This is a genomic window from Flavobacterium commune, from assembly GCF_001857965.1.
In the GTDB taxonomy this organism is placed as follows: Bacteria; Bacteroidota; Bacteroidia; order Flavobacteriales; family Flavobacteriaceae; genus Flavobacterium; species Flavobacterium commune.
In genome coordinates this window covers 3,171,932-3,229,602 of the sequence record NZ_CP017774.1, presented here as the reverse complement: position 1 = coordinate 3,229,602, position 57,671 = coordinate 3,171,932, and the positions used below count along the sequence as shown (strand labels likewise).

Below are 57,671 nucleotides of genomic sequence, written 5' to 3'. Positions count from 1 at the left end.
TTAGATACCTCACGAAAAGAGGATTATAAAAAGACTCTTAAAAAACTTATCGAAGAAGATGTTTTTGAGGAAGATAACGACCCATATAATGGAAGTTCAATTGCCTTCATTTTAACTAAAGATCGTACTAACTATTTATTTTTAGGAGATTCGCATCCCAGTGAAATAATTACGGAACTGAATAAATTGGAATACAATCATGATGATAATAAACTTGTTGTAGAATTATTTAAAGTATCCCACCATGGGAGTCAGAAAAACACCTCTACTGAATTGTTGAATTTGATAGATACGAGTAAGTATATCATTAGCACTAATGGTGATTTGCATTATCATCCAGATAAATCTACTATTGGAAGGATAGTTGCTGCTAATCCTAAGGCAAAAATATATTTTAATTATCCCAATTTGATTTCTAAATTGATTTTAGAAGAAGACAGAACAGAATTTCCAGATGTTGAGTTTTTGGAGACTGAATCATTATAAATATTTTATGAGAGACGAATTACAATTTTTTACTGTAAAAGTAGCTAACGGAAGTGGTTGTTTGTTTCAACCGCTAAATAGTGAATACAGTTATATTTTGACAGCCAAACACGTAATTGAAGGTGTTGAGAGTATCGAAATAATTAGACAATGGATTCAAGAAGATGGAACGAAAGTAGAGAATCAGCTTGAAATACTAGATACTCCATATATACATTCTAGTCCGGACAAAGACGCTGCAATAATTAAAGTAAATAAAATAGATGGTATAGAATCTTTATTAAGATCTGACTTAAATTCTGTAGAAAAAGAAAACTGGTATTTGTGTGGTCATCCCGATTCAAGGGAAAACAATGGTTTTTCATATAGAAAGAATAAGCTCAAAATAGAAAATCCTGTAGAGCTTTATATCGAAGGAGAAATCGAAAGAAATGTAAATCATTCCGAGGTAGTTGGACAATCAGGAGGTGGAATAATCAAACCTGAAGGTTCTTGTTTTCTTTTAGCAGGTATTCAGAAAAAAATGGCTGTTGAAGATGAAGAGGAAACGCTTTCAAGAATTCATTTTGCTCCGTTGTCTTTTTTTGATGAGATAATTGAGGAAAATAAAGAGAATTTATCACCTCTATTTCCTCCCTACATTGGTACTTTTAGCGTTTTACTACAAGAGATTTTTCCATTTCCTAATCTAATCATTAAACAAGAACTGATTAGAAATACTCTATTAGCTATTTCACAAAAAATTTGTGATGGTGCTGATATGGATAAAATTTTCAAGGAAAATGGTCTACAATTTTTAGTAGATGGAACTCCAAGTCATATAAGATATCATAAATCTTTATGGAAATCTTTACTTGAATTTTTTACCATAATAAAACTTTATGAAGAAACAGTTGATGTCAATGATTTAGCTAGTATTAACAAGAAAAGAAAAATATTAATAGTTGATACAGATATGTGGACCAAAAAACTAGAAGATATTTATAAGTCGGATTTATCTCAAATAGAAAAAGGAGGAACCATAGTTATCTGTGCAACAAATGAATCAGAAACTAATAAAACTGAAATTTCATCAGAAGAACTTGTTATCCTTGACATTTCTACTCCTATAGATAAAATGAACATTAGCAACACTGTTGAAGATCCTTTTAATGACTTGAGACTGGTCAATATTTTTAAGTTTCAACACCATATCATAAATAGTACTCTTCAGTTAGCAAACATAAATGGAACAAATTCAAAAACTAAAATCAAAGAATTAACAGATGGAATTATTTAAAGGAATAGACAGTAAAGAGGAAATTTATAATCAAATTAGAAAGTACTTTGATATTCAAAATATTATTATTGGGAATTTAATTTTTGGGGACAATATTCCTGTCTTTTTTATCCAATTTAAGAATTTAAATGATTTGGAAAAATTCTGGAGAGAATTCAACAGCTTTATAACTGCTGAATATCTGATAAAGCTAAAGAATGATTTTTCTAAATGGAATTCATATATTTTTTATATCACTGATAGTTCCGTGCAAAGACCTTTAAAATATGAAATAGAAAATAATAAATTCAGTACAAGAAAAATTGTAATAGAATCAATAAGTCAGGATATTGATGAAATTTTATTAAAGAGTATATTGTCTGAACATATAATCAATGACAACATAGATTTTAATGTCAAAAATCAAGATATTGAATCATTCACTAAGAATGTAATTATCAACGAAGCTTTAAGGGCAACTTCCTTTAATAAATCAAATGCAGATAAGGAAGAAAATTTATTAAAAGTATTGAATCACCTTGAAAAAACACTAAACGATGAAAATTAAGAAAGTAGAAATTCAGGCTTTTAGAGCATACGATAAAGTTGAAAATGGAACATTTGACTTCGAGCTTAATGAAAAAGAATATGCAGATTTTGTCTCTCTATATGCTCCTAATGGATTTGGTAAAACTTCTTTTTACGATGCTATCGAGTATGGGTATACAAACAATATTGATAGACTTTTAAAAAATAAAAATAACAAGGATATCGCAAAGTCGGAAAAGAATATTAGTAATAATGAAAAACAGTATATTTTAAGAAATAGGTATTCTAATTCAGATTTGGATAGTTTTGTAAAATTGCTTACTAACAAGGCAGAGATAACAAGAAGTATTACTATTCCCAGAAGAGGAGCTTCCGATTTTAAATTTGATGAAAAAGAAACTGAGAACAAATATTTCAGAGAAGTTATTTTATCTCAAGATTGGATAAGTGGATTTCTTAAAGAGGATAAACCAGAAGATCGATATAAAACATTTATTGAGTATTTCGGCGACAAGGAGCTTGATAAATATTATAATACACTTATATCTCTTATATCTCAAAATGATAAAGAGATAAAAAAGTTAAATGATCAACTTAAAGGGATTCAATTGGAACTCAAATTTGACGGAGATAAAGATATTCTTTCTAAAGTCAACGAAAAGATAGAGCTTCTAAATGAAAAAATAAAATTATTTAATAGGATAGATTCTCAGACATCGGAAACCGCAATACTTGACCTTACTAATTCTATAACCGAACGTTTAAATGAGATTGAGTTTGAAGTTACTAAACATCAGAATCTTATTTCAGATTTGGATACGTTAATTGTTGGAGATGAAACATTAGTTAGTTTTAAAAAATTTAAAGATAACTCTGATGAACTGAAGAAGTTAATAGATAAACAAAAAGAGTTAGCTTTAATCTTGACTAGATTTGAAAGTTTAAAAAAAGAAAAAGCCGAGTTAGCCTCAATTCAAGATCATAATGCAAAGTTGACAAATGAGAAAGAACAAAAGGAAAAGATATTAGGACTGTTTGGTAAATATAAAGAGACTATTAAACTTACAACAGATAAAGATGAAGAAATTAAGAATTTGCAATCATCACAAGACACATTAGATAAAGAAATATCAAATCAAAAAGTACAACTATCAAAAGTAGAAGTTCAGATTTCAACGACACAAAATGAGATTAATAATATTAATCTAACTATTGGCGAATTGCCTGAAATAGAAAAAAACATACTGAATTCAGGAGATAAAATAAAACAATTAAACAAAGACGTAGAACTAAAGAAAGAGGAATTAAAGAAGAACTCTAAAAACATAGTTTCTCTTGAGTTATTTGTTAATGAGCTAAATAGTGCTTTACTAAATATTGAAAATAAAATCTTCCCTTCAGAGTTCGACAATAACTTTGTTAAGTATTCTATACAATTACGAAAACACGATGATTTAAAGAAAAAAATTGAAGATGAAAACAAAAAACTAAATTCCCTTCAGAAAGAAATTATTGAAAATGATATTTTCCAAGCTGAATTAGATAGTTTTATTTCAAAGGGTCTATCTATCATTAATGATAAAAAAACAGATACCTGTCCTCTATGTACCCAAGAATATAATTCTTATACTGATTTAGCTGATAAAGTAGCAAATAATAAATTGCTATCTAAAACATCGAATGCATTATTGAATAGAAAAAATGAGATAGAAAAAATTATTAGTGGTATTTCAGAAGATATAAATGAAACGATTATACAACTGACAGGACTTATTAAAAAGGATATCTCTGAAAGTGAGTTAAAAATCCAGGAATTAAATACCCAAGTTCTCAATATTAAACAGGCAATAATCGATTCTGAAACTAAAATAGATAATGAATCAAAGAGATTATCAAACCTAAGGAGTTCAATTTCAAATAAACCAATTGAAGAATATAGTAAATGGGCTAAAGAGGAATTAGACAAATTGAGCAAAGAAATACAAAAGCATCAATTGGATTTAGCTTCACTAAAAGATAAAATAAAAAATAACGAGGAACAATCTCAAATTACAATCAAAAAGATAGATTTATTTAAAGAAGATCGAGAGTCTCTTGTTAATGATAACATTGTTAATGAGATAAAAAAATTCTTTTTGGAGAATTACCCCAATGATGCTATTGAATCAGAGCGTATTAACAAAGACTTGGTAAACCTTAGTAATATTCAGAAAGGATATTTGACCAAGATTGAGAAGTTAAAGATAGAGATTGAAGCTAAGGAAAATGATTTAGCCAGTACCAATGAAGATGCTGTGAAAAAAGAATTAGAAGAACTAAATGATAAAATAGACAGATTAGCACGTGAAGTTGAAATATATAAAACAAATTCAAAAAAATACATTGATTTAGATATCTCCACAGTTGAACAAGAAGCCTTTAATACAGCCATTAACAATATAAAAAAATCTAATAACATTAAGATTTCAGAGTATCAAAATGAAGTAAAAGAATTAAGTTTATTATCCCAACTAAAAGAAAATGTATTACCCTTTCTGAAATTTGAAGAAAAAAGGAAAAAACAAAGTGATTTAAAAACTAGCAAATCATTAAAGGATAAGATCAATAAAAAGTTAAAAGAAGAAATAGGAAAAGTATCGTTACTTATAGAAAAGCAAATAAAATCCTTTTTTTACGAAGATTTAATTAATGATTTATATAAACGAATTGATCCTCACCCTGACTATAAGAAAGTGAAATTTATTCCTGACTTTAAGGACAACAAACCTAAACTAAATGTTTGCGTATATAAAGAGGTTGGGGATAAAAACTTTATTATACCTAATCTATACTTCAGTCAAGCTCAATTAAATATTTTAAGTTTATGTATTTTTTTAGCGAAAGCTCTAAATGCTAAAGACGATAAAGGGAATTCTATTGATTGTATTTTCGTCGATGATCCTATTCAGTCAATGGATAGTATAAACATTTTATCGACTATAGATTTATTAAGAAGTATTGTGGTGAATCAGCAAAAGCAAATAATTTTATCAACACACGATGAAAATTTCCATAATCTTTTAAAGAAAAAAATTCCTTCAAATTTATTCAAATCCAAGTTTATGGAGCTGGAAACTTTTGGAAAGGTGAAAGCGAATATTTAAATACTAACCAGATGGAAACCTTTAATCTATATAGAGAAGCAAAAGATCAATATGAGAAATTAATCCCTGAAAAAAATGATGGATTAGTTCTCATATCCCTTTATGCTAAGTATAAAGATAAAGAGTTCACAGAAGAAAATATTGTAGCTATCATTAATAAAGTTTTCAAAGACCAAGGCAATGAAAGTTCAAGAACAGAATACAACAGAAATAATAACATAATTTTAAGGCTACAAGAATCGTTTCTTTGGCGTAATGAAACTAAAAGAACCTACCAATTCAAAAAATACGGATTAGAGCTTTGCCAAAATATAGAGAAACGATTAATCGAAAAATATAACCCTGCTAAGATAAAACGCTTTTTTGATGAGTTATTTCACAGTCTGACAAAAAATATTGAAGAAAACAATGATTTCAATCTATGGATTGAAGACCATTTCGATATCAGAATGCCAGAACTAATTTCACAAATTGAAATATTAGACCAACAAGTAAATGAATCAGTTAGTGAATTTAAAACCAATATAAAATCGGAAGACGATAACATAATTAATCTTTTAAATGAAATTCAAATTCGTTTGGAAATAATTAAAGAACAAGCATTCGAACTCAAGAATGCTTTTCAAATATCATACGATATTGATGAACTGCTTACAAGCATTTTGGAAAGAAATGAAGGATATAATTTTATTAAAAACATCCAGAAAGTTCAAAATTTTCATGACAGTTCAAGAAATCAATTAGAACAGGTTAGTAAACGAATTGAAAAAATAAAACCAAGAATTCGAGAGTTTATTTATGATTTTAACAAAAAGGATTTCGATAGAAAAACTAACAAATTCATAAATCATTTGCTTGATAAATCCTTTATTAAAAGAGAAGGAAATAGTAAAAGAATTCAGTTGCCCAACAATCTTTCAGAATTTAAAATAAAATCTGTCGAAATCCTTCCTAAATTCAATGTTTTAACAATTCGTGAAATAAGCCCAAAACTTGCAATTGATGTGGTTAAAAGACAAATTGATGTTGTTAAGCGAAAAGAGTTAGTCGAAAAAACACTGAAATGGAAGCACGATAAAGAAAGAATAATGACCTGGACCGATATTGCATTTCAAGAATTAGAAGAAAGCGGGTCTTTAGATTTCGCTCCATTATTTTTCAGGATAATTGATAAAGATACTATCATCATAGCCGTTAAAACTGCCCATAATATTTTACGAAAATGTACAAGAAACAAACAAAAATATAAGATTGAAATTAAACCAAATTTAGTTAATCATTCGGAAAAAAAAGGAATAGCGTTATGGCAGATGAAAATTCAGAAAAAATAGAAAAGTACAGTTTTCTCTATGAAAAGAAAAGTCTGGCTGTTTTTGCAAAACTTGATTATATGCTAAGAAGTGGCACACATATTCAAAGAGAATATCCTAACGATGCAAATATTTTTCGTTTTCTAAATGAGAATGAAAATTTTGAGTCATTAAAAAATTACTATAAAGATTTTTTCAATTTAATCTTAGTAAAAGAAGGAAGTGAATTTAATCAATACTACTATTTAAACGTTAATGAGGACAGCAAAAGCAAAGTTTCCTCAGATTTTAAAGATTATTTAAAAAGTGAATATATTATAATTGGAATGCTTTTCATAAAAATGTACAAACTTGACGGTAATATTGAATTAGATAGTGTTTCTGAGTTTATTAATCTTCTGTTCGAGGAATACGAAGAAGAAAAAAAAGCACTTAGAAAGTTAATTAATGATAACTCTTCGGATAAGGGGTCAGATTTTAATGATATAAAATTTGAAGATGTGATAAAAAAATCATTTTCGAAATTCGGTGAGTTGGGTTGGCTAAAATGGGAAGATGAAAATGAAAAGAACAAATTCAAGATGATGCCTTCTTTTGAGAGACTTAGAGAGACTTATCAACCACAAATTGACACAATAGATGATTTGATTAAAGAAATGAAAGATGCAGAATAATTTTCCACGAATTTTTAGTTTATCCACTATTGGCATTAAACAACATTTTAATGCAGATTATTTATTTCATCCATATAGAACCGATTTTAGTGGTGAAAGTGGAAGCGGAAAGAGCATGATAGCAGATATGATTCAATTAATTTTGGTTGGTTCAAGTGAATTTAAGTCTGCAACTGATGGAAATAAAGATAGAGATGTAAAAGGCATGCTATTGACTTCCAAAGGTAAATCATCTTCTAGAGGTTATATTTTCTTAAATGTTGAAGTGAATCCAAAATTATATATAGTAATCGGAGTTTACATTGAAAGTACTAGTAATGTTGCCGAAATGTTTATTATTCAAAATGGTTACGATTGGGATACAATTATACCTTTGAGCAGACCTATATTTCACAAAGATTTATTAATAAATAATAAAGTGGAAACGCTCAACAACCTTATTAATAAAGTTGAATTAGCACAAATAAAATCTTTTAAAAGAAGAACTTATCACCAAATCCTATACAATAATGATATATTGTCTCTAGATTTAACAAACGATGAAACATTAAAAACGTATGCAGGTATATTAAGATCATTCTCCAGAGGAAAGGGCTTTAAAACAGAATCCGAAAATCTTAAAAAATTCCTTTTTGGTGATGATGATCAAAATGTCATTATGAGAAAATATAATGAAGAAGTGAGTAACATCAATAATGATTTTCACGAGCATAAAAGATATTTGGAAGAAATTGAATTAATTAATAACAAACAAAATTCATTAAAAAGTATATTGGATAAGAATAAGACTTTCAAATCTATTTATACAGACTATTTAATTCAACGCTATAATTTCTGGAATACTTCAAAGAAAAAAGTAATTGAAAAACAACAGAAAATCACTGAAGAATTGAGCAATAAAGAAAATGAGATTCAGTGTGTTGAAATTCAATCAATACTATTAAAAACAAAAGACCTCAAAGAACTACTTGATAATAAGAAAAAAATTAATAGCCTAAATCAAGAGAATAAAGCTAAGGAAGATTTAGAACAAAACTTTTTAAATATAAAGCAATCTAAAGCTAGTATTGAAGTTGTCGAAAAATGGTTATTTGCAAACGAAAATCAAATAGAAAAAGTAAAAGAATGGTATTATTTCCAAAAGACAGAAGAAAAGTCAAAGTCAGAACTTGAATTATTTACAAATTATTTAGTAAAAAATAATATTGTCCAGAAATTTGAGGCTTCAAATTGGTTAGTTGATTTTGATAAAGAAAGTATTCAATTCGATGGTGACATTAAAAAACTAGAAAAAGAAATAACAGAACTAGACTCCTTATCAAAATTTTCAGATGTTAGTAATCCAGAATCTCTTTTAAGATGGACAACAGAAAATTTAAACTTTCCAGTATCACATACTACAGAGAGTATCTTGGTATATTTTCAAAAATATGGTAAAGTAAAACCTTCTGAAAAAAATAGTAATAGATATGTCCCTAATCCCGAAGAATTATTTGATAATATCGATGCCAAAATAAAAGATAAAACTGACAATGGGTTTTGGCTAAATCTTGATGGTGTTCATGAATTTATAGAGTATTCACCTAATCCGGTTCTAAATGTTAGCGACCCTAACTCAATAACAAAACCACTGTCAGCGTTAAAAGAAAATCTCAAAACACAATTAGCAAAACTTATTTCAGAAAAGCAAAACAAAGAAAGCCTTAAAAACAGCTTATTTGAATTTGGTAGCCTTAAATTACATATCGAGTTATATAAAAGACGAACCGAACTTGCTGAATTCAATATTGACGAAAGCATTAAAGTACTTAACCAAGAATACTTCGAAAAACACATTCAATTATATGAAGACAAAGAAAATGTCCTAAAACAGCATGATTTAATTCAAAAAGAATATTATGATTCCTTAAATCAAAAAGCAATTATTGAGGTATACAATAATAAAATTAAAGAACTAGAAAGTAATCATTTTGAAAACAATATAATAATTGATATTGAATTTATTGAAAAGGAAATCATAGAGGCTAACAAACAATCATCAGAACTAGTAGATAATTTAAAACAAAAGAATTTTGATATAAAATTATTTCTTGAAAAACATCCAAATATAATTGACAGTCAAATTGCTATTTTAAACTTAAAACATACACTTCAAAACTCCTATAAAAATCTTGAAAAAAATAAGGACCAAAATGAAACTGTGCTTAGTTTCGCAAATCAAGAACTTAATGAAGTTGTTTTATTAAATGAGATAATATTTAATCCAAAAATCGAGTTTGATGAGAATTATGAGGAGTTTAGTAATCCAAATGATGGTGGAAAAAATTCTTTGGTTTATAAAGCCGAACAAGCAAAAATTGCTTACGAGGAAAACTTAAAAATATTAATTAAAGACTTACCTTATGATGAGTCAGTTACTATCGGACAACTAGCAAATCATTTCCTCCCAACAGTTTTTCCAACATCTAAAATTGATGAAGACTTAATTTCTTTTAATATTACAGAGAGACTAAATAAACTAACACATGACATTCAGGAAATTGGTTCTAGAAAAGTCGAAATTTTAGGCAGCATATTTAATGAAGTTTTTAAAGTATATTCAGGTTATTTAACAAAAATTAATGAAATCGATGGGTATCTGAAAAAGAAGAACAAGATTATCACAGGAGGAAACAGAGCGTCTTTAACCTCTAAAAAATCACTCTACTACCCAGAAAGTTGGTTATCTTCTTTTAGAAAACAGTTAAATACTCAAATGTCATTTACAGGATTATTCAGTGAACTTAAAGAAGAAATTGATATAAATGAAATGATGATTAAAGCATTTCGTCAACTTGGAGGTAGTGTCAAAGTTGAACCTCAAGACTTAATGAATCCAAAATCATATTTTGATTTGGAATTTGATTTAAAACTAGAGAATGATGAGGTTAATTCTGGAAGTAATGGTCAAACCTATGCAGCAAATGCCTTATTATGCTTAGCAAGATTATCATTAATTGAAGAGAAAAATAAAAAAGGTTTAAAAATAATGCCTATTGATGAAGCAGAAGGATTGGGTAGTAATTATGATATGTTACATGAACTAGCAAAAAAAGAAAGATATCAAATTCTGACTATGGCAATAGAAACGGCAGGAAAAATTACAGATGATGGGCAATATATTTATATTATGCAGGAAAATAATCTGGCTGATATGGATTCTTATGTTCCTCCATTTGGCATCTTTGCAAATGAAGTTTTTCAGGATATTGATGAATACATAAATTCGGACTCTGGAGATGAATAAAAATGTAACTTGGAAAGAATTAAAGGCACTTGATGATTTGTACCGTTTTAAAAAGACTAAAGCAAATATTCAGGAACACCCATATATAAAATATCTATTGGAAGACAAGTGTATTCTTGACAGAAAATCAGATAATATAAAAATTATAATAGCTACAGATGATTTTGAAAAATTCTATGAAGAGACTTTTAAAATACAATATGAAGAAGCTAAAAGTTTTCTTTTAGAAAATGGAATTGAAACTAATGCAAAAAAGAGTTATACCCTAGAAGATGTAAAAACATTAATGCTAATTGCAGAAAATAAAATAGAATTAAAGAGTAACCCAACTAACATAGAAGATTTCTCAAATGAATTTTTTGATACATCAAAATACTTAAAAAATAAAACAAGTATTAGGAATGCTGTTTTTAAAATTCTAGATATAACAGAGTTTCCTTTAGACCAAAAAGAGAATCAATGGAGATTAGTTGTCGATATTCCTAATCCTAAAGCTATTGTTTTGTGTGAAAACAAATCATTTATGAAACAACCTTGGATTGCTAAAAACACCCAAATTAAAATGTGGTATGTGGGAGGAAATAATTTAAAAATAATTGATGATATTGATGAAATAGAGCTTTCTAAGCCAATTTATTACTCTTGCGATTGGGATTTAGCAGGAATGCAAATTTATTCAAGAATCAAAGTAAAACTTAGGGGGAGAAATACAGACATTACTCTTTTGTATCCCAATGAACCTCATAAAAAAATAAGCACATATATAGATTATCATTACAGTCATTGGGATTTGTCAAAAAAATTATCTGGATTATCAATAGATATATTTTCAAAAAAAGAATTAATTCTAATAAATGAATTAATACAAAATCAAATGTGGATTGAAGAAGAATCATTCAACTTAGAAAAAATGATTCAACAATTAAAGATTTAGTTTCCAATTGCCACTCCTTTGCCAACGCTCTAAAAAAAATTACTGTCATGGTTATTGATGCAATAACACTTACGCTCCGCGAATCATGCCAGTAATTTTTTTCCGGTAGTGTCTCACTAACTGTGTAAGTTGAAAAGTTATTCTGAAAAATATTTGAGCTCCTTTAAAAAGCTCAAAAATATTTTTCGGAAATAACTTTTTGTTATTTTTAACCTTACATAATTATGATTGACAAAGACGACTTATTAAACAACAAGGATTTCTATAAATCCTTCAAGAATGCAGAAGATTTAACCTCATTCTTTCAAACGATGCACAAACGAGCTGTTGAACATATGCTCGAAGCCGAACTTGATGCTCATTTAGACAATGAAAAACACGATAAAACCACTAAGGGTAATTATCGCAACGGACACGGAACTAAAAAAATAAAGACCTCTTTTGGTCAACAAGAAATCAAAGTTCCTCGTGACAGAGATTCTTCCTTTAATCCCCTGCTTGTTCCTAAAAGAGAAAATATAGCCCAAGGTATTGAAAATGTCATCATCTCACTTTATGCTAAAGGCATGAGTGTTAGTGATATTGAAGAACAGATCAAGGAGGTATATGATTTTGAAGTGTCTTCTTCGACTATATCACGTATTACCAACACAATTACAAATGAAGTAGTTACTTGGCAAAACAGGCCACTAGAAGAGCTTTATTTAATTGTTTGGATGGATGGTATTGTTTTTAAGGTTAGAGAAGGTTCGAAAGTTATCAATAAAACTATTTATTTAGCTGTAGGGCTTAACAGAGATGGTAAAAAAGATGTTTTAGGAATGTGGCTTGGTAAGAATGAAAGCAGTAGCTTTTGGATGAGTGTTTTGACTGATTTAAAAGCCCGTGGCGTTGAAGATATACTTATTACAGCTACCGATAATTTAAATGGATTTACTCAAACAATCCGAAGTGTTTTCCCTGAATCTCAAACACAAATCTGCGTGGTTCATCAAATTAGAAATGCTTGTAAATATGTCGTTTGGAAGGATCGAAAACAATTTACTGCCGATATGAAACATATTTATAACGCTCCAACAAAACAAGCAGCAGAGTTGGCTTTAAACGATTTTGCAGACAAATGGGAATCCAAATATTCTTATGCAATTAAATCCTGGCGAGATAACTGGGATGAATTGACCGTATTTTTTGATTTTCCAATTGAAATTAGAAAAATCATTTATACAACAAATTTAATCGAGAACTTAAACGGAAAAATTAGAAAATACACTAAAAATAAAATGTCGTTCCCAACAGATGATGCTGTATTAAAATCGGTATTTTTGGCTTTAAGAGAAGCGACCAAAAAATGGTCAATGCCTATTCAAAATTGGGGAATTGTTTTAAACCAATTTACCCTTATATTTGAAAAAAGGCTCCGATTATAAAAACGAAGCCTTAACTTTTCAACTTACACACTTTTTGGGATAGTGTCTTATTTCCCAAAGCTTCTTTACATAATGTGGCATTATAGTGCATGAAGAACTACCCTGCTCTCAATGAAATTAAAGGATGCACTATAATAACATTATGTAAAAAAGCCGCTACACCCAACGCGCTTGCCAGTGGCTCTAGGATAACTTTTTTCTATGCTTCCTCACACCAGCCTGCATAGAAAAAAAACCGTCCTTCGCCACTGGCTTAAACAATATTCTGTATTCCATCTGAAACTTGACGTTTATCACTGCTTTTATGAACGTTTGCGTTAACTGTCTTTATCAGCTTTGCAGTTAAATAGGAAGTAATTGCATTGCTTTTGTAAGTGCTTTATTAATTCCATAAAAACATTTCGTCTGAATACTACAAACTGAATACTGAACACTACTTAAGCACCCACAAAACCAAAATCCCATCAAGAGTATTATTTTTTATTTGCCAGAACATCAAAATACATTGTTACCGCAATAGCTGATGCCTTTCATCACTAAACCAAATAATTCTGAATACTAATCCCGATAACTATTGGGACTGAACACTAATTCCGGCACCAGCTATCACAAAAACAATCAGAACATCCAGATAAACAAATAAAAAATAATACCCTTGCCTGCGCTGCTGCCCCATCGCACTAGGTAAGTATTTGCATTGTTTTTTGAAGATGCTTCCTTTTCATAAGACAATATACTGCTAACTGAAAACTGCCACTGCCGACTAACTAAAAAGCATCCTCAAAAATCAAATCAAAGAAAGAGTATCAAATTCTTTGGCTTGATGAATAGCTTTTTATTTTTGATTTGGTTCATTCATCCATCCAAAGAATTTTATACCCTTTCCAAGACGACCATTTTCCAAATCAACACCCAATACTTCAGATTAAATCCGATTAAACAAGAACATTTGAATTAGATATTCAAAATAAAAAATAAAAAAAAGAGAGCAAAACTAAGTTCCAGGTATTCAAAAAAGCAAGTTCAAGCCCTCCGGGTTTCATAAAAAATCTCCACCCTTATTTTTCCAATTGACTATTTTGCTGAACACTAAAAACTGCCTGCTGAACACTTCTACTTAGGGTAGTATTTTTTCTGAAAAACCTGCTTTTTTGAAACCTTCCACTTGAAGAACAGCTTTCTTTTTTTCCTTTTTCTTTTGAAAAATTTTATAGGTCGAGCGTAGCGAGGCACTATGGTATATATCAGAAGCAACAAGGAAATTAGAAGAAAAGCTAATCTTTAAATCCGAAGCCATGATGATTTTTATCGCAAAAACCCACAAGAAAGGCATTGTTTACAGCAAACCACACTTTTTCATTCTAAACAAAGGAATAAACAGCGGAAAGCCCCAAAAAGAACCATTTACAAACAGTTTTGTTGTCATTTTTCAAAATGAGGAAGATTGTGAGAATATCTACTTTATTGCTTATAGCTTATGGAAAACCAAGTTTTGGCATCCCTTTTTAGTAGGTTCGGTTATTCCCTTTTTACGCCTTCAAAATTTTTCAGAAGAATTCAATCTAAAAGCCAGTTTGATGATGCAGGAACACGAAGAACATCTAAAACAAGTGGCAGCCTTAAAACTTCTGGAACAAAAAGAAAAGCAATTTCACGAGAATATCAATCTTATTAACGATATGCGTAGGGTTATTTTATACGGCTATTGCAAGAAAAACTGATTAATTAACTTTTAAAATTACTCCTATGAGCATTTTTTTATTATTCCAAACAGATAATTGGAAATCAAGAGCATCAAGAGTTTTTTTTGGTGCTTTTGACAGCAGAAACAAAGCAATTGACTTTGCAAAATACAACGATTTATACTGCCACAATTCAGAAGTAGTGGTGGTTGAGGTGGTACTCAATCAATTTGGTGAAATCTAAAAACAAAAAAAGCCTGATCTCAACGACCAGGCTTTCACTTTGTTTAACCCAAAGGTCACCACAACTAGGGCTAAACTTATTTTTTGTGCTTCTTATTTAGGCTTTTAAGTAGTAACGAAATCATAAAACTGACAACTGCTCCAACAGTAGCTAAGACAGCCGTTTTTACAATATCTTCAGATTGAATATTAGGTACTATACTTAAAAATGTGCCTCCGGCAGTTCCCATCAAAGTATGGTTATTGGCTGTCATCAGTAGTACTAAGCTGACTTGCAGCGGACAAGACACCTCCGGCAACAGCAACATAACCTCCAATAGTAGTTACTATTACAGGTAGTGTAATCGGAGCCGCTAAAATTGTTCCGCCTATGGCAGCTAATGCCAAACCAACATTTCGAAGCACTTTAAAAAATTTTGGTGTGGGAGCTGATGCTCTTTTTATAATTTTTTTCATAAATCTATTATTAAGATTGAATCAATATTTCAACACTTTCTTTATTATCCAAAGCTTTATAAACAATGTCTTTTAAATTTGTAAAAGCTTTTCGGGACATCAAACCAAGTCCTGGACCAGAAAGTTTAGTTACCGGAGCAATACAGCCTTGCAATTCCTTTTGAGCATTATTAGCAGGATGAAAAAGGATATACTTTCTATTGGGTACATCCACCAATTCCAAATGCCATTTATACTTTGCACTGTATCGCTTTCTAATAAAATATTTCCCTTCCGGAACACAGGAAACCTTCGTTTCGTTTCTCTTCCACGGCAATTCAATGGTATTACAAATCAATTTACCTTCGCATTCGAGTTTAACATTGGTTCCTTCAGGGAAATAAGTTCTAGTTAAAAACAAGACCATAACTCTGATTACACGCCACCATTAACTACGATAAGAGCTAAAGGGTTGTAAGCACCGTTTTTCAAGGAATACATACTTCCGTTAACCTCTTGGTAGAACTCCAAACCTAAAGCCAAAAACAAAGGTTTAGTGCTGTTTGGCGTAACCATATTTACTTGGTTGATTACTGCTGTAGGAGTAGCATCCCAAGCTAAAATAGCAGTTTCTGCATGTTGCTCTACAAAAGTTTCATTTTCAAAATCAATTTCAACACCCGCAGAAATAATTTTGAAATGAGTAGTTCCCCCTGGAGCAGCAATCATATTCAACGGAATAAACGATGGAATATCTACCGAGATTTCACCGCTAACTCTGTTGATGCCTCCGGTATATGGAGCAAACAAACTGGTTCCCAGTTTTCCACGAATATTAAATTCGAATCCGGTTAGTAATTCGGCTTCACCGTCAATAACATTACGCAATCCACGATCATTAGTAGTATCGGCCTGAATCACCTTAACCATAGATTGAGTCAAACGACTCACCATACGACTATCCGACGAATTCAACAACAATACACGTAAAGCTGTTCTCAACAACTTACCTCCTTTCCCAGCTCTACCAAATTCAGAACCGTTCTCACGAGTTCTTTGAAACGCAGGATCATTTGCGATTCTATTAGCGTCAATTCCGCCTTTTTCTCTCGCCAAATGCCCATCCTGCGTTTTATAAAAAGTAATATCCCCGATAGTACCCTTTAATTTAATTATGCCTTTTTGCCTTGCCATAATTCTTGAAATTTAATTCAACATTCATTAAAAACCTCCTTCATTCTACTAATTAGTTGCAACCTTATTTTGAATGATTTAGGCAAAGTTTACAAAGCATTTTTCAAAAGAAAAAACCGCAAGTGTACCGTATGTCCAAAAATGACACATCTGTCCAGAATGAACTTAAAAACACGATAAATAATTATGAAGAATTATAACTAAATTGCAAAAAGAATTTCTGCACGTCAGAAGTATAGCATCGCTATATCAAAGCTAAGTATAAAGTATGAAAACAAATACCCAGAGGGTGTGCATCTATCCAAAGGACATACAACGTATAACAGGCAAGAGTTATCGTCAAAGTACCAGATTGATGCAAAAAATAAAAAAAGACCTCAATAAGCTAGAAAATGAGTTCCTAACAATTGATGAGTTCTGTACATATTCAGGTATAAAATATGAACAAGTAACTCACTTGATTTTTGGTTAAAATTGAAAATTACCTAAGACAATTTTTAATCAAGACACACATAACTAAACACTTAAACTACTAGTTCATTTTTTAGCAATGTTATTATTTTTCTGTTCGATATCTCATTGAAAATTAGTATATTTACAACTCACAAATGAAATGAATTATTTACGATTAAAAAGGGGGTAAAATCGGTTACCCAAATAAAAATTCAATTATAATTAGCTGGTATATAACACGTTGAAATGGGTAGTCAAATCCCTCTTTCTCCGCTGGAAAAATCCTAAACGGTAGCAAAACCCACTAAATTCAACAATTTAGTGGGTTTTTTCTTTTACAGACATTTCAAATTATTCATTCAATCTTATTTAAATCGAGATAAAATCGAGACCCTATAAAAATCAAAAATTAGGGTCTCGCTAAATCACCTCAACACCTACAAACATTAGGTTCAACGACTCATTCAATAACGTGTTCAGTCAGTAAACATCTTGTTTCTCCGCCAGTAGAACTTTCAAAAGAAACTTTAAAAGTCAAAAAGCCATTAAATACTAGTGTTTAAAGGCTTTTTGTTTTTTTATACTGTGTCAAAAAACACATACATTATCATTGTAGCGAAGACGGGAGTTGAACCCGTGACCTCAGGGTCATGAATCCTACGCTCTTTAAAGATGATAAATTGTGACCATGGAGGGATTTGAACCTACAGAGCTTTGTCACAATGAAAAATTAAAAATACAAAAATACACTGCTTGCTTAGAAAGTAAGTGCACTAAATACTATAATATAAAGTGATACCTTAACTAGATTCAACCTTGTAAACTTCAAAAAAAATTGCGGAAAGATTTAAACCTTCAACTACTTGCTTAAAAGATGGTCTCCTAAATCTAGTAACTTTTTTTGTTTTTAATTGTGAAATCACCCCTCTTTATGTGTAAAACACCACCGTACACATTGGCACTCGGCTATTACTTTTGTTAATTATTAGGGCTTTCAGGCTCCTGGATATAATATCAAAATCAATAATTAATTCCCCTATACCAGTATGAAACCACTTGAGAAAAACTTTTTCCTAATCTTATTACTTCTTTCACTAAATCTGACATCGCTTTACGCCTCTACACCAAAAGAAAACACAATAGTAGTTGCACTTGACGGAACAGGTAATTTTAAAAGCATTCAGGAAGCGATTAACTCCGTAACTCCCAATAAAGAAGAACGAACAATCATATATATCAAAAACGGATTGTATCAAACCGAAAAGATTATAATAGCTGAGGATAAAAAAAATATCAGCTTTAAAGGAGAAAGCCGTGAAAAGACAATAATAAGCTACCATATTTACGATTGTAAAGGAGGATTAAATAACAAATGTCCTGCAGAGGATGCAGCAAAATGGATCGGGCAAGCGATTCGTACTTCGGCTACAATTACCGTTCAGGGTAATGGTTTTCGAGCTGAAAATATTACTTTTCAAAACACCGCAGGACCAGTTGGTCAGGCACTAGCTATTACTATTCATTCTGATAAAAATATCTTTTTAAACTGTTCTTTTTTAGGTTATCAGGACACTATTTTACTGGGAAAAGACGGTACAAGAACTTATTTCAAAAATTGCTTGGTATTAGGACGAACAGATTACATTTTTGGAGGCGGAATTGGCTATTTCGACTCTTGTGAAATAAGAAGTTATGGCGGTGGCTGGATCACAGCTCCCAGCACTCCTAAAACGCAGGATTACGGATATATTTTTTATAAATGCAAACTTACTTATGCTCCAAATAGTCCCCAAAAAAAAGACGACAATCAACTAATAAGTCTGGGACGTCCCTGGCATAATTATCCAAAAGTTGCCTGGATAAAATGTGACATGAGCGATAAAATAGATCCTAAAGGCTGGCCTACAACATGGAACATGGATTATGCCTCTACCAGTAAAGATTTGCATTTGTACGAATACAAAAACACAGGCAAAGGAGCCAATATGACCAATCGTGCAAAATGGGTTGGAATACGTGAACTTACCAATCAGGAATCGGGACTCTATTCAGTAGAAAATGTTTTAAAAGGAAATGATAATTGGAATCCAAAAAATAGAAAAATATGAGAAAAATTATTTTCAGCTTATTGTGTGTTCTTACACATCATCTTTCGTTTGCTCAACAAGATTTGACTTTATGGTACAGTAGTCCTTCAAAAGCCTGGACTGATGCCTTACCGTTAGGAAACGGACGATTAGGAGCTATGGTTTACGGTATTCCGCAGCGGGATACTATTCAAATTAACGAAGATACCTTTTGGTCAGGAAGTCCATACCAAAACAACAATCCAAATACGTCAAAAAATCTCAAAAAAATACAGCAATATTTGCAGGACGAAAACTATATTGATGCCCAAAAACTGGCATTAACCAATATCATAGCTGACCGAAACAATACCTCACATGGGCAAGTTTATCAATCTATAGGCAATCTGATATTGGATTTTCCCGGACATGAAAATTTCACCAATTTTAATAGAAAATTAGACTTAAACACAGCCGTTGCTACTACTAATTATAAAATTGGAAACATTGAATATCAAAGAGAAATATTCACTTCTTTCCCTGACCAGCTAATCATTATTCATCTAACATCCAGTAAAAAAGGAACTATCAGTTTTAACACCTCTTTTGTAGGCCCGTTAAAAAAGAATATGGTAACCGTAGCTACAATTGTTCCCTCAGGACAAAATGAACTTCTTGTCGCTACAGGAAAATGTACCCAAGAAAAAGAAGAGAACATTTTAAATTTACTGCATTTCAACAACCAAATTAAAGTCAACTCCAAAGGCGGTGTACAAAAGGCCAATGTTAATAGTATTAATGTATCCAATGCTGACGAAGTGACAATTTATATTTCGGTAGCGACTAATTTTAAAAACTATAAAGATATTTCCGAAGATGCCGAAAAGAAAGCAAGTGAATATTTGACTAATTTTTCAAAAGACTACGAAACTGCCAAAAAAGACCATATAATCGCATACCAAAAACAATTTAAAAGAGTTAAACTAAACCTTGGACAATCTTCTCAGTCAAAAAAACCTACTGATCAAAGAATTTCGGAATTTGCCAATAATGATGATCCTGAATTAGTTTCTACTTATTTTCAATTTGGTCGTTATTTATTAATTAGCTCTTCGCAAAAAGAAACACAACCAGCCAATTTACAGGGAATTTGGAATCCAAATTCAGGTCAATACCCTGCATGGGACAGTAAATATACTACAAATATCAATGTAGAAATGAATTATTGGCCGGCAGAAGTTACCAATCTAACAGAATGTCACGATCCTTTTATTCAACTAGTAAAAGATGTGAGCATTACTGGGAAACAAACTGCTGCTGAAATGTACAACAGCCGTGGCTGGACCTTGCATCACAATACTGATTTGTGGAGGATGACAGGTGCTGTTGACAAAACAGCCGGAATATGGCCAACTTGTAATGCCTGGTTCAGTTCGCATTTATGGGAAAAATATCTTTTTTCAGGAGATAACAACTACCTGAAAGAAATCTATCCTATTCTGAAAAGTGCTTCTGAATTTTATCAGGACTTTTTAATTAAAGACAAAAAAACAGGTTATTTAGTAGTTTCACCATCCATTTCGCCAGAGCACACACCTGGACTACATAACTACGAAGAAACAAAACCCGATGGCAGCATAGTTAAAGAAAGGTGCAATGTGTATGCAGGAGTAACTATGGACAACCAAATGGTATTTGATTTATTGTCTAATACTATCGACGCAGCCAAGATTTTAGGAATTGACAAAGATTTCTCAAAACAACTTGAAAATCTTCGTTCCCAATTACCTCCTATGCAAATTGGTAAATACAGTCAGTTACAAGAATGGCTGGAAGACTGGGATAAAAAAAATGATGCTCATCGCCATCTTTCACATTTATGGGGGATGTTTCCCGGAAGACAAATATCAGCTTTTCAAACACCTGAACTTTTTGAAGCCTCAAGAAACTCTTTAATTGGACGAGGTGATGCCAGCAGAGGATGGTCTATGGGATGGAAAGTGTGTCTTTGGGCTCGCTATTTAGATGGAAATCATGCCTACAAGTTAATTCAAAACCAACTGAATTTAAAGCCTGCAAATGCTACTATCAAAGATCCCGACGGAGGAACTTACAGCAATATGTTTGATGCGCACCCTCCATTTCAAATTGATGGAAACTTTGGTTGTACTGCGGGAATTGCCGAAATGCTTATCCAAAGTCACGATGGTGCTTTAAGCCTCCTCCCTGCCCTTCCGGATGCGTGGAAAGAGGGTTCGGTTTCAGGACTAAGAGCCAGAGGTGGTTTTGAAATTGAAAAAATGATTTGGAAAAACAACAAATTAGCAAGTATCATCATTAAGTCCAACTTAGGTGGAAATCTTAGGTTAAGAAGTTATCACCAATTAGCCGGAAATAATATTACTAAAGCTAAAGAAGAAAACCCAAATTATTTTTATCAATTCCAGCCTATTGAAAAAGCTAAGATTTCCCCACAAGCCAAACTGGAAGGAACAAACATAAAAACCGTTTATGAATATGATATTGATACTAAAAAAGGGCTCTCGTATCAATTTGAAATAGCGCAATAAAAAATTATTTTTTTATGCTATAAAAGGAAGAAGTTAGGTTTACAACCTCACTCCTTCCTTTTTGAATTACTGATTATCATAAAAAATAGTAATCTAAAAACATTTATATTATGTTATTTTTGTTTAACCCAACAAGTAGAAATCCAAAATGAAAATCCATACAAAAATTTATAGCATACTATTTTTTCTGTTATCGCTAATGCAATACTGCTTTGGTCAAGAAAATTTTTCATTTAAAAATTTCTTAGTCGAAGATGGGCTTCCGCATAATATTGTTAATCACATCATACAAGATAAAAAAGGTTTTATCTGGCTAGCTACTACAAATGGCTTGAGTAAATACAACGGCTATCGCTTTCAAAACTACAAAACAGAACCTAAAGATCAGGTTGTAATGAAAAACAACCGAATTAACTGGATTGCTGAAGACTATTATGGTCGAATTTGGATGAAAGCTTATGCAAATGAGATGAAAGCCTATTGTTTTGATCCAAAAACAGAGGCTTTTTGGGGTACAGAACTTCTAAAAAACCTTCCAAACAACAACTTTGAAATAAGTCAAATTAAAATCCATAAATCAGGATTGGTTTGGTTACTTTCTAAAAAAAATGGAAGTATCGCCATTACTAACAAAAGCTATTCTTATAAAATATACCACATACAAAAACATACATTAAATACCAATACTGTAAATGATGTTTTTGAAGACAGTCAAAAAAATTCTTGGTTGTTAACCGATAAAGGAATCGCCTGTGTTCCATTTGGTAAAATAAACCAAGCTCCTTTCTATCTCATTCCTAAAAATAATAGTTCTAATGCTTTTAATACAGCGGTTGAATTAGATGATGAAATATGGTTTGGAGGCACAAATGGAATGATTATAAAATATGCCAAGGGAACCAAAACTTATAGAACTCTAAAACTAGCACTGGAGGCAAACATTATCAAGATTGAAAAACTGGACAAACAAAGAATCTTAGCAATAACTGACCAAAAAGGATTTTGTACAATCAATATTTATACCGGACAAATTGTCAATTACAATTCAAACAATCTTCCTAATTTAAAAGTAAAAAATCTCAGTCCTGTTTGTCTTACTAAAGGGCAGTTGTTATGGCTGACAAACAATGACAATTTGGGTATTTATTTGTTTAATTTTAAAAACCAGAAACTAACTTATTTCCCTGCCAAAACCGACATATATTCCACATCATTTAGCCCAACAGCAGCATTAGTTTTAACCGATTCTAAAGGCGATGTTTGGGTACAACCCCGCGGAGGTAATTTCTCTAAATACGATCCGTCCAACAATAAATTAATTTCTTTTACCTCTTCTTCCTCCTATTTTCCAAATAGTAATTTCAGTAATAGTTTACATACTGCTTTTTTTGACAAACAAGGAAACTTATGGTACAATTCGCAAACAACCGGAATTGTAAAAGTAGTTTTTAGCCAAACTAATTTCAAATCATTACATACCCACAATCAGGCTATCCCAACCTCCCGAAATGATGTCAGAGCACTATTTCAAGATAATCAGAAAAATATTTGGGTAGCTACTAAACAAAATCAAATCACTATTTATGACAAAAAGTTCAAAAAAATAGGTCATTTATCGCCCAATGGTCAATTACAAACCAACGCTATATGGGAAAAACCTGTTTATAGTATTATTCAGGATGCTCAATCCAATATATGGATTGGAACAAGAGGAAATGGAATTTACAAATTCTCTCCTTCTAATGGGGCTTATTCTTTTGCCGTTACCCATTACAAGAATGACAGCTCTAATCCCTATAGTTTGATTGATGATAATGTTTATTCCATATTTAAAGATAAAACAGGAAATCTTTGGGTAGGAACCTTAAAAGGACTCAACCGTATTGTCACTCAAAATCAAACTGTGCAATTTATCAATACTAATAATAAATGGAAATCAAATTTGATAAAAAAACACAGTAGTATCCGTTGTATTACACAAGACTCAAAAGGTTTTCTGTACATTGGAACTACCACAGGATTACTGGTTTTAGATCCTAAAAAAGACCTTAATTTACCTCAAAATGTAAAGGTTTATGAGATTACAAAAAATGAAAACCCTTCTTTAAACAGTAATGATATCATTGATTTTTCTATCTCAAAAAAAGGAAAAATCTACATTGCCACTGCCGATGGAGGTATTAGCAAAGTGGTTTCAAAAAATCAGGCTGGCTTTCCTTTGCAATTTAAAAACTACACCTTAAAAGAAGGATTACCCTCAAACAATATTCTTTCGATAGTTGAAGACAACGACGAAAACATTTGGATTACTACCGACTATCTTTTAGTTCGCTTTAATCCAATTGACGAACGCTTTGAAATTTTTTCGGATGTAAAGCCCGTAATGTCTTATCGAAATTTTACTGAAGCTACTAAAATTAAATTGGATACAGGAGAATTATTATTTGGATACTCCGAAGGATTGTTGCACTTTTTTCCTGACCAAATAAAGCCGAATAATTTCAAACCCTATTTAGCTTTGACAAATTTTCAATTATTCAACGAAGAAGTTCGTATCAACCAATCCTCTCCGTTATTGACTTCGATAGATAACAATAATAAAATAGAGTTAAAACACAATCAAAACTTCTTTAATATCGAGTTTGCCGCATTGGATTATATCAATCCTGAAAATATTAAATATGCCTATAAACTGGAGGGGTTTGATGAAAATTGGAACTATGTAAACAATCAAAGAACCGCTTTTTATACCAATGTACCTAAAGGAAGTTACACCTTCAAAGTTAAATCGACTAACAGCCAAGGTTATTGGGTAAACAACGAAAGAAGTATTACTATTAATGTTAAAGCTGCTTTCTGGAACACCACTATTGCCTATATCGTTTACGCCTTACTGATTATTGGATGTATCATGCTTATTAATCGTACTGTTATTACCATTTATAGATTAAAAACGAATGCAAAAATTGAAAAAGATATGTTTGATATGAAACAAAAGTTTTTCATAGACATTTCGCATGAATTACGTACTCCTTTGACCTTAATTGCCGGACCAATTGAATATTTAATGAACGATACCCGAACACCCGAAATTATAAAAAAACAACTTTTATACGTATCCCAAAGTACCACGAGATTACAGCGTCTTGTGAATCAGATTTTGGATTTTAGAAAAATTCAGGATCAGAAATTAAAAATTTCAGAGATCAATCTAACGGAATTTACCAGTGACATTTTTAATAATTTTATCGAAATTGCCCAGGAAAAAAAGATCAATTATAATTTAGAAATTAAAGCTGAGGACATCAAAGTATGGGCAGACAGAAATGCCCTGGAAAAAATTATTATGAATCTTTTATCCAATGCTTTTAAATATACTCCTGATGAAAAAGCAATTACCGTAGGTATTAATAAAAACGACAAGCAAATAATACTCACCGTAATCGATGAAGGTATTGGAATCTCTGAAGAACATCAAAACAGTATTTTTAATCGTTTTGCTTCATTTAATAAGAGTAGTAACCCAAGTACCGGTATTGGGTTATCTATGGTAAAAGAACTGGTTGAAAGACATCATGGAGAAGTTAATTTTGAAAGTAAAACGAATATTGGAAGTGCTTTTTCCATTTATTTCAAAACCGGAAACAGCCATTTTACTGATGAAGTAGAAATTATAAGCGAAGAAGAAAACAAAGAATCGGATGAACAAAAATTAATCAAAACCCAACCAATTGCACTTTATAAAAATCAGGAGAACAGCTCCGAAAAAATAAAAGTCCTAATTGTTGAAGATGATATAAAACTGCGCACTTTCCTTAAAAATATTCTGGAAGATGATTATGAAATTCTGGAAGCCGAAGATGGTGAAACAGGATATGAAAAAACACTGAACAGCTCTCCCGATTTTATAATTAGTGATATCATGATGCCAAAAATGAATGGTGTTGATTTATTGAAAAAAATCAGAACTAATATAGAAACCAGTCATGTTCCTGTTATTCTTTTAACAGCCAAAACTACTATAGAAAGTCAACTGGAAGGGCTTTCCTATGGCGCTGACGATTATATTACTAAACCTTTTAGTGTTTCCTACTTAAAAGCCCGAATTATCAATTTACTCGAACAACGTAAAAGATTGCAAAGCATTTTTGAATCTTATGATAAACCAAATGCTAAAGAATACAATCCCAAGCCTTATTTGATAACGAATCAAGATGAACAAATAATGCAAAAAGTAATGATGGTTATCGAAGAAAACATTGACAACAATGATTTTTCTGTTGAAGATTTAGGAACGATTATTGGGCTTAATCGTACCTCTTTTAATAACAAAATAAAAAGTCTCACTGGTTTTACTCCTGTAGAATTCATAAGAGACATTCGTATTAAAAGAGCCGCACAATTACTCATTAACAGTCAGTTACTCATTAAAGAAATTGCATATATGACCGGATTTTCGGATATAAAATATTTTAGTAAGTCCTTTAAAAATAAATACGGTTTGACTCCAAGTGAATACCGTAACGGAAATAAATAGATCTTAATATTCACCACCGCATTCTATGAAAAAAGCAATTTTGATTTTAGCAATTATTCTGTCATCCTGTACAGAACAAAATCCATTTGAAAAATATCTTATTAATAAAGATGATACCTTTTGGGTAGAAAAGATGATGGATTCTACAGCTAATTACAAATATTATAATAGACAATCTGTCTTTCTTTCGGATTATACTATAGAAAGTTTATCATCAGTAGATGAGAATAAAAAAGGTTTTAGGCAGGTTACACCTATTGAAGGTGGAGTTAAACAAAAATGGAATTTTAATAAAAACGACAGCACCTTAACTACCTCATATAGAACTATATTTAAAATTAAAAAATATTCAAACGATACAATTTACATGAAAATGACAACAGGTAAAAATGAGGATTTTATTCTTATTAAGCACATTCAGCAGTAAGTTAAACTGTTTATCAAATATAAAAAAATAGCGCAAAGTAAGACACCTTGCGCAGCTGGAGAATATATTTTTAAGTCTATTCACTTTGCTCTATTTTCTTAATTTTTTCAAAAAAGAAAAGATAGTTTTTTTATTTATAAATTTTGAAATGAGATTACTGGATAGCCAATAATAAAGTATATTTGTAGGTATATAAGCACTTATTTAAAATAAAAAATACATGATAAACTTAACAAAGATTAATCTAAAAAAAGGTATTATTTGCCTGATATTGTTAGCTATAAATAATTATTCTTTTTCTCAAAATCAAAATATTACGATAAATAGAACCCTAAATAAAGATAAAAGCGTTAATTTGAATTATGAGAAAAAAATACCTGGAAGTTATTATCTTTTTTTAGAATTATCAGATGTAAAAAACTGTTATACTGAAGTATATAGAGGAGTAATTACAGGGCGTTCTGGAAAATTATTAAATATCAAACCAATTGATGTCATGCAACCAATAGGTTATTCATACAAATTCAATACTATCATGGGAGTACCAGATCCAAAAGTAGATAGTTTGTTTCAATACGTTCTTCCCTTTAAAACAGGGAAAAAAGTAAAAATTTATGAAGCTGGTAATATCGGTGAAAAATATTTTGGCGCAGAAAAACCACAAAATTGGAAATCTTATGTAATTAATTTTGAAAGTGCAGATACCATTTTTAGTATGCGAAAAGGAATTGTCGTTAAAATAATTAACGAATATAATGATGATCCTTCTATCAAAAAAAATTATACAAATAAAAGAAACTATATAATAATTGAACATGAAGATGGAACATTTGCAGCATACAAAGGTTTTCAAATAAACACTATTAAAGTAAAATTGGGACAAACTGTTTATCCTCAAACACAATTAGGTCTAGTTCACTTATTTGACAAGACAGCAAATAATTATAGATTTGATTTCAGTATTTATTATTTGTCTAATTATGAAAACATTGGTAATAGTGGAAAACGAACGTTTAAAGATTACACGAGTTACTATAAATACCTAACTCCCAGATTCCTAACAACAAATGGACTAACAACTGTTGAATCTAAAAAAGAATACATGGCATCTTTTGATGAATCAATTTTACTTCAAGAAATGACACGTTCTGAAAAGAAAAAATACGCCAAAGATCCTAACCAATTCAGATAAAAATAAGAATATCTTGCTCGTCCTTTTTAGATTACCTGATTCTCAAATTAACAGTGGGGAGCTTCTTTAAAACAATTGCGCAAAGTGAGAACACTTTGCGCAACTGGAATCCTCAAAGATTATAATTAATTCTTAGTCACTCTAAACCAATCCACATTTATATAACCGGCATTGTTAATTTTGCCTTCTCTTAAAGCCACAAATCCCATTTTTGCTCCAATCCAGGTTCCTTCCGAGGCTTCAAATTTAGCACCTGCTTTGATGAATTTTTTATTATCGTAGCTGTAATAAAACTGGCATCTGGCTCCATTCTCAACTTTTACCCTAAAGTACAGTGAACTGCTATTTAAATCGGCTATTTCAGTAATGGTTTCTGCTTTTCCTTTATCGGATTTATCACCTATTGCCTGTATTAATTTCAGTTTTCCTTTAATTAGTTTTACTGCCAGATAACTATAACTTCTGCCCATGATTAAGAAACCAAATTCTTCATTATCAAAATTAGGTTTGAAATCAAATTTGGTAGTAGCTACAAATTCATTTGCCGGAAACTTTTGCGCCAAAATATTCGGTACCTGCCATAAACTCACATAATTATCCGGTTTAGGAATACAATTCAGTCTGTAATATCCCATTCCGGCTGATGGATATCCCCAAACTAATTGTTTGTTGGCATGCCACTGCCACTGCAATCCCTGAACAGCTCCACTAAATTCGTCTGATTCCGGAGGAGTTGCAATTGGATATTTCGCCTCAACATTTGGTTTTTTATAAGTAGCAACAGGTTCGCCAATTCCATTATGGTCATTATCTACGCCCATAACCGGCCAGTTGTCTTTCCAGTTCATAGGATTTAGATGAACCACACGCCCATAAGCTCCCTGATCCTGAAAATGAAGAAACCAATCTTCACCAGTTACCGTATCTACCCAGGCTCCCTGATGTGGTCCATTAATTTTTGTTTTACCTTGTTCTAAAACTACCTTTTCCTCATAAGGTCCAAATATATTTTTGGAACGTAAAATTAACTGCCAACCAGTAGCCACACCACCAGCAGGTGCAAACACATAATAATATCCATTTCTTTTATAAAATTTAGGACCTTCAACCGTTTGATGTTTTTCATGACCATCAAACAGTATAATATCGTCATCATTAGCTTGCGTACCCTCTTCATTCATAGAACACAACATCAATACACTTTTTGTTCCTGCGCGACTTCCTGCAAGTGCATAACCTAAATAAGCTTTGCCATCTTCATCCCAAAACGGTGCTGGATCTATTACCCCTTTGACTGCTTTCATTAAAACAGGCTCACTCCATTTTCCACGAGGGTCTTTGGTTTTAATCATATAAATTCCAAAATCGGGATCCGGATAAAAAATATAGAATTCTCCTTTATGATAACGTATGCAAGGTGCCCAAACTCCATTTCCATGTTGAATTTTATCATATACCTCAAAAGGAGGCTGCTTAGGTAAAGCATAATTGACCAATGACCAATTGACCAAATCATTGGAATGTAAAATTGGCAAGCCGGGGATACAATTAAAAGACGAAGCTGTCATATAATAATCCTTACCTACTCTGCAAACATCAGGATCTGAATAATCCGCATAAAGAACCGGATTTTTATAACTGCCATTCCCTAAATCGGAAACCCAAACCTCTGAAACATTTTTTTTGTCATTTTGTGCATTGGAAATACCAATAATAGCGACCATTAATGACAATGTAATTTTTATTTTTTTCACTTTTATATAATTAATTTATTCATTTCTAATAACTAAATAAACTGCGGGACTACTTTAACAAATTCAATAAAAGTTGTTGCCCTACAATGTTGGCTTTATTCTTAGCCGAAACATTAAACGTTTTCATAGAAGCATTTTCACCATCGCCTTCAGCTTTTTTAAGCACTTCATTTTCTTTTATACAACTAAAGATATCTAATGCACAAAGAATTATTTTCCCTCTTCCGTGCGGGATTACACTTAAGGCAGAATAAACCTCTTGTTTATGATCAGAAACACATCCTACAATCGTTTCTCCGTTAAACATTCGAAGTCCTAATCGGTTTTTGTTGTAAGTTGCAAAACATTGGTATTCCCAATTGAACACACAAGATTGTGGCAAACCTTCAAACCATTTGCTGTCTTTCACAAAATAATTTCCTCCATACCAGGAAGTTCCTAATACTTTAAAACCTCTATAATCGGCAGCTTCTTTTTTAGCGAAATAAGTTGCCCAGGTATCTGTATCATTAACAACTACAATTGTATTTCCGTTATTAACCCATTCTAAAAGGTCTGTAACCAAAGGATTTCCTGTTTGCTGCGGTTTAAAACTACCAATAACCAGACAATTTCCTGAAGGAGTTCCGCTTTTATAATTTTTGAAACTAATCTTTTCGTAATCAAAATATTTACCAATAACTCCAGTCGTATCGGCAACCATAATAGCAGAAGCCATTTTTTCTTTATTCAGCTTTACAGCAAATAATTCGTCGCTTCCTGTTGCAATAACAGTATTGTCTTTCGAAACTAATTCGGCATAAATCCTTGTATAACCTTCTGTTTGGGGAACAAAAAAGTTTTTAGCAGACAGCAATTCTCCATACACAATTCCGCCAGTTACCGTAACAGGAATTGTTTTTGTCCAGACCGTTTCTTTATTATTTGTTGCTTTAACCCTTAAATCAAAATTTCCTTTTATATCCTTTTCGTTCACAATGAAAAAATCAACAATTGTGGTATCTTTTACTGACAACACTTTATGATTCAACTTTACGGCCACATACAAAGGCTTATTGTAACGGGCAATTAAATCGGCATCACCTTTCAGATTTCGGTAGTTATCCACTACACCAGAATGATTTTCCAATTTCATACTTTCCCAACCATTCACGGCGTAACCGTCAATGATATTGTTGATACGCACATTTTCAATCGTTCTTCCCTGATAATAAAAAGACACATTCCCCATTTTTCTGGTCAAACTATCTACGTTAGGAAACGACTTCTGGAAATCATTCTTCCTCAGGAAATTATCGTAAGCATCATACCATTTTAAATAATCATCACTTTCCCAACCAATGTCTTTTCCTCTTTTTAGAATTTCATCTCTAATCAACTGTAATCTTGGCGGTGTACCAATAGCTCCTTCTTCTCCATAATAAATAATTTCATCTTTATGATCCGGAAAAATCTTGGCATAACTTTTAGGATTATTGTATAAATTGTCGTGATACACACCGGGCCCTCCTGCATGATGCTGATCAAACCAACCGTAATTATAAAATTGATTGTTATAAGGTAAAAGATGTAATTTAAAACGGGGATCCGGTCCCATTTTTATTGCACCATTACTCGAATTGTAAGTCATAATTCTTGTTGGATCGTGCTTGTGACCGGCTAACATTTGCAAACTGTCTTTTTTCTGAGGCTCTGCTCCTCTTTCATTGTGCATATTGTAAATAACCAATGAAGGATGGCTTCGATCCCGTTTTATCATTCTAAAAAACTTTTCATCGCGAGCAGCAAAATAAAAATCGGCTTGTTTCTTTTCCAAATCGTTTTTAGGATTGAATTGATTCGCCGGAAATTGATTGCCTCCCGGTTCCTGATAATACAATAAACCCAATTCATCGGCATAATCTAAAACATTAGTTTGTCCAATTGTACGATGAAAATTCAGCATGTTCAGACCAATAGCTTTGGCATCAGCGATTTGTTTTTTGGCCAGTTCATCACTTGGAGCAATTCCGTTTACCGGCCAAAATCCCCATGATATCGCTGTTCTTAATACAATTCGTTTGTTGTTGAGATAAAACTGTTTGTCTCCATCAATGTCTTTAACTTCAAACCAACGGAAACCAAACTTTTTCTCCACCACATCTTTTATTTCGTTGTCTTTTTTAAGCGAAGCTTTCAGCAAATATAAATTAGGGTTGTCAACATCCCAAAGTTTTACGTTATCCACTTTTATAGAAAAAGATTGAGAAACATTTTTATCCCGAACGGCTTCAATTGGATAGCTTTTTGACCAAACGGATGCACCCGTTTTTCTTTCGCTTACTTCCAATAAAACATTGCCTTTAAAAATTGTAGCTGTAATATTAGTCAACGAAATCTCGGCATCAACTTCATTTAAAGTTGGCTTGTTTTTGATAAAAATATCATTTACAAAAACATTATCCGTTGCCACAAGACTCACTTTTCCGGTAATACCACCAAAACCGTGAGTTGGGTTAGTGCGATAATCCCCCCACATATAATTAGAACTGTCTCTCCAGTCAAAATTTCCGTTAGGATCGGTAATTCTAACTGCTATCGAATTCATTTTACCGATAGTAACATAATTGGTAATATCGACATCAAAAGGAGTTCCGTTGATTAAATCATAGCCTGCCAACTTTTGGTTGACAAATACCTCAGCTCTGAAACGAACACTTTCAAAGTGCAAAACAATTCGTTTCCCTTTCATCGACTGCGGAACATTCACTTGGGTCGAAAACCAGGAAACTCCTAAATAATTGCCTGAAACTCCAAAAGGATTTTTATTAAATCCCCAATGAAATTCTTCGACCGTAGCAGGAAGATGAACCGTTTTACTTTCTCCTTTTTCTAATGCCTGCCAACCGCCTGTAGGCAAATTGACAGCTAATTTCTTAACGTCAACAGGAGGAGTAAACAACACATCATTTTGCCATTGTGCCGCCGGATCCAACCATATTTTCCAATCATTATTGGAAAGATTTTGCTCTATTCTTTGTTGGGCAAATGAAGCTATGTTTATCAAATTAGTAAGCAAAATTACTGCTGCAATTTTTATATAATAGGGATTCTGTTTCATAAATTTCAGTTCAATTATTTTGCTTCAAAAACATAGGATTTTCCAGCCACTGTATTAAAATCATACAACTTAGTTTTAGGAGATTGATAGCCTTTCAGAACTGCTTTTTCTGAAATTAAAGGATCTTTGATAGCATTTACGTTATAGAAAATATTGGTATTTTCTCCTTTGGGTTGCTCTAATTTTACTTCACCTACTAACATAACATCAGACGCTAATCGCAATCTGCAATTTCCTCCTAAAACCGATTTTATAATTAATTGTTTCAATTTTCCATTCTCCCATTCCATACCCACTTCAAAACCTCCTCTGGCTTTCAAACCGCTCACTTTTCCACTTTTAAAATCATCCGGCAAAGCAGGAAGCAGATAAATTGCGCCGTCATAACTTTGCAATAACATTTCGGTTATTCCGGCTGTACATCCAAAATTCCCATCAATTTGAAACGGCGGATGCGCATCTAAAAGATTCGGATAGGTTCCTCCTGATTCTCCTTTACTTTCTAATGGTGCCGGACTTAACTGGTCCTTTATCAATTTGAAAGCCCTGTTTCCATCCAATAATCTAGCCCACCAATTTACTTTCCAGCCCATAGACCATCCCGTTGAAACATCACCTCTGGAAATCAAAGTATTTTTAGCCGCTTCAATTAATTGCGGTGTTCTAAATGGTGAAATTTGTCCAGATGGAAACAAGCCGTACAAATGAGAAATATGTCTGTGATGATCATTTGGTTTGTCTAAATCATGAAGCCATTCCTGTAATTGTGAATATTGTCCTATCTGCATTGGCGGCAATCTTTTTAATGCAACCGCAACCGAATCAGCAAAACGACTATCGGTTTTTAAAATTTTAGAAGCATCAATGATATTATTGAAAAGATCAAAAACCAATTGATTGTCCATCGTTGTTCCTGCAGAAACACCCACACTACTCTCATAAGTATTTTCGGGAGACATGGACGGAGCAACCACTAACCATTTGTTTTCCGGTTCTTCCTGAAGCACGTCCAGATAAAATTGAGCCGCACCTTTTAAAACCGGATAATATTCTTTTAAAAATGCTTTATCACCAGTGTAGAGATAATGTTGCCACAAATGTTGGGTAAGCCATGCACCACCCATTGGCCAAAGCCCATAAAATCCGCCATCAACCACTCCTGTCATGCGCCATAAATCGGTATTGTGGTGCATATTCCAACCTCGGGCGTGATACATTTCAGAAGCACTCTCTTTTCCTGTTTCGGCTAAATCTTTTAGCATACTAAATAACGGTTGATGCATTTCGCTCAGATTCGTTATTTCGGCAGGCCAATAATTCATTTCGGTATTGATATTTACCGTGTATTTACTGTCCCATGCAGGATTCAACTTATGATTCCAAATTCCCTGAAGATTCGCCGGCTGATTGCCTGGCTGCGAACTCGAAATAAGCAAATACCTTCCAAACTGAAAATAAAGCCCCACCAATTGCGGATCATAGGATGTAGCAAATTCTTTAATTCTTACATCAGTAGTTTTATTCGATTGAGGGGAATCTCCTAAAAACAATGATACTCTGTTAAAATACTTTTGGTACGCTGCCACGTGATTTTGGTAGGATTCTGCATAGCTTTTTTTATAAGCTTTCGCTAAAATAGTAGTTGCTTTTTCTAATGGGTTAACTGAAAGATCTTTATAGTTTTTAAAATTAGTCGCTATCGAAATTCGAATAACAACCTCATCAGCATCCTTAACCGTTAGCTTGTCAGCGGTAGTTATTAAACTTCCGCCTTTTAAAGTACAGGCTGCTTCTCCAACAAATTTTACTTTACCAGTTTTATTATCTGTATCACCCGTTGTTCCTTCAAAAAACAATTTACCATCCTGAGTTTTAAAATTGCTAACTATTTGTGGACTTGTAGCTGACAATGAAAAACTAATGCTTTTTTTCTTATCAGCAGTTAATTTCACAATAATAACATCATCTGAAAAAGACGCAAAAAATTCTCGCCTGTACGTTATTCCGTTTGCTTTATAACTCACAGACGAAACCGCTTTTTCTATATCCAAATCTCTTTTGTAATCCGTATAATTTTCATGACCCGGAAATTCAATCCATAAACTCCCAACTGTCTGATAAGGCATTCCGTAATTCAAATCTTTTGGAGCCTGTCTCGGGAAAGTTTTATTGGCTAAATCCTGAGCTTCTTTATTTCTCCCTGCAAAAAGTAATTTCCTTATTTCTTCAATATTGGAATAGACATTTTTAGGAACGTTATTGCCTGGTTCACCAGCCCAAACAGTTTCTTCGTTTAATTGCAATTCTTCTTTTTGAGGATTTCCAAAAACCATTGCCCCCAAACGACCATTACCAATTGGTAAAGCTTCATTCCAGTTGGTTGACGGCGTATCATATTGCAATTTTAATTTCTGTTGGGCATTTCCCTGAAAAACACTTATATATAGCAATAAACAGCCCGCAATAATCTTAATTCGATTCATTCTCTATTTTTTAATTTGATGAAAAAATATAATTTTCTGATTTTATATTATCGAAAATTACTTTGTTCAAAGTTATTCGTAAGTATAAGTTACTATCGAAGTTGAATAAGACCCTTGCTTATCGATAGTATTGATTTTAATTTGATAAGTAGCATTCAGTACTGCTGCAAAATCGGCAATAGAACTAATAGTTTGATTGGTTAAAGACTGAATAACTACATTATCTTTTTTTATTTCTATGTCATATTTTAATTCACCAGTAGTAGAATCTTCATCTTTACCTACCCAAGATAAACTTGCCATGCTGGTACTTTTGTTTATGTTAAAGTTTATTACTGCTGTGTAAGGCACATAGTTTCCTATAGGATTTCCAGGTGTGGTAAACGAATTCGTTGCACTAGCATTCACTCCATCACTATTTTTGGCAGTTACAGTCCAGGAATAAGTTTTTCCTTTGTCCAAAATCACTTTGTAGGAAGTAGTGCTAATTTCTTTTTTCAACACTTCAGTCCCAGCCTGAGTTAGTACTAAAACATAAGAAGTAGCATAAGCAGCTCCAGTCCAACTAAAACTGATTTCAGCTTTGGTATTGTCACTGGCAACAACAGTATAGGCACTACAGTTTTCACCATTAGCAGGCAAGGATAAATTGGGTTTTGCCGGCAGATTCACTACCGGATCTCCATCTGAGTTGCCACCGCCACAGGACACTAAAAGCCCTAAACCAACAGAGAAGCATATTGTTTTAATATTTTTTATTATTATCATTTTAAAATAACTTTAAATGTTTGTACTTCGGTTCCCTGAATAATTCTTACCAGATACATTCCCACAGCAAATCCTTTTAAATTTACACTGGTAGTAGTGCTATTAACTTTTTGCTCCAGCATTAATGTTCCGCTGGTAGTGTACACTTGGATTAAACCGCTGTTTAATCCTTCAACATTTACTATATCGCTAGTTGGATTTGGATGTACAAAGGCTGTTGGACTCATTTTAAAAGTATCTTGAACTATTCCCTGACAATCACTATTAGTTTCAATAGTTACCGTGTTTGTAGATTGAAGCAAATTGGCATCGATTTCAATTTTAGCTATTTCACTGTTAACTGTAATGTAAGTACTGCTAACACCATTAACCGTTACATTATACTCATTACTTCCGGAAACAGTATAAGTCACCGTTTTGTTAAATTCTTCTCTCTTAGCAGTCAGAGCCGAAATTTCTTTGACAACTACAGTATAACTCTCCTGGAAAGAAATAGAAGGTATCGAAACAGTAATAACATAAGTTCCTGCTGTAAGATCTGATTTCACCCAATTGGTTGTAGTAGTAATAGTTTGGTTATTTAATGCTAAGTTAAGTCCGTTTCCTGTGATGGTCAGGTTATACGTATATCTGTTCAAATCAGTACCAACACTAATTTTACCATTAGCCTTAGCCGGGCAAGTAGGTGTTTCTACATATACTTTAAGTTTAGGAGTAGCTGTTGAGGAATTGCCTGCAATAGTAATATTTGGAGTAGAGCTATTTACATCCATATCCACACCCAAATAGTAGCCTGGATGAGGCGGTTGATTATAGCCTGAATTTTGCCAAGCAATTGCCACTCTATACTGAGGATCGTGCATCAAAGTATATAATTTATGCGTAGTCGGAATATTGGTTGTATAAATCCTGATAGAAGTATTGTCATCTTTACGAAAGATTACCTCTTCTCTCCAATCCCCAAAAAGATCGGCACTTAAACATGGTGTTGCTTTAGTGGTATTGTTTGATGAGTATCCTGTAGCAGTGAGCATATTAACCGTTTTTCCATTAATATAATCCCATTTGTCTATTTTATTCGAATCTAATAATTCTCGATTCAAATCTCCATCCCACCAGATAGAAAAATTCTGAGTTGGTTTTTTATTGCTAATAAGATTGCCTTTGCAGTCCATCAAATAGTTTGTTGTGGTTGTAATTCCTTGAGCATCTTTTACACCAGCACTACCAAAACATTCATATCCTTTGTAGCGTGGGTCAATATCTGCGGCATTACAACGCCCTACATCTGTATTTGCTGGTATACCCCATAGTGTTGTTCCAGTTTTGGCATCCAGAAATACCAGACCATTGGTTTTATACTTAGCAGGTTCTTCCAGACACATCCATATTTCTTGTCCGGGACGGTCGGGATCCATATCGGTCATATGTAAAGCATCACCGTGACCTAAAGTGTTAGCAAATAATAGTGTCCCATCGTCATTAATACCGCTTGAACCGTTAAATATTTCATCTTTACCATCTCCATCAACATCACCCACGGTCATTTGGTGGTTTCCCATACCTGCCGCTCCAGAATTTCCGGAAGTATTACTATCAAAAATCCATCGTTGGGAAAGTTTACCGTTTCTCCAGTCCCAAGCCACACGTACCAATCTGGTATAGTAACCACGTCCCATTATCAAACTGGGTTTGGATCCGTCAAGATAAGCGATAGCAGCAACAAAACGTTCTGAACGTCCTCCGTAACTATCACCCCAGGAAGATACGCTTTCGCGAGCTGGCAAGTAATCAGTAGTAGCCATTGCTTTCCCTGTTTCGCCATTAAAAATAGTTAAAAACTCAGGCCCCGATATAACTCCACCATAAGTACTTGTCGATGTTTTACTCCCATTTGGGTTTCTGTAATCTGCTGCTGCATCGCCAATAACTATTCCGGTTCCATCGATGGTTCCATCCGCAGTTTTACAGGCCAATTCAGCTTTCCCATCCGAATCCAAATCATACACCATAAACTGGGTATAATGGGCACCAGCACGAATGTTTCTTCCTAAATCGATTCTCCATAAACGTGTTCCGTCTAAGCGGTAGCAGTCAATATAAACGTTACCAGTATAACCTGGCTGTGAATTGTCTTTTGAATTGGTTGGATCCCATTTTACAAATATCTCATATTGGCCATCACCGTCTACGTCGCCCACGCTACAATCGTTCACGTTATAGGTGTAGGCTACATTATCGGGAGTGGTACCTCCGGGAGGAACTTGCATGGGGATATCCAAATATTGATTTGCCCAAACAGTAGCTGATTCTGAAGCCGACTCTTCTACTCCATTAATAATAGCCCGAACAGTATAAGTACCGTTGGTAGTAGTTGCATGAGTATAATTTGTAGTAGTTGTAAAAGGACTTCCTGCCAGTTTTACACCGTCACAATATAAATTGTAGCTTACATCAGTGGATTCGGTTCCCAGCATTCTCCAGCCCACATACACCCTACTAACATCGAGTCGTGTTGCGATCAGGCCTCGGTTTAGTTTTTCAACATTGCGCTGGGCTATTAGCTGAGTGGTTATCCCAAATAAGAACAGCATTAAAAATACTGTTTTTTTGAAAAGAAATATTTGTAATTTTTGGTTCATAGTTGGTCTAATTGTTTGTTATAAAGCTTTTAATACATAAATAATTCGTTGATTAACATTAAAAAATTGGAAATTAAAAAAGTATTTAAATTTAAAAAATACTGTCATACTGAGTTAAGCCTAATGGACACAGCCAAAAATCTATTTTTTAGATATATCATCAAGGATTTTCTTTGGGTTCCAGTTATCGATAACCGGCTTTTCAGCATAGCTTTTAAAAATATTTTCTACACTATATTCTTTTACCTGATCAGCAGTTAAATGTTTCATCCATTTTACCCGTTCATTTGGATAAGCTCCGATGCCTGTAGAATTGTATTCGCCATAAAAAGTAGTAGTTTCGGCTTCCAGTTTACCCCAGTTATGCCAACCTTCGGGTTTTATGTGTCCTCCCATTTCGCATTTAATAAATACCGTTTTAGCAAAATTTCTCCAAGGTCTTCCCAGATAATAGCTGCCATTTGCTGAATTTGTCGTCAATTTACAATTTAAAAAAACTAATCCATAAGGATTTTTTTCGTTCGTACTTGCGGCAGTAAGATAACCGCCTCCTGCTTTTGCAAAAATTTCGCATTGATCAAAAACAGCAGTTGAAGCTCCAAAAATAAAATCAACAGTCCCTTCAATGTAACAGTTTTTATAGTATTGTCTGCTTGTGGTACTACGCGGATAGAGTGTGTCCTGAAAACCCAGAAATTTACAATTATCAAAAATTATCTTATCTCCGTCAATTCGAACAGCTACGGCCTGTCCAACAGATCCTGATGAATTTTCGAAGGTGATATTTTTAGCTTTAAAATTATCTCCAGTAACAATAAAACTGGCTGATCCGGATGTTCCTATATCCTGTCCTGAAGCATTTTTTTTCGAAGCATAATCATCATAAGTAAGAATAACATTGTCTTTACTTTCTCCAATTAAGCTAATGTTATTCTTATCCTTGATTACTTCCAATTTCTCTTTATAAATACCATTCTTAATTAGAATTCTAGTCTCCTTGGTCTTAAGAAGTGCTACCGAATTAAGAGCTTCCTTTACCGTTTTATAATTACCACTTCCGTCTTGAGCAACCACTATATCGTACTTATTTATTTTGATTGAAGTTTTAATAGTTTTAGAATCATTAGCTGCTTCAATAAAAAAACTGTTCATTAAAAACACAGAAGCCATTAAAATTTTTGCAATCATTATTTATTTTTTTATCAGTATTGTTTTTATTTTAGGTTCAATAAAAGAAATATCCCTTACTAATTTTGAATTAATTCAATCTTTAAAAAAGAGGGGAATCCTAAAAATTCCCCTCTACTATAAAAAATTATCTAGTTAAACCATCTTTTATCACCGGCAACTCCTGTCCCTGCAAAACCTATTCCTTCTTTAACATGGAAATCTCCAATGGCCGGATTAACAAACAAACCGTAAATATTAGATGGCACTACTGTTATACCATTAAATGGTCTAACATCTACGATCATGTCATTTGTTTTATAACTGCCTGTATAAGAAATAGGAATATTACTGTAATTCCCATTAGTATCATTGATTTTAGCACCTCCGTTAGGGCCTCCTAAAATAAGATTTTGAATAGAAACTTGTGAAGGTTTATTATTATCAAATAACCAAAGATGCCCCATTGATAGCGTAATATTTACACAAGTAATATTTTTAAAATTAACTTTAGTAGCAATACGGATGTCTCCAAATCTGGTGCTGATTTCTGTCAAAGTACAATTTGAAACATTAAGTGAACCTACTGTGGTAGTTCCTCCAAAATTAAACATTCCCCAACCTCCTGTGTTTGAAATCCATGAATTGTTTACATAAATATCTTTTATGACAGTTACACCACCGGCTCTTACTACAGAATTGATATTAGATACATTACAACCTTCGATAAAAATGTTATTGACTGTTTTTCCTCCAAGATCAATAAAGAAATTCCCTGAAGAGGTTGTCGTCAAGTATTGAATTATGATATCTTTCATTTGAGTGGCAACATTAAATCTGGCATTAGTCAAAATTGGTAACTCACCATTACTACCTGTAGATCCTGTAAAAGCAATATTATTCACTCCTGTAGGAACCATAATTTCGCCCCCAATTGCATAAGTTTTACCCACTTCAAATTCTACCGTAATATCAGTAGCTCCACCTAATACAAGGTTACTTAAAACCGTATTTATGCTTGCTGCATTGTCAGCTTGTAAAACTTTGTAAACAGCACTATTAGAAATTCCTGTAGTTGTTATATTCAAAGTACCTCTATTATTCGCTCCATTAAAAATCTTAGCAATATATTTTGTCCCAATACTTAAATTGTCAAAACTAAGTTCACCCAATGTTATCTGCTCTTGGTTTAAAGTTACCTCCTTTATTAGTTGCATTTCATTACTGTAAAGAACAACCTTAGTTACATTTGAAGTCAATGCCCACTTTAGCTTTATACTATTAGTCGTTGGAAAATAATTAGTAAAAATCTGTTCTGGTGGCGTTTCAAAATAAATCTGATTATAACCTGATTCCATACCGGATGATTCATCTATACTTTTCATTCTAACTGAATATTTAGTTGTTCCATCTAGTCCAGTAAACATCTCCCGATATTCAACCTTAGTTAGATTATTGGAATCAGCAAAAGGAGTCAAATTAGCTGCCGAAAACTCTACCGTTTTTACAATTTCCTTAAATTCCAAACTGTCTTTACTGAATTCGAAGACATATTTAGTTGCCGAAATAGATTTCGTAAACTTAAGTTCAACTGAAGTAGACTGAAGTTTAGAGACCTCGAATATTAATGACTTGAAAAGCCTGTCGTGTCCCGGCTCAACCTCCCAATCATTATAATCTTTTTCACAACTCACCATAAAACAGGAGAGTATTGAAACCACAAAAATTAATATACTGTTTTTCATTTAAATTTGGTTTAAAAGTTTAGTAGCCATAAGAATTTGTAAGGAAACCTTTTGACTCAAATACATCTTCATAATAGATAGCAAAATATTGTCTGTAATTACAGTTCTTATTCCCCATAGTATATTGGGCAAGATTAGCCTGAATCTCACCACCATTTGTCATAGAGCTAAGAAAACTAGAATAATCGTAAGCCTTATTAATTCCGGTAGCTGCCAATAATACTTTTGTAGGATTATCCAAATAAGTCCTGCTGGTTCCACTGGTTGGTTTTACGATACTCTTTGTAAACCAGGAGGCCGACTGATACTCCGTTCCAGGACTGGCTCCCAGATTAGTATAAAAATTGATGGATTTTTGATCAATAAACTCAGCATCTTTGAACTTATAATAAATCGTTTGTGGGAAATCTGAAGGCTGATAAGTTTTGTCAAAAATGGTTACAGGCACTTTGTTGTCAAGCATTAAACAAAGTGTCTTCTTCATCGTTTCTATTTTTTCATATAACAATCCCCAACGACACAAATCACCTTTACGAATGGATTCGCAACCAAATTCCCAAGCGCGTTCATTAACAATGGCATTGAAAAAATTAGCATCATATTCTTTAATTTTTGGAGAACCAGCACCAAAAGCACGTTCCCTTACTTTTTCTAAGGCTTGACGAGGAGACATTCCTGCTGTAGTATTTACCGCATCCGGACTAGTCAACTGACTCTGAGCTTCGGCAAACATTAAATAAATATCTGAATAGCGCATCAAAATCCAGTTTACACCTGTAGCTATACGGGAATTGGCTGTTTTATGCAATGCCAAATAAGAAGGTGCCATCCAGTAAATACGCCATTTTGCGAAACTAACATTTAAAGCATCTGTTTTCATAGTTTCTTTATTGGCACTACCATAACTTGTCCATGTTAAAGTAACATCACGACGTAAATCATCACGATCGAAAGAATAAAAATAATAAGCCTGAGAAGCCACATAACTTCCTCCAAATCCTCTTGAACCATATTTTGTATTACCTGCTACTTCATAACCCATCAAAGAACCAATATCCCCATTATTTCCTAAACCAAAAGCAACTTCAAAAAGATTCTCGTTGTAGGTATTCTGCTGTAAACTACATACGGTTTTCCATATATTTTCATAACTAGGATCCAACGCATGCGGATGTGCCGAGCTTCCTAAAATTTCAGCCGTTTGCTGAGCCGCTATTTGATAATAATCTCTCCAGTTTTTAACTCTCCCCACATAATAACCGTTTTCTTCCTGTATCGTTGGATGATGCTCAACATCGGCATCAGGAAATAAATTACCGTCACGCAAAGACCATCCTCCGGCATAAAGAGCAACCTTTGCCAAAAGCCCTTTTGCGAAAGCTTTAGAAATACGTTCTGAAGTCGAATACTCCGCATTAGATTTTAACCATGGCAAATAATCTACAGCCTCAGTCAAATCTTCTACTAAACCTGCATAGATGGTATCTCTATCTGTTTTTCCCATATAAACATTAGTAAGATCTGATTTAGATGCTTCTCTCTTAAATGGTACATCGCCCCAGTATTTCACTAATTCAAAATAAGCCATTGCTCTAAGAGTTAAAGCTTCTCCTAATAGCGGTTTCATCTCAGCAGCTCTGGTCTCAAATATTGGTGAATTCCTAATTCCATCCACAGCTGTAGAGGCTAATTCAGCAAACTCATACAGCGTTTGCCATTTGGTAGTCTGATTATAAGGATCATCATAAAAATTACCGGCACCAGAATCACTACTGGTAGAATTATAACCTGTGGTAGAAAAACCCGAATTAGTCTCAATATCCGAAACTCCCTGCCAGTTTACTGATAACTTTTGTCCATAAATATAGGTATCGGTCATCTTTCCGTAAACTCCCATAATGGCGGCTTTAGCCATTGATGGTGTTTTAAAAACGGTTTCAGAACTTAATTTAGAAGGCGAAGTTGTTTCCAAAAAATCATCACTACAGGAGAATAATCCCAAAGCAACAATAATGAAAGAATAGTATATTATTTTTTTCATAATCTTTTTAATTAAAATGTTACGTTAGCTCCAAATAAAACTGTTCTGGCTTTTGGATAAGCTGACCAATCTAATCCCGGTGTCAATGGAGAACTATTTGTACTTACTTCGGGATCTTGTCCTGAATATTTTGTCCAAACTTTTAAATTATTTCCGGATACATAGCAGCGGATTTTTTGAATGAATCTTCCTTTAGCAATACTTTCTGGAAGTGTGTAACCTAATGTTAAATTACCAAGTCTTAAAAAAGAACCATCTTCAATTGCCCAATCAGTTATTATTGTTGAATTAGATAATGGATGCCATATTGAAGCATTTTGATTAATCTCTTGTAACAACTGCGGATTAGCATCGGCACCAAACATGATATTGTTGCCTGTAACCGGATCAATAGTTGTAAAACGATTTTCTAAGCTCATAATAGAACTTGCATTGTTGTAACGCTTTGAACCACTGAAAGTAGTATTATCAATTTTATTGGCATTGTAAATATCATTGCCATAAGACCAGTTGAACATTGCCGACAAATCAAAACCTTTATACGAAGTATTGATTGAAAAACCTCCTGTATGTTTTGGCTGTGCTCTACCAATAACTTTACGATCTTCATCAGGATTGATAACTGTACCTGTACCGCTTAATTTTTTAAGTTTCATATGTCCCGGTCCAAAATAATTCCCTGAAGTTGTGATTACTTTAGAAGCATCTACTACTCCCGGATTCAAAATCCATTTCTTTTGAGTGTTATCATATGTAAAATCGTCAAAACTATAAAACCCATCCGAAACATAACCATACATTAACCCAACAGGTTGTCCTACTCTGGCTCTATAATCATCACGTCCTACATTTGGGGCCCAGTTGGCAGCAGCAATCATTTCATTAGAACCGTCTAAACTTTTTACTATATTTTTATTAAATGCTATATTAAAATTAGCTGACAATTTAAATTGATCGGAGTCAACGATATCTCCTGACAAAGTGAACTCTAACCCTTTATTAGATGTGCTACCTATATTTTGGTATTGCGAAGTATATCCTGAGTTAGAAGGTAATGCCACTGCAAGAATTAAATCCTTAGTATCGATTTGATAAGCATCAATACTCAAATTTAATCTTTGATTAAAAAATCCTAAATCAAGACCTAAGTTAGTTGAAACCGTAGTTTCCCATGTCAGGTTTTCGTTTTTTAAAGTTGTCGAAGGTTTTAAAGTACTCTGTGCGTTATTGCCTATATAAATCAATCTGTTAGCTGATGATTCAAAAGTATAATCTTGTCTCCAATAAGATCCCACACGGGCATTACCTACTTCACCATAACTTAAACGAAACTTAGCATTGGATAACCAGTCTTTGGTTTTTTCCATAAATTTCTCTTCCGATAATCGCCATGCAAAAGCAGCTCCCGGAAAGAAACCCCATCTGTTTTTTGGCGAAAAAACATTTTTACCATCTAGTCTTGAAGTAGCACTAAAAATATACTTATTGAATAATGTATAATTAATACGTCCGAAATAAGAAGCCGTTCTGCTAGGCTCGTTAATCGTAGTATAAGTCGGCAATGGAGTTCCATAATTCCACATGGCTAATACGTCTTTAGCATTGAAATCATCAGGGAAAAATTTTGACTGTATTAATGTTTCACTAGTGTGTGAATCACGGGCTTCTTGTCCCAATAAAACATTCAATCGATGATTCGAATTACTAAAACTTCCATCATAACTTATCGTATTTTGCATAGACCAGTCAACCCCTTTTACATCCTGACGTCTAGCAACTGGCTGACCTCCATTGGAACTGGCCTCACCTGTATTTTTCAACCAAATATTATCAGTAAAATTTCTATTTACTGCATAACTACCCTGAGAAACAATAGTAATTCCTTTAAATGGCTTAAAAGTTAATCCTCCATTCATGGTAAGATTAAGATTATTTTGCTCTTTATATTCGTTTGAAATATTATAAATAGGATCATTAAGACTACTTAGAGCCTCAGCAGAAGTTATGTTATCACTAGTACCCAGGAGAGCACCAGGATCCAGATAAGTTAAACTTCTAACTGGCGCATATTTAATTCCGTCTCTTAATTTACTTCCACTAGAAACACTAGGTCCGGTAATGATTGTATTTGAAAATCTGGAGTTAAAATCTAAACGAAATTTTGAACTAATCTCTTTATTTAATTTAAAACTCAGATAGTCTCTTTTATAAGAAGAGTTTATCATTATAAAATCTTCAAAATCATGCGTATAATTAATCTTATATTGTAATTTCTGATCCCCTCCGGTCAAACCTAAATCAGTATGGGTTTGAAATCCGGTATTACCATATAATTTTTCCTGCCAGTCGAATCCTTTTTTTGATTTGTAAATATCACGATCACTCCACAAACCGTAAGCAGAATAAAAACTTGTACCAGAAACACTTGATCCCGGATCAATCTCTTTTTGAAAATATACATATTCATAAGGAGATAAAACATCCGTTAGGTTATAAGTCTTTTTTAAACCTGTATAAGCATTTGCAGTAATCTCAACTTTTCCTTTTTTTCCTGACTTGGTTGTTATAAGCACTACCCCATTAGCTCCCTGAGAACCGTAGATAGCTGCTGATGACGCATCCTTAAGTACATCGATAGTTTCAATGTCGCCAGGAGGAATATCATTAATATTGTTCACCTGAAAGCCATCTACTATATACAAAGGGGAATTATCCTGAGTAATCGAACTTCCTCCTCTTACACGAACATTAATTCGGGCATCTGGAGCCCCTTCGGTAATCGTAACGTTTACTCCGGCTAATCTACCCGCTATAGCCTGTAAAGCATTGGTAGCCGGAATATCCTTTAAATCCTTCATGTTTACTGAAGCAACAGAACCTGTTAAATCTTTTCGTTTTGCTGTTCCGTATCCAATAACCACTACCTCTTCAAGTTTGCTAGAGATTTCCTGCATGAGTACATTAACTATTTTTTTTCCGGAAACAGGAACCTCCTGAGTTTCCATTCCGATATAGCTAAAAACTAAAACAGCATTTGAAGAAACATCAGGAAGTACAAAATTCCCATCCATATCTGTAATTGTACTTTTTTTAGTTCCTTTAACAAGAATAGACACCCCCGGAATTCCAAGTCCTTTATCATCCACGACCTTTCCTGAAATTTTTGCTTGTTGGGGCTGAAGGACTAAAACGGTTTTCTTTTTTTTTAAACTTACCGAAATAGCATTATTCAATACGGTCTTCGTTTTTCCATAAACAATAGGTGAAAATGAAAAAGCTACCATAACTAATAAAGCTAAATGCCTTTTTTCTATCAAAGCATTACTTAAGCCAAAGTTTTTCCTTGACAACTTATTATTCATAATTTTTTGGTTTAGTTAGTTAATTAATTGCTTTTGTGTTTTTGAGGTAAGAATAATTTTTAATCATTCCGATGTTGCTTACCTCTCTAAATTTTTTTTTAAATGTTTTTACATAGTTAATTGGTTAGAAGTTTGACAAAAAAATGCAGCATTCAATTTTAGATTGATTAAAATGTGTTTCTAATAAAAAATCTTGTTTTTAGCGCATAATATTAAGTCAAAAGTAAATTTTGTCATTTAGGAGAATAGGGAGAAAATACAAATTGAAGGGGGTCATATTACCATAAATCTATATTTTACGGTAGTTTGAACTTAATTTAGTTTTAAAAAAGTAAAGAAAACTAAATAGAATAAAGTGCTACTCTAATTTTAAAGCGCATTGATGCTTGAATATGTTGTTTTGTGAAAAAAAAAGTGGTTATCAAAAAATAAACCACCACAAAGCAGGAGTATTATAGAAAAAAAATAGCTTTTGAAATGAAACAGTATATTTAAAAGAATACTGATTATGTATTCGATATAATCCAATAATCCCAAAAATTAAAGAGAGCTACTTATATACTGTATTATACCGGGAAATTTTATATTATACAACAACTATAAGTGTTGTGAAGCTGAGCATTGCAAAATAATACTCATTAGATAATATAATTGATTTTAGCTAAAAAACTACTTTCCTAAAAATCCCATTTCCTTCATCCAGTCTTCACATAAATTTGTCCAAAGTTCCGTTGAACCGGGATTGTTTCTTAAAGCAATTGAATGTCCTCCCTGTGGAAAAATGTGCAAAGCCGATTTGACATTTGAATTCAAAAGCGATTGGTAATATTGAAGACTATTTAACGGATTAATTACAGCATCATTAGCAGCACAAGTTACAAAGGCAGGAGGAGTATCTGTGGAAACATTCAACTCTGCCGAAAAAAGAGTTTCTAAATCAGCCGAAGCATTTTTACCCAGCAGCGCATCATGACTTCCTTTATGTGCATTTTGCTTCATGCTCAGAGCTCCCGAAATCAGGATTTGAAAATTAGGATTAAAAGCTATTGCATCTAAAGCATCATTTATTTGCGAATAGTCTTTTTTGATAGTTGCTAAATTTGCCGCCAGGCCACCGCCTGCAGAACATCCCATTACGCCAATTTTATTTTTATCTATTCCCCATTTTTCAGCATTATCACGAACAATTTTTATGGCTCGTTGTGCATCCATTAATGGTCCAAAAGTGGGGGCTTTCAAATCAGGCGAAGTAGGCAACCTATGCATCACTACAAAAGCATTCACTCCAAAGGTATTGAACCATTTTGCCAATTGGATTCCGGCAATATTATAAGTTAACTTTTGATAGCCTCCTGGCGAAAAAATTAAAACAGCAGCACCCGTATTTTCTTCTTTTGAAGTAAAAAAAGAATACATTCCCGGTGTACTCACCTGAGTTACCCTTTCGCGTTCTTCAATATGTTCTAACTTCATTCCCTTAGAATTAGGCATTTTCCCTTCGGGCCAAAGTGCTTTATAATCCTGTGCTAATACAGCAGTAGTTGTCAATACTAGCAACAAACTCAATATGATATACTTTTTATTCATAATCAAATTTTCGCTATTTAATCTCTTTGATTGGTTCTTTTACTAAAGATAGAAAATTACTTCCTTGAATAACTTCACTATTTTTAGTCTCTAAAAAAACATCAGTATTTATTCTTTGAAAACAATTATTCAGCAAAGCATTTTTACATTCTGTTACTTTTATTACTGATTGATTTTCCAGAGGTTTCTTCGACCTTATATCACTCAAAAGTAAGCCATCACATTTATAAAACTCCAAAGATGCCCCTTTTTGTGTACTAATATCCACATTATTAAAGCTCAGATTTGTTGCAATTGCTGCACTAAAACCTTCTTTTGCCTCCAGGTTGATATTCGTAAAAGACAGCTCATTTATTGGCATTTCTTCGATACCGTTTATTACCCCGGCCTTATTTATATTAATTCCCGAAACATCACTTATATGAATATTTCGAAATATAGGAGTGCGTTCAGAAACTGGTTCTGCTTTAGACGATCTGTCATAAAACAAATCGAAAGTAAATGCATTTCGACTAATATTTCGCATTACGATATTTGAAACTCTAATATTTTCCACAACTCCGCCTCTTCCTCTCGATGATTTCATACGAATACCAGCATCGGTTCCATCAAAAACACAATTGGAAATAACTACATTTTTTACCCCGCCGGACATCTCACTTCCTACGACCACACCACCATGACCAGCAAGCATTACACAATTAGTGATAGTTATATTTTCACATGGTTTACCATAGCTTCTACCTTGAAAATCACGCCCGGATTTTATGGTAATACAATCATCTCCAACACTAATAAAACAATCCGAAATTCTAACATTACTACAAGATGATGGATTAATTCCGTCAGTATTTGGACCATGCGGATTAGTTGACGGATTAAAAATAGTTACACCATGAACAACAACATCATTACAGCCTACAGGATTGATTGTCCAAAAAGGAGAATTTTGGATACGAACACCTTCAATTTTAATTTTATTGCATTCTAAAAACTGGATAAATGGTGGACGGAAAAATTGATTTTTAAGCCCCGCTTCATAATAAGGTTCAACTTTCAAATCTTTATTCTCTTTAGTCCACAGTTTCTGAAGTTCAGTAGGATTTTCTATTTGTCCTTTTTCTTTGACTTCAGCTGATATTTTTTTTATCTCATTCCACCAGGCAAATCCATTACCATCCAAAGTACCTTCTCCTTTTATACTAATATTTTCTGCCTTATACGCATTGAGCAATGGAGCAAACGTATTCATAAAAATCCCTTCATAGCGCACATTTTGAAAAGGTACATAATCATTAAAATCAGACGAAAACTTTAAAGTCGCACCAGCTTCTAAATAAATAGTAATATTACTTTTTAAAGTAATTGCTCCAGTGAGATAGGTTCCCGAAGAGAAGTAGAGTATTCCTCCTCCCTCTTTAGCTACCAAATCAATAGTTTGATTTATCAGTTTAGTACATTTTGTTTTACCTGTATTGTCTGCTCCTAATATTTTAATATCGTAATTTTTACTATATCCCAAAAAGGAAAAAAATACAAGAAATACAGTACAAACATTTTTGATAGATCTTTTTTTCATTATTTGCTTTTTTAATGCCTTTATATTTTTACAGATAAACTCCAGATTACTTTTTAGACAATTAAAGTTTGCTCGAATCTAGTTTCCATTCACTTTCCATTTTAAAAATTTTATCCAATTCAAATTCAGAAACTTCGCTTTTCTTTAGGTTATGCGACCATTTTACCCGTTTTGAAACATCGGCACCGGGTCCTGTATTTCCAAACTCAGCATAAAAAGCAGTCTTTTCCTTTTCGGGTTTGTCCCAATTATGCCAGCCTTCCGGCAGAATATGTTTTCCCATAAAACATCTTATGAAAACTACATTGGCATATTCCCTCCATGGTCTTCCCAGAAAGACTTTCTTAACACCCGGTTCTGCCGTCAACACGCAATCCAAAAAAACAAATCCAAACTGATTCTCTTTGGGAGTATTGGCTGCCGTTATATACGAATCTGTATTACTATGAATTTCACATTGATCAAAAACTGCAGTAGCTGATCCAAAAATATAATCGGTAGTTCCTGCAATGAAACATTCTTTAAAATACTGACGGCTATTATTTCCTGCAGCATACAAAGTATCCTGATTAGCTAATAATCGACATCGGGAAGCTACAAAATAATCGCCCTCGACATGAAGCGCAACCGCCTGACCTACTCTTCCTGCTGAATTTTCGATAGTCAAATTTTCAATTTTGATATGATCTCCTAAAATCTTTAGCGTATAACTGTTAAAAGTTCCTATATTCTCCTGACCCGCATAATTATTATAGCTTATAATTGTCTTGTCTTCACTCTCACCAATGAGACTTATATTAGCATGAAAAGAATCGATTAAAACTTTCTCATTATAAACTCCATTTTTAATAAATATCTTTTTTTCATCAGCAGAAAAAGCGCCACAGGCAGTAACCGCCTCTTGAATAGACTTAAAGTCGCCCGAACCATCCAAGGCAACGAGAAAATCTATTTTATTTGCAAAAACTGAATTTACAGGAAGAAGTACTATCCCTGCAATGAATATAAAAAAACAAACCAATCTCATTTTGTCATTACATTAAAAAAAGAAAGAATAATAAATTTATTATCCTTTCTTCTATTACAACCAAACTAAATTAAAAAAAACTATAATTACCAGTTATAGCCTTCAACTTTTTACTAACCATGCAAACATAGCTTCTTCTAAAAATAACAAGGTGTGTTTTTTACAATACTACAAGGGTATAATTACAATTATATGAGTTATTACTAATCTTTTACAAATAAACAAAAGCTTTATTTAAAGATCATTACAACTATTTAATAAAAGTAAAATTTTTATCAATATTTATCAGTTTAAAATTTTTCATTGGTTGGTTTTTAAATATAAATTCATAATTTATTTTTTTGTGGTTTCGGTTATTTTCCAACTCATTGGGATTGAATTGAATTTGTTTTTAATCATCCCATTTTGATATGCAATCAATAGGAATTACATATCACTTAATCTTTTTTTGTTTCCCCATAGGCTTTTAATTTGATTATAGAATTCAATTCTCTTTATTTATCTACAATCAAAAATACCTACATAAATTCTCCCTGAATACTAATTATCAACCATTCTGCATAAACTATCACTCATTTTTAAATTTATTTCATTAAAAACATAGTTAAATTTTACAATTTATTTTCCCACTGTAAAACACTCAATTAAAACCATTTACAACAGAAATAAATTCACCAATAATTATAAAAAACAAAGCCAAGATTGCGCTTAAGAAAAACGCAATCTTGGCATAAACCGTTGGTAAAATTGTTATTTGATGAATTATCAAATTGGACTTAAAGAAATTTATAAAGTCTTCGACAGACTCAAACTGATATATGAGTTTACAAACACAAAAGCCTGTAAAACTCTTATTTTAGAGAATTTTACAGGCTTAAAAATAATCTTAGAATTTATTCAATAAAAATAAACCCGAATTATTTAGAGTATAACAAAGTTCCAAAACCTAAATCATCATATCCTCCACTATTAGGATTCAAATCTCCGCTTCCACCTTCTGGATAGCCCAACTCCTTAGCCATTTTTACATATCGGGCAGAAATTCCTTTTCCTTTTGTGTAATGATTATAAATTCTTTCCCATACTGGTCTAATTTGGCTTCTGCCAGCATCATCAGCAGCTGTTGTATGAGTAACATTAGCACAGTTAGTGTAAGTTTTAAAAGGTACATTTAATCTCGCAGCATTATACTTAGCCACATATTCAGCACCTTTCAATATCATATTGTCATTATAGCCATAGATATCTAAACCTTGATTTTCTGCCATTTGAGCAATAGAACCGAGCAAACCTATTACCATCAAAGTATGCCCTTGATCACGACCACTTTCTTGAATTTGCCCCAAATCAATATCGTCATTAGCCGATTTTGGATGAATATGATTGATAGCTTTTAACAATTGTCCATTTCCTACCCCTTTCATCAAATAATTAATAACGTAAGTGTACATTGAGACATCATCATTCAATACTGCTATAGACATCATAGAAGCCAAATTACACAAATCCCAGTTAGCCCAATAATGCGTGCTGCAAGCGTTCCAATGCGTATCTAAAAAAGCTTTATTTACCGGATAAAATACATCCAACATCCACTTTTTAAATTTAGCCAAATCGGTAGCATTCCATCCTGAATAGTCACGCATGATTTCAGCTGCATTTGCAAACTGATATCCATAAATTCCGGCACCTAATGCTTTATTAGAATCTCCGCTGATAGAAGTACAAGTAGCAGCCCAAGCATTCAAAATTTGAATCGATTTATTGGCATAAGCTACATCTCCTGTAATTTTCCAACGAATTGCTGTTAAATAAGCGGCATGAGCATCTTCCATTGCTGTTGAATAATTATCTGCTAATGGTTCTTCTCTAGAACCTCCTCCTCTAATAAGAGTTACCACCGGTCCTTTCATCACATAAGTAGCTGAAGCATGGCTATTAGAAATCATTTTATTATACCCTGAAATCCATGGATCTACCTGATTATCAACCTTTGTTTTCATTCTGTCAAAATCGACTTGAGAATGTAATAATCCCGGATGGGCAAAAACTTTATTTGAAGGCACTGTAATATCCTCAATTACAGAAACTTCCTCTACCTTCTTTTCTGGTAATCCGTATTCATAAGTGCAGGCAATAAAAGACAAAGAACTTATTATTGCGATTGCTATTTTTGTATTTATCATTTTTTATATTTTTAGAAGTGTTTTCATTTTCTAATAATAGACCAAGAATAGAGATACTCTTCTTGGCCTATAAATTACTTATCGTTACAAACCAAGGAATGTCTGAAGTTCTGCTTTATTTTTAAATGTACGTATCCAGTCTACTTCATAACCCGTTTCAGCACCTACTATATCAGCTATTTTAAACTGTCTTATTGTTAATTCGGTCTCTGTTAAATAATCCGCAGACAAATCATAATAAATAACATTTTGAGCAACAAAATCTGTTTTGTATTTATTGTTACCTACATTAATTCCTCCGGTAACGGCAGGATCAAGAATAATATTACCTACACCAGGTTTTACAGCTCCTGTTCCTGAAAAAGCAATTTTCATGGCAATGATAGGATAAGCAGGAGACTGAACCCATTTTGTTTTTGCAGTTCCTCCCGGAGAAGGGAAAATACCATTAATAATATAGTATAAATCGGCACGACGTTTACTAGCGGTAGTTCCTAATTGTGCAGGATCAAAAGTTACTTTTAGCTTTCCTTCTTCAATTTTAGATGTTGCATTTTGGGCTGGTAGCCATTGTACATCTGTTGGGTCGTCAAATTCAAAAATATACTTCCCTTTTGGAGGTGCTATTACTTTAAGTTCAGGACCGGTAATAATTTGATTTTCTAACCATACCCTTACTTTTCCTGTAACTGCACCTTTAGGAATTAATACTGCTATTTGTGTATTAGAAACAGAAACTACAGTTCCTGTAAAAGCATCTTTAACTATTCCGTCAGAGAATTTAACACTAACTTTTGATGCATCAGTACCAAAACCCTGTCCAGTAATCACCATTTGATCACCTACATTTACAGAAGTGGGTGAAACAGAAGCAATAGTAGCACCTACTAAATATTCGAAATCGGCAGTTGTGGCTGTATTTGTCCAAACTTTAACTGTAATAGGCCCTGTTCCTGCATTTTGAGGTACTCTAACAGTAACCGAAGTATCTGAATAAGTTAAAATTTCATCAGCAAGAACACCATTAAAATAGATTTTTGCAGCTTGAGAATATTCTCCAAAATTAGTACCTGTTAGAGTAACAATATTTCCAGAAGTTCCTACTGAAGGCGAAACAGAAGTTATTGTTACAGACGGATAAGTAACCAGAGGTTCTCCTGTAAAATCTTTTTCCTGATCACTACAAGAAGCCATTAGTACCATGCTAAATAATACTATTACAGCTTTTATTTTATTTTTTATAATATGATTCATATTAGTATAAGTTTAAAAGTTACTAATTAATAACCTGGATTTTGCAACAACTTAGTATTTAACTGTTGTTGTGTTGTTGACAAAGGAAATAAATAATGTTTTCGTTGAAAATTTCTATTTGCTGCCGGATCCAGTAACAAAGCGTTTAAATTTCCTTTTCCTGTAGCAACCGAAAGCTCTCCATAAGGATAAGAAGCAGGTTTATAAATAGCCGAGTTACCCTGATAGTCTGTTCCTTGAATAACCGATCCTAAAATTGGTTCATTTAATACTTGCTCTGCTATACCCCAACGTTTTAAATCATCATAACGACTATTTTCTCCAAACAATTCAATGGCTCTTTCTCTTCTAATTTCGTCTAACATATTTAAACCATTAGCAGCCACAAAAGCGTTAGTCAAAGCTGGAAGCCCCGCTCTTTGTCTAATTAAATTAACGGACTCATTTAATTGTGCATCTGTAATGCTTCCGTTTAACTCATATAAGGCTTCGGCATACATTAAATAAACTTCTGCTAATCTAATTTGAGGATAATCTGCTGATTCTGTATTAGCAGCTCTGTAAGTACCATATTTATAGGCTCTAAATTTTCTATTAGCATAACCAGAACCACTATCTCCACCCGGTCCGAATAATTTTATAGCTCCTGAAACCGGAATTGCATCGGTAGTTAAATCAACAAAATAAGATGTTAATCTGTAATCACGATTTTTATACTCATCCCCTACTTTTACATATCCTTGAAACAAAGGCGATTTATCAACTGGTAAACCGTCAGTACATAGAAACATATCCATAAACTTTCTGGAAGGAGCTAATCTTGAACCTACAGTATGACTTAAGTTTGTTCCTGCTTGTAATAACCCAAAATCGTATTTATTATAAAGAATAAACTCCTTGTTTGTTGATTTATCCAGACCTGCCGGATTAGAACCCGCATCTTCAAGATTAAATAAATAATACATACTAAAGTTATTTAGCTGTGAATTATAGTTCCATAATTGGTAGCCACCATTACTCATTACATCTTTAGTCAATGCAATTACTTCTTCTAAATAAGCAGTGGTGTTTGCTGCAGCTCCTTCACTACCTGCACCTGTTGTAATTCCATCTCCATCAGTAGTAGTACCTACATATTTTTCCCAAGTAGCCTCATATAATAGTACTCTGGCTTTAAAAGCCTCAGCTGCCCATTTGCTAAGATGTCCTTTATCTGCTCCAGAAATATTTTGTTCCAATGGTAAATCAGGAATCGCTTCTGATAAATCTTTTAAAATTTGATTCATCACTTCGTAACGACTGTTGCGTTTTCCGTATAACACCTCATCATTAATATCTACTACAGTAGTCACAATAGGCACTCCACCATATCTTTTTAACAAAAAGAAATGATGCCATGCTCTAAAGAATTTTGCTGCTGCTACATACTGTGCAATAGCAGCTTTATCTCCTTGATATTTATCTGCAGCATTTAATAATATATTATTGGCTCTAATATATTTATATGGATTTCTCCAATAAATATCAGATACAGCTTCTACTGTGTTTCCTCTTCCTTCTTCCTGACTTAAAGAGGTCAAATCAGTACCAAAATCCATAAAATTGTATATATTACTACCATCAACAGATCTCCAACTTACCATTTTATTATAAAAATCATTGGAGGCAGCCTTAAAGTTTGCAGGTGTTTTAAAATAAGAAGCTTCCGTTTGTGCATCAAGAGGTTCTAAATCTAAGTAATCACTCTGACAGCTTGTAAATAATAATACTGAAGACAGTACTAATGTTGTTACTATATTTTTCATACTAGTCGTTTTAATAATTAAAAGGAAACATTTAATCCTAAAGAAAAGGTTCTTGTAAATGGATAGATATTATTTGAACTATCTCCAAATTCAGGATCGTATCCATCTTTAACTTTTGAAAATTCAAACAAATCATTTCCTGAAAAATAAACTCTAAACTTATCTAAACCAAAATTGCCAATTTTTAAATCATTTAAAGTATAACCTACTATTAACGATTTCAATCTGATATATTGATTGTCTTGCAAAGCAAAATCATTATTTTGCCAGTTCCAAGCTGCTCTTGTTGTATTAGCTGTCATTCTTGGATAAGCTGCATCAATATTGGTTGGTGTCCAGGTTTTTCCAATAAAAGCAGTTGTTTGACTACCATACAATGTATTGAATGGATAAGATAAGAAACCGGTTCTAAGCACATTTTGCTCTAAAACTCCCTGAAAAAAAGTTGAAATATCAAAATTACGATAGTTAGCACTCAGGTTAATACCGTATACATAATGTGCTGCGGTGTCTCCCATAAATTTAACATCTTTAGCATCAATTATTCCGTCATTGTTCGAATCTACTCTCTTAGTATCTCCCGGACGTAAAACATTTAACCCTGACGGAAGTGCACCATTTTCATTAGTAGCTGCATAATAAGCATCTACTTCATCCTGTGTTTGGAAAAGTTGGCCTGTTTGATACAAGAAAATTGAATTCAAAGGATGACCTACCACACCGCTCCCATTAACTCCGGGATTAATAGCAGTTGCATTTTCTTTTTTAAGCAAAATATTTCTAGTATCTCCCATATTAGCCGAAACGCTGTATTTTAATTTACCTATTTCACCTCTATATCCTAAAGTAAACTCCCATCCCTTAGTTTCAAGCTCCCCAGCATTAGTTTTGGGCGCAGTACCTCCTAAAACATCAGGATAAATTATATCGGTCAACATACCTACATTCTTTTTAGTAAAAAAATCATAAGTACCAAATAACTTTCTATCAAAGAAACTAAAATCAGCACCATAGGTTTTCATTACAACGCGTTCCCATGAATTTTGATTAGACGTAATTCTATTAACCCAGCTTGCCGCCTGTTGCGCTGCTGTAGTTCCAAAAATAGCACTACCATTACTTATATTAGAAATATAATCATAAGTTGGAATTCCTACCTGTGATCCCATTTCTCCATAAGTATATCTTAATTTTAAATTACTTAATGGCTTGAAATTTTTTAGAAAACTTTCTTCACTAATAACCCATCCTGCTTGTATTCCTCCGAAATTATTCCACTTGTTCCCTGGTCCAAATTGTGAAGAA

The 57,671-nt window shown here is 32.9% G+C and carries 37 protein-coding genes and 1 tRNA gene (2 of these 38 running past the window's edge); 16 read left to right on the top strand and 22 right to left on the bottom strand.

Annotated features, from left to right (window positions below; genetic code table 11):
• The 9 genes from BIW12_RS13390 to BIW12_RS13350 form a co-directional block, all read left to right on the top strand.
• Positions 1-486, top strand: partial view of a ComEC/Rec2 family competence protein gene (locus tag BIW12_RS13390; protein WP_071185575.1) — the 3' end only. 573 nt of this gene lie to the left of the window's left edge; the window shows 486 of its 1,059 coding nt (coding positions 574-1,059); the start codon falls outside the window, past its left edge; the stop codon is at positions 484-486.
• Between the two features lie 7 nt (positions 487-493).
• A complete protein-coding gene (locus BIW12_RS13385; RefSeq protein WP_198033421.1) occupies positions 494-1,765 on the top strand; it encodes an ABC-three component system protein in 1,272 nt (423 codons plus the stop codon).
• Positions 1,752-2,312 carry an ABC-three component system middle component 1 gene (locus BIW12_RS13380; protein ID WP_071185573.1) on the top strand — a complete coding sequence of 187 codons (561 nt, stop codon included), beginning with the start codon at positions 1,752-1,754 and terminating at the stop codon, positions 2,310-2,312. The genes BIW12_RS13385 and BIW12_RS13380 overlap by 14 nt, the downstream gene beginning before the upstream one ends.
• Positions 2,302-5,436, top strand: coding sequence for an AAA family ATPase (locus BIW12_RS13375; RefSeq protein WP_071185572.1), 3,135 nt, complete (start codon positions 2,302-2,304; stop codon positions 5,434-5,436). The genes BIW12_RS13380 and BIW12_RS13375 overlap by 11 nt, the downstream gene beginning before the upstream one ends.
• Before the next feature lie 11 nt (positions 5,437-5,447).
• Positions 5,448-6,767 carry a hypothetical protein gene (locus tag BIW12_RS13370; RefSeq protein ID WP_071185571.1) on the top strand — a complete coding sequence of 440 codons (1,320 nt, stop codon included), beginning with the start codon at positions 5,448-5,450 and terminating at the stop codon, positions 6,765-6,767.
• Positions 6,740-7,420 carry a chromosome partition protein MukE gene (locus BIW12_RS13365; RefSeq protein WP_071185570.1) on the top strand — a complete coding sequence of 227 codons (681 nt, stop codon included), beginning with the start codon at positions 6,740-6,742 and terminating at the stop codon, positions 7,418-7,420. Before BIW12_RS13370 ends, BIW12_RS13365 begins: the two co-directional genes overlap by 28 nt.
• The gene (locus tag BIW12_RS13360) at positions 7,410-10,706 is read left to right on the top strand and encodes a hypothetical protein (protein ID WP_071185569.1); all 3,297 of its coding nucleotides are present in this window, start codon (positions 7,410-7,412) and stop codon (positions 10,704-10,706) included. Before BIW12_RS13365 ends, BIW12_RS13360 begins: the two co-directional genes overlap by 11 nt.
• Positions 10,699-11,640, top strand: coding sequence for a hypothetical protein (locus BIW12_RS13355; RefSeq protein WP_071185568.1), 942 nt, complete (start codon positions 10,699-10,701; stop codon positions 11,638-11,640). Before BIW12_RS13360 ends, BIW12_RS13355 begins: the two co-directional genes overlap by 8 nt.
• Before the next feature lie 224 nt (positions 11,641-11,864).
• Positions 11,865-13,067 (top strand): IS256 family transposase, encoded by a 1,203-nt coding sequence (locus BIW12_RS13350; protein ID WP_071183980.1) that lies wholly within the window; start codon positions 11,865-11,867, stop codon positions 13,065-13,067.
• A 1,117-nt stretch (positions 13,068-14,184) separates the two neighbouring features.
• On the opposite strand, the gene BIW12_RS13345 is transcribed toward BIW12_RS13350, so the two are convergent.
• Positions 14,185-14,364, bottom strand: a complete 180-nt coding sequence (locus BIW12_RS13345) for a hypothetical protein (protein ID WP_071185567.1) — start codon at positions 14,362-14,364, stop codon at positions 14,185-14,187.
• Between BIW12_RS13345 and BIW12_RS13340 the strand changes: the two genes are divergently transcribed.
• Together BIW12_RS13340 and BIW12_RS13335 are read left to right on the top strand one after the other, a co-directional pair.
• The gene (locus BIW12_RS13340; protein WP_071185566.1) at positions 14,363-14,788 is read left to right on the top strand and encodes a DUF6943 family protein; all 426 of its coding nucleotides are present in this window, start codon (positions 14,363-14,365) and stop codon (positions 14,786-14,788) included. The genes BIW12_RS13345 and BIW12_RS13340 overlap by 2 nt on opposite strands.
• A 25-nt stretch (positions 14,789-14,813) precedes the next feature.
• On the top strand, positions 14,814-14,993 hold the full coding sequence (locus tag BIW12_RS13335; RefSeq protein WP_071185565.1) for a hypothetical protein: 180 nt from the start codon (positions 14,814-14,816) through the stop codon (positions 14,991-14,993).
• A 76-nt stretch (positions 14,994-15,069) separates the two neighbouring features.
• Here the strand turns inward: BIW12_RS13335 and BIW12_RS16390 are convergent, their stop codons facing one another.
• The 5 genes from BIW12_RS16390 to BIW12_RS16385 all read right to left on the bottom strand — a co-directional run bounded on the left by BIW12_RS16390 (position 15,070) and on the right by BIW12_RS16385 (position 17,788).
• Positions 15,070-15,246, bottom strand: a complete 177-nt coding sequence (locus tag BIW12_RS16390) for a hypothetical protein (protein ID WP_157499553.1) — start codon at positions 15,244-15,246, stop codon at positions 15,070-15,072.
• On the bottom strand, positions 15,233-15,448 hold the full coding sequence (locus tag BIW12_RS13330; protein ID WP_071185564.1) for a hypothetical protein: 216 nt from the start codon (positions 15,446-15,448) through the stop codon (positions 15,233-15,235). Before BIW12_RS13330 ends, BIW12_RS16390 begins: the two co-directional genes overlap by 14 nt.
• A 10-nt stretch (positions 15,449-15,458) precedes the next feature.
• Positions 15,459-15,854 carry a DUF5675 family protein gene (locus tag BIW12_RS13325; RefSeq protein ID WP_071185563.1) on the bottom strand — a complete coding sequence of 132 codons (396 nt, stop codon included), beginning with the start codon at positions 15,852-15,854 and terminating at the stop codon, positions 15,459-15,461.
• Positions 15,855-15,862: 8 nt separating this feature from the next.
• Positions 15,863-16,621, bottom strand: coding sequence for a hypothetical protein (locus tag BIW12_RS13320; RefSeq protein ID WP_071185562.1), 759 nt, complete (start codon positions 16,619-16,621; stop codon positions 15,863-15,865).
• Between the two features lie 1,069 nt (positions 16,622-17,690).
• Positions 17,691-17,788: transfer RNA gene (locus BIW12_RS16385), tRNA-Met, on the bottom strand.
• 332 nt (positions 17,789-18,120) lie between these two features.
• Between BIW12_RS16385 and BIW12_RS13315 the strand changes: the two genes are divergently transcribed.
• The 5 genes from BIW12_RS13315 (at position 18,121) to BIW12_RS13295 (ending at position 27,866) form a co-directional block, all read left to right on the top strand.
• Positions 18,121-19,182, top strand: coding sequence for a pectinesterase family protein (locus BIW12_RS13315; protein WP_071185561.1), 1,062 nt, complete (start codon positions 18,121-18,123; stop codon positions 19,180-19,182).
• Positions 19,179-21,710, top strand: a complete 2,532-nt coding sequence (locus BIW12_RS13310) for a glycoside hydrolase family 95 protein (RefSeq protein WP_071185560.1) — start codon at positions 19,179-19,181, stop codon at positions 21,708-21,710. Before BIW12_RS13315 ends, BIW12_RS13310 begins: the two co-directional genes overlap by 4 nt.
• A 148-nt stretch (positions 21,711-21,858) precedes the next feature.
• A complete protein-coding gene (locus BIW12_RS13305) occupies positions 21,859-26,247 on the top strand; it encodes a hybrid sensor histidine kinase/response regulator transcription factor (RefSeq protein ID WP_071185559.1) in 4,389 nt (1,462 codons plus the stop codon).
• Between the two features lie 25 nt (positions 26,248-26,272).
• A complete protein-coding gene (locus BIW12_RS13300; RefSeq protein WP_071185558.1) occupies positions 26,273-26,674 on the top strand; it encodes a hypothetical protein in 402 nt (133 codons plus the stop codon).
• Positions 26,675-26,894: 220 nt separating this feature from the next.
• Positions 26,895-27,866: a M23 family metallopeptidase gene (locus BIW12_RS13295; RefSeq protein ID WP_083382132.1), complete on the top strand. Its 972-nt coding sequence runs from the start codon at positions 26,895-26,897 to the stop codon at positions 27,864-27,866.
• Positions 27,867-27,991: 125 nt separating this feature from the next.
• Here the strand turns inward: BIW12_RS13295 and BIW12_RS13290 are convergent, their stop codons facing one another.
• From BIW12_RS13290 to BIW12_RS13215, 16 genes are all read right to left on the bottom strand, one after another.
• Entirely contained in the window at positions 27,992-29,620 is a 1,629-nt protein-coding gene (locus BIW12_RS13290) for a glycoside hydrolase family 43 protein (protein WP_071185557.1), read from the bottom strand.
• Positions 29,621-29,669: 49 nt separating this feature from the next.
• A complete protein-coding gene (locus BIW12_RS13285) occupies positions 29,670-32,720 on the bottom strand; it encodes a glycoside hydrolase family 2 protein (RefSeq protein ID WP_071185556.1) in 3,051 nt (1,016 codons plus the stop codon).
• Positions 32,721-32,734: 14 nt separating this feature from the next.
• The gene (locus BIW12_RS13280; RefSeq protein ID WP_071185555.1) at positions 32,735-35,203 is read right to left on the bottom strand and encodes a glycoside hydrolase family 95 protein; all 2,469 of its coding nucleotides are present in this window, start codon (positions 35,201-35,203) and stop codon (positions 32,735-32,737) included.
• A 72-nt stretch (positions 35,204-35,275) separates the two neighbouring features.
• A complete protein-coding gene (locus tag BIW12_RS13275; RefSeq protein WP_071185554.1) occupies positions 35,276-35,971 on the bottom strand; it encodes a hypothetical protein in 696 nt (231 codons plus the stop codon).
• Entirely contained in the window at positions 35,968-38,613 is a 2,646-nt protein-coding gene (locus BIW12_RS13270) for a rhamnogalacturonan lyase family protein (RefSeq protein ID WP_083382131.1), read from the bottom strand. The genes BIW12_RS13275 and BIW12_RS13270 overlap by 4 nt, the downstream gene beginning before the upstream one ends.
• A 141-nt stretch (positions 38,614-38,754) precedes the next feature.
• Positions 38,755-39,801 (bottom strand): pectinesterase family protein, encoded by a 1,047-nt coding sequence (locus BIW12_RS13265; protein ID WP_071185553.1) that lies wholly within the window; start codon positions 39,799-39,801, stop codon positions 38,755-38,757.
• Positions 39,802-39,932: 131 nt separating this feature from the next.
• The gene (locus BIW12_RS13260; protein WP_071185552.1) at positions 39,933-41,525 is read right to left on the bottom strand and encodes a hypothetical protein; all 1,593 of its coding nucleotides are present in this window, start codon (positions 41,523-41,525) and stop codon (positions 39,933-39,935) included.
• A 19-nt stretch (positions 41,526-41,544) separates the two neighbouring features.
• Entirely contained in the window at positions 41,545-43,566 is a 2,022-nt protein-coding gene (locus tag BIW12_RS13255; protein ID WP_071185551.1) for a RagB/SusD family nutrient uptake outer membrane protein, read from the bottom strand.
• A gap of 11 nt (positions 43,567-43,577) precedes the next feature.
• A complete protein-coding gene (locus BIW12_RS13250) occupies positions 43,578-46,928 on the bottom strand; it encodes a SusC/RagA family TonB-linked outer membrane protein (protein ID WP_198033420.1) in 3,351 nt (1,116 codons plus the stop codon).
• A 669-nt stretch (positions 46,929-47,597) separates the two neighbouring features.
• Positions 47,598-48,515 carry an alpha/beta hydrolase gene (locus BIW12_RS13245; protein ID WP_071185550.1) on the bottom strand — a complete coding sequence of 306 codons (918 nt, stop codon included), beginning with the start codon at positions 48,513-48,515 and terminating at the stop codon, positions 47,598-47,600.
• A 13-nt stretch (positions 48,516-48,528) separates the two neighbouring features.
• On the bottom strand, positions 48,529-50,094 hold the full coding sequence (locus tag BIW12_RS13240) for a glycoside hydrolase family 28 protein (protein ID WP_071185549.1): 1,566 nt from the start codon (positions 50,092-50,094) through the stop codon (positions 48,529-48,531).
• 61 nt (positions 50,095-50,155) lie between these two features.
• Positions 50,156-51,121 carry a pectinesterase family protein gene (locus tag BIW12_RS13235; protein WP_071185548.1) on the bottom strand — a complete coding sequence of 322 codons (966 nt, stop codon included), beginning with the start codon at positions 51,119-51,121 and terminating at the stop codon, positions 50,156-50,158.
• Positions 51,122-52,038: 917 nt separating this feature from the next.
• Entirely contained in the window at positions 52,039-53,307 is a 1,269-nt protein-coding gene (locus BIW12_RS13230; protein WP_071185547.1) for an alginate lyase family protein, read from the bottom strand.
• Positions 53,308-53,391: 84 nt separating this feature from the next.
• Complete coding sequence (locus tag BIW12_RS13225) at positions 53,392-54,561, bottom strand: IPT/TIG domain-containing protein (protein WP_071185546.1); 1,170 nt, start codon at positions 54,559-54,561, stop codon at positions 53,392-53,394.
• Between the two features lie 26 nt (positions 54,562-54,587).
• On the bottom strand, positions 54,588-56,366 hold the full coding sequence (locus BIW12_RS13220) for a RagB/SusD family nutrient uptake outer membrane protein (protein WP_071185545.1): 1,779 nt from the start codon (positions 56,364-56,366) through the stop codon (positions 54,588-54,590).
• 17 nt (positions 56,367-56,383) lie between these two features.
• On the bottom strand, positions 56,384-57,671 hold the end of the coding sequence (locus BIW12_RS13215) for a SusC/RagA family TonB-linked outer membrane protein (RefSeq protein WP_071185544.1). The gene runs 1,904 nt beyond the window's last position; only the last 1,288 of its 3,192 coding nucleotides appear in the window; its start codon lies beyond the right edge, outside the window; its stop codon occupies positions 56,384-56,386.

Excerpts from the sequence above, each read along its gene's own strand:
- BIW12_RS13385 (WP_198033421.1), top strand. The coding sequence starts at position 494 with ATGAGAGACGAATTACAATTTTTTACTGTAAAAGTAGCTAACGGAAGT.
- BIW12_RS13380 (WP_071185573.1), top strand. The coding sequence starts at position 1,752 with ATGGAATTATTTAAAGGAATAGACAGTAAAGAGGAAATTTATAATCAA.
- BIW12_RS13375 (WP_071185572.1), top strand. The coding sequence starts at position 2,302 with ATGAAAATTAAGAAAGTAGAAATTCAGGCTTTTAGAGCATACGATAAA.
- BIW12_RS13370 (WP_071185571.1), top strand. The coding sequence starts at position 5,448 with ATGGAAACCTTTAATCTATATAGAGAAGCAAAAGATCAATATGAGAAA.
- BIW12_RS13365 (WP_071185570.1), top strand. The coding sequence starts at position 6,740 with ATGGCAGATGAAAATTCAGAAAAAATAGAAAAGTACAGTTTTCTCTAT.
- BIW12_RS13360 (WP_071185569.1), top strand. The coding sequence starts at position 7,410 with ATGCAGAATAATTTTCCACGAATTTTTAGTTTATCCACTATTGGCATT.
- BIW12_RS13355 (WP_071185568.1), top strand. The coding sequence starts at position 10,699 with ATGAATAAAAATGTAACTTGGAAAGAATTAAAGGCACTTGATGATTTG.
- BIW12_RS13350 (WP_071183980.1), top strand. The coding sequence starts at position 11,865 with ATGATTGACAAAGACGACTTATTAAACAACAAGGATTTCTATAAATCC.
- BIW12_RS13340 (WP_071185566.1), top strand. The coding sequence starts at position 14,363 with ATGATGATTTTTATCGCAAAAACCCACAAGAAAGGCATTGTTTACAGC.
- BIW12_RS13345 (WP_071185567.1), bottom strand. The coding sequence starts at position 14,364 with ATGGCTTCGGATTTAAAGATTAGCTTTTCTTCTAATTTCCTTGTTGCT.
- BIW12_RS13335 (WP_071185565.1), top strand. The coding sequence starts at position 14,814 with ATGAGCATTTTTTTATTATTCCAAACAGATAATTGGAAATCAAGAGCA.
- BIW12_RS16390 (WP_157499553.1), bottom strand. The coding sequence starts at position 15,246 with ATGACAGCCAATAACCATACTTTGATGGGAACTGCCGGAGGCACATTT.
- BIW12_RS13330 (WP_071185564.1), bottom strand. The coding sequence starts at position 15,448 with ATGAAAAAAATTATAAAAAGAGCATCAGCTCCCACACCAAAATTTTTT.
- BIW12_RS13325 (WP_071185563.1), bottom strand. The coding sequence starts at position 15,854 with ATGGTCTTGTTTTTAACTAGAACTTATTTCCCTGAAGGAACCAATGTT.
- BIW12_RS13320 (WP_071185562.1), bottom strand. The coding sequence starts at position 16,621 with ATGGCAAGGCAAAAAGGCATAATTAAATTAAAGGGTACTATCGGGGAT.
- BIW12_RS13315 (WP_071185561.1), top strand. The coding sequence starts at position 18,121 with ATGAAACCACTTGAGAAAAACTTTTTCCTAATCTTATTACTTCTTTCA.
- BIW12_RS13310 (WP_071185560.1), top strand. The coding sequence starts at position 19,179 with ATGAGAAAAATTATTTTCAGCTTATTGTGTGTTCTTACACATCATCTT.
- BIW12_RS13305 (WP_071185559.1), top strand. The coding sequence starts at position 21,859 with ATGAAAATCCATACAAAAATTTATAGCATACTATTTTTTCTGTTATCG.
- BIW12_RS13300 (WP_071185558.1), top strand. The coding sequence starts at position 26,273 with ATGAAAAAAGCAATTTTGATTTTAGCAATTATTCTGTCATCCTGTACA.
- BIW12_RS13295 (WP_083382132.1), top strand. The coding sequence starts at position 26,895 with ATGATAAACTTAACAAAGATTAATCTAAAAAAAGGTATTATTTGCCTG.
- BIW12_RS13285 (WP_071185556.1), bottom strand. The coding sequence starts at position 32,720 with ATGAAACAGAATCCCTATTATATAAAAATTGCAGCAGTAATTTTGCTT.
- BIW12_RS13280 (WP_071185555.1), bottom strand. The coding sequence starts at position 35,203 with ATGAATCGAATTAAGATTATTGCGGGCTGTTTATTGCTATATATAAGT.
- BIW12_RS13275 (WP_071185554.1), bottom strand. The coding sequence starts at position 35,971 with ATGATAATAATAAAAAATATTAAAACAATATGCTTCTCTGTTGGTTTA.
- BIW12_RS13270 (WP_083382131.1), bottom strand. The coding sequence starts at position 38,613 with ATGAACCAAAAATTACAAATATTTCTTTTCAAAAAAACAGTATTTTTA.
- BIW12_RS13265 (WP_071185553.1), bottom strand. The coding sequence starts at position 39,801 with ATGATTGCAAAAATTTTAATGGCTTCTGTGTTTTTAATGAACAGTTTT.
- BIW12_RS13260 (WP_071185552.1), bottom strand. The coding sequence starts at position 41,525 with ATGAAAAACAGTATATTAATTTTTGTGGTTTCAATACTCTCCTGTTTT.
- BIW12_RS13255 (WP_071185551.1), bottom strand. The coding sequence starts at position 43,566 with ATGAAAAAAATAATATACTATTCTTTCATTATTGTTGCTTTGGGATTA.
- BIW12_RS13250 (WP_198033420.1), bottom strand. The coding sequence starts at position 46,928 with ATGAATAATAAGTTGTCAAGGAAAAACTTTGGCTTAAGTAATGCTTTG.
- BIW12_RS13245 (WP_071185550.1), bottom strand. The coding sequence starts at position 48,515 with ATGAATAAAAAGTATATCATATTGAGTTTGTTGCTAGTATTGACAACT.
- BIW12_RS13240 (WP_071185549.1), bottom strand. The coding sequence starts at position 50,094 with ATGAAAAAAAGATCTATCAAAAATGTTTGTACTGTATTTCTTGTATTT.
- BIW12_RS13235 (WP_071185548.1), bottom strand. The coding sequence starts at position 51,121 with ATGAGATTGGTTTGTTTTTTTATATTCATTGCAGGGATAGTACTTCTT.
- BIW12_RS13230 (WP_071185547.1), bottom strand. The coding sequence starts at position 53,307 with ATGATAAATACAAAAATAGCAATCGCAATAATAAGTTCTTTGTCTTTT.
- BIW12_RS13225 (WP_071185546.1), bottom strand. The coding sequence starts at position 54,561 with ATGAATCATATTATAAAAAATAAAATAAAAGCTGTAATAGTATTATTT.
- BIW12_RS13220 (WP_071185545.1), bottom strand. The coding sequence starts at position 56,366 with ATGAAAAATATAGTAACAACATTAGTACTGTCTTCAGTATTATTATTT.